At 67.9% G+C, this 47,897-nt stretch carries 35 protein-coding genes and 1 pseudogene; 12 read left to right on the plus strand and 24 right to left on the minus strand.

From position 1 onward, the window contains the following. Positions 1 to 55 precede the first annotated feature (55 nt). Positions 56 to 181, plus strand: a pseudogene (locus A5784_RS39220) (uroporphyrinogen decarboxylase); the annotation flags it as partial. Positions 182 to 367: 186 nt separating this feature from the next. Here the strand turns inward: A5784_RS39220 and A5784_RS16510 are convergent. From A5784_RS16510 to A5784_RS16520, 3 genes are read right to left on the minus strand one after another with little or no spacing between them, the layout of a single operon-like run. Continuing rightward, on the minus strand, positions 368 to 1,774 hold the full coding sequence (locus A5784_RS16510) for a phytoene desaturase family protein (protein ID WP_064945991.1): 1,407 nt from the start codon (positions 1,772 to 1,774) through the stop codon (positions 368 to 370). Between the two features lie 31 nt (positions 1,775 to 1,805). Beyond that, the gene (locus tag A5784_RS16515; RefSeq protein WP_064945992.1) at positions 1,806 to 3,572 is read right to left on the minus strand and encodes a DUF3556 domain-containing protein; all 1,767 of its coding nucleotides are present in this window, start codon (positions 3,570 to 3,572) and stop codon (positions 1,806 to 1,808) included. Positions 3,573 to 3,597: 25 nt separating this feature from the next. After that, on the minus strand, positions 3,598 to 5,058 hold the full coding sequence (locus tag A5784_RS16520) for a class I adenylate-forming enzyme family protein (protein WP_064945993.1): 1,461 nt from the start codon (positions 5,056 to 5,058) through the stop codon (positions 3,598 to 3,600). A 105-nt stretch (positions 5,059 to 5,163) separates the two neighbouring features. Between A5784_RS16520 and A5784_RS16525 the strand changes: the two genes are divergently transcribed. Next, the gene (locus A5784_RS16525; protein ID WP_064945994.1) at positions 5,164 to 6,414 is read left to right on the plus strand and encodes a PucR family transcriptional regulator; all 1,251 of its coding nucleotides are present in this window, start codon (positions 5,164 to 5,166) and stop codon (positions 6,412 to 6,414) included. On the opposite strand, the gene A5784_RS16530 is transcribed toward A5784_RS16525, so the two are convergent. The 13 genes from A5784_RS16530 to glf form a co-directional block, all read right to left on the minus strand. Further along, complete coding sequence (locus A5784_RS16530; protein ID WP_064945995.1) at positions 6,403 to 8,655, minus strand: molybdopterin-dependent oxidoreductase; 2,253 nt, start codon at positions 8,653 to 8,655, stop codon at positions 6,403 to 6,405. The two genes, A5784_RS16525 and A5784_RS16530, sit on opposite strands and share 12 nt — an antisense overlap. 163 nt (positions 8,656 to 8,818) lie before the next feature. Beyond that, the gene (locus A5784_RS16535) at positions 8,819 to 10,372 is read right to left on the minus strand and encodes an acyl-CoA carboxylase subunit beta (RefSeq protein WP_064945996.1); all 1,554 of its coding nucleotides are present in this window, start codon (positions 10,370 to 10,372) and stop codon (positions 8,819 to 8,821) included. Then, positions 10,369 to 15,750, minus strand: coding sequence for a polyketide synthase Pks13 (gene pks13 / locus A5784_RS16540; protein WP_064945997.1), 5,382 nt, complete (start codon positions 15,748 to 15,750; stop codon positions 10,369 to 10,371). The genes A5784_RS16535 and pks13 overlap by 4 nt, the downstream gene beginning before the upstream one ends. Before the next feature lie 59 nt (positions 15,751 to 15,809). After that, complete coding sequence (gene fadD32 / locus A5784_RS16545; RefSeq protein WP_064945998.1) at positions 15,810 to 17,702, minus strand: long-chain-fatty-acid--AMP ligase FadD32; 1,893 nt, start codon at positions 17,700 to 17,702, stop codon at positions 15,810 to 15,812. Positions 17,703 to 17,918: 216 nt separating this feature from the next. Next, positions 17,919 to 18,929 carry a carboxylesterase Culp6 gene (gene culp6, locus A5784_RS16550; RefSeq protein ID WP_064945999.1) on the minus strand — a complete coding sequence of 337 codons (1,011 nt, stop codon included), beginning with the start codon at positions 18,927 to 18,929 and terminating at the stop codon, positions 17,919 to 17,921. Between the two features lie 8 nt (positions 18,930 to 18,937). After that, positions 18,938 to 19,393: a DUF732 domain-containing protein gene (locus tag A5784_RS16555; RefSeq protein ID WP_064946000.1), complete on the minus strand. Its 456-nt coding sequence runs from the start codon at positions 19,391 to 19,393 to the stop codon at positions 18,938 to 18,940. 55 nt (positions 19,394 to 19,448) lie between these two features. After that, positions 19,449 to 20,351, minus strand: a complete 903-nt coding sequence (locus A5784_RS16560; protein ID WP_064946001.1) for an alpha/beta hydrolase-fold protein — start codon at positions 20,349 to 20,351, stop codon at positions 19,449 to 19,451. A 245-nt stretch (positions 20,352 to 20,596) separates the two neighbouring features. Next, positions 20,597 to 21,604 (minus strand): esterase family protein, encoded by a 1,008-nt coding sequence (locus A5784_RS16565; protein WP_064946002.1) that lies wholly within the window; start codon positions 21,602 to 21,604, stop codon positions 20,597 to 20,599. Positions 21,605 to 21,903: 299 nt separating this feature from the next. Further along, entirely contained in the window at positions 21,904 to 23,907 is a 2,004-nt protein-coding gene (gene aftB, locus A5784_RS16570; RefSeq protein WP_064946003.1) for a terminal beta-(1->2)-arabinofuranosyltransferase, read from the minus strand. 28 nt (positions 23,908 to 23,935) lie between these two features. Continuing rightward, positions 23,936 to 24,853, minus strand: coding sequence for a decaprenyl-phosphate phosphoribosyltransferase (locus tag A5784_RS16575; protein ID WP_064946004.1), 918 nt, complete (start codon positions 24,851 to 24,853; stop codon positions 23,936 to 23,938). Between the two features lie 21 nt (positions 24,854 to 24,874). After that, positions 24,875 to 25,405, minus strand: a complete 531-nt coding sequence (locus tag A5784_RS16580) for a phosphatase PAP2 family protein (protein ID WP_064946005.1) — start codon at positions 25,403 to 25,405, stop codon at positions 24,875 to 24,877. A 1-nt stretch (position 25,406) separates the two neighbouring features. Further along, positions 25,407 to 27,344, minus strand: a complete 1,938-nt coding sequence (locus A5784_RS16585) for a glycosyltransferase (RefSeq protein ID WP_064946006.1) — start codon at positions 27,342 to 27,344, stop codon at positions 25,407 to 25,409. Continuing rightward, positions 27,341 to 28,585 carry a UDP-galactopyranose mutase gene (gene glf / locus A5784_RS16590; RefSeq protein ID WP_064946023.1) on the minus strand — a complete coding sequence of 415 codons (1,245 nt, stop codon included), beginning with the start codon at positions 28,583 to 28,585 and terminating at the stop codon, positions 27,341 to 27,343. Before glf ends, A5784_RS16585 begins: the two co-directional genes overlap by 4 nt. A 213-nt stretch (positions 28,586 to 28,798) precedes the next feature. Between glf and A5784_RS16595 the strand changes: the two genes are divergently transcribed. Together A5784_RS16595 and A5784_RS16600 are read left to right on the plus strand one after the other, a co-directional pair. Continuing rightward, positions 28,799 to 29,785, plus strand: coding sequence for a YML083C domain-containing protein (locus A5784_RS16595; protein WP_064946007.1), 987 nt, complete (start codon positions 28,799 to 28,801; stop codon positions 29,783 to 29,785). Positions 29,786 to 29,919: 134 nt separating this feature from the next. Continuing rightward, complete coding sequence (locus tag A5784_RS16600) at positions 29,920 to 31,518, plus strand: N-acetylmuramoyl-L-alanine amidase (RefSeq protein ID WP_064946008.1); 1,599 nt, start codon at positions 29,920 to 29,922, stop codon at positions 31,516 to 31,518. A 30-nt stretch (positions 31,519 to 31,548) separates the two neighbouring features. Here A5784_RS16600 and A5784_RS16605 read toward each other — a convergent pair whose 3' ends face one another. From A5784_RS16605 to A5784_RS16615, 3 genes are read right to left on the minus strand one after another with little or no spacing between them, the layout of a single operon-like run. Continuing rightward, positions 31,549 to 32,373: a Cof-type HAD-IIB family hydrolase gene (locus A5784_RS16605; RefSeq protein ID WP_064946009.1), complete on the minus strand. Its 825-nt coding sequence runs from the start codon at positions 32,371 to 32,373 to the stop codon at positions 31,549 to 31,551. Next, a complete protein-coding gene (locus A5784_RS16610) occupies positions 32,373 to 33,134 on the minus strand; it encodes a lysophospholipid acyltransferase family protein (protein WP_064946010.1) in 762 nt (253 codons plus the stop codon). The genes A5784_RS16605 and A5784_RS16610 overlap by 1 nt, the downstream gene beginning before the upstream one ends. Before the next feature lie 6 nt (positions 33,135 to 33,140). Further along, positions 33,141 to 33,935: a lysophospholipid acyltransferase family protein gene (locus tag A5784_RS16615; RefSeq protein WP_064946011.1), complete on the minus strand. Its 795-nt coding sequence runs from the start codon at positions 33,933 to 33,935 to the stop codon at positions 33,141 to 33,143. A 176-nt stretch (positions 33,936 to 34,111) separates the two neighbouring features. Between A5784_RS16615 and A5784_RS16620 the strand changes: the two genes are divergently transcribed. Both A5784_RS16620 and A5784_RS16625 read left to right on the plus strand, forming a co-directional pair. After that, positions 34,112 to 35,656, plus strand: coding sequence for an MBL fold metallo-hydrolase (locus tag A5784_RS16620; RefSeq protein WP_064946012.1), 1,545 nt, complete (start codon positions 34,112 to 34,114; stop codon positions 35,654 to 35,656). Beyond that, positions 35,653 to 35,988 (plus strand): PH domain-containing protein, encoded by a 336-nt coding sequence (locus A5784_RS16625; RefSeq protein ID WP_029370817.1) that lies wholly within the window; start codon positions 35,653 to 35,655, stop codon positions 35,986 to 35,988. The genes A5784_RS16620 and A5784_RS16625 overlap by 4 nt, the downstream gene beginning before the upstream one ends. A gap of 10 nt (positions 35,989 to 35,998) precedes the next feature. Here A5784_RS16625 and A5784_RS16630 read toward each other — a convergent pair whose 3' ends face one another. Then, a complete protein-coding gene (locus A5784_RS16630) occupies positions 35,999 to 36,823 on the minus strand; it encodes a DUF5718 family protein (RefSeq protein WP_064946013.1) in 825 nt (274 codons plus the stop codon). Between the two features lie 99 nt (positions 36,824 to 36,922). Here A5784_RS16630 and A5784_RS16635 point away from each other — a divergent pair, with 99 nt between their 5' ends. Further along, positions 36,923 to 37,606: a hemerythrin domain-containing protein gene (locus A5784_RS16635; protein WP_064946014.1), complete on the plus strand. Its 684-nt coding sequence runs from the start codon at positions 36,923 to 36,925 to the stop codon at positions 37,604 to 37,606. A 3-nt stretch (positions 37,607 to 37,609) separates the two neighbouring features. On the opposite strand, the gene A5784_RS16640 is transcribed toward A5784_RS16635, so the two are convergent. Further along, positions 37,610 to 40,933 (minus strand): ATP-binding protein, encoded by a 3,324-nt coding sequence (locus A5784_RS16640; protein ID WP_064946015.1) that lies wholly within the window; start codon positions 40,931 to 40,933, stop codon positions 37,610 to 37,612. A 13-nt stretch (positions 40,934 to 40,946) separates the two neighbouring features. Next, positions 40,947 to 42,206 (minus strand): serine--tRNA ligase, encoded by a 1,260-nt coding sequence (gene serS, locus A5784_RS16645; protein ID WP_064946024.1) that lies wholly within the window; start codon positions 42,204 to 42,206, stop codon positions 40,947 to 40,949. A 136-nt stretch (positions 42,207 to 42,342) separates the two neighbouring features. Here serS and A5784_RS16650 point away from each other — a divergent pair, with 136 nt between their 5' ends. From A5784_RS16650 to A5784_RS16660, 3 genes are read left to right on the plus strand one after another with little or no spacing between them, the layout of a single operon-like run. Further along, positions 42,343 to 43,779: a septum formation family protein gene (locus A5784_RS16650; RefSeq protein ID WP_064946016.1), complete on the plus strand. Its 1,437-nt coding sequence runs from the start codon at positions 42,343 to 42,345 to the stop codon at positions 43,777 to 43,779. A 3-nt stretch (positions 43,780 to 43,782) separates the two neighbouring features. Next, positions 43,783 to 44,133, plus strand: a complete 351-nt coding sequence (locus A5784_RS16655; RefSeq protein WP_064946017.1) for a metallopeptidase family protein — start codon at positions 43,783 to 43,785, stop codon at positions 44,131 to 44,133. A 59-nt stretch (positions 44,134 to 44,192) separates the two neighbouring features. Beyond that, complete coding sequence (locus tag A5784_RS16660) at positions 44,193 to 44,381, plus strand: hypothetical protein (RefSeq protein WP_064946018.1); 189 nt, start codon at positions 44,193 to 44,195, stop codon at positions 44,379 to 44,381. A 5-nt stretch (positions 44,382 to 44,386) separates the two neighbouring features. Here A5784_RS16660 and A5784_RS16665 read toward each other — a convergent pair whose 3' ends face one another. Next, a complete protein-coding gene (locus A5784_RS16665) occupies positions 44,387 to 45,073 on the minus strand; it encodes a histidine phosphatase family protein (RefSeq protein WP_064946019.1) in 687 nt (228 codons plus the stop codon). After that, positions 45,070 to 45,996, minus strand: coding sequence for a prephenate dehydratase (gene pheA, locus A5784_RS16670; protein WP_064946020.1), 927 nt, complete (start codon positions 45,994 to 45,996; stop codon positions 45,070 to 45,072). The genes A5784_RS16665 and pheA overlap by 4 nt, the downstream gene beginning before the upstream one ends. A gap of 128 nt (positions 45,997 to 46,124) precedes the next feature. On the opposite strand from pheA, the gene A5784_RS16675 reads away from it, so the two are divergent. Beyond that, a complete protein-coding gene (locus A5784_RS16675; protein WP_064946021.1) occupies positions 46,125 to 46,907 on the plus strand; it encodes a DUF2470 domain-containing protein in 783 nt (260 codons plus the stop codon). A gap of 33 nt (positions 46,908 to 46,940) precedes the next feature. After that, the gene (locus A5784_RS16680; RefSeq protein ID WP_064946022.1) at positions 46,941 to 47,705 is read left to right on the plus strand and encodes a CPBP family intramembrane glutamic endopeptidase; all 765 of its coding nucleotides are present in this window, start codon (positions 46,941 to 46,943) and stop codon (positions 47,703 to 47,705) included. Positions 47,706 to 47,897 lie beyond the last annotated feature (192 nt).

Here is a 47,897-nt window from a genome sequence, read left to right on the forward strand (position 1 = left end):
ACCGGCACACGGTGCGGGGCGTCCGGTGTCCGGCCCCGTGGCACCATAGGACCCGATGAATACCCGCCGTGAGCTGCCCGCGTCGCCCTACCTGGCCGCCGTAAGAGACCGGGCCCCGCACCGGGGGCCCCTGGACCCGGGGGCGGGGGCGGCGGGTCCGCACTGGCGACTGCGGTGCCAAATCCCAACGCCGCCAAGGACAAGCCGGCGCAGACCGCGAACGTTCCCATCAGGCTACGTGTGACACTGCTCGACAATCATCTCTCCCTTCATGACGAAATACTCGTTGCGGGTGAGACGTTAGCGACGGACGTTATCCGAGTTCTGGCAAAAGAATATGCGTGGGCTATGTCTTCGTCCACGAGGGTTAACGGGCCAGATGATCCAAAGCGAGCTGCGCCGCGTTGGCCCCGCACATACCGTGTGCGCCCGGACCGGGCGGGGTCGCGGCCGAGCAGATGTACATCCCGGGAACGCCAAGACGGTAGGGCTGCAACGTCATCCGCGGTCCGAACACCAGCTGCCGAATATCCTTGGCGCCCGTGCAGATATCGCCACCGACATAGTTGAGGTTGCATACCGAGATCTCGGTGGTGGTGCGCACGGCCATCCCGACAATGCGGTCCCGGAAGCCGGGCGCGAACCGTTCGAACTGGCCGATGATCGCTTCGGTGGCATCGCCGGTATATCCGTGCGGCACATGGGCATACGAGTAGATCGGGTTGATGTCGCCGACCGATCGTTGCGGGTCGGCCAGATACTGCTGGCCCACCAGTACGAACGGCCGCTGCGGCATGCGTCCGGCGTGGATATCTCGTTCGGTGCCTGCGATTTCGTCGAAGCTCCCGCCGAGATGCACGGTGCCGGCCTTGCCGACCTGCGAGTTGCGCCACGGCACCGGGCCCTGCACCGCGAAATCCACCTTGAACGCGCCCGGGCCATACCGGAAGCCGTTGAACTGCTTGGCGATTACGCGCGGAAGCCGGTCACCGAGGATAGCTGCGACGGCGGTCGGCGCGAGATCGAACATGGTGATGTCGGCGGCGGGCAGCTGAGCAGCCGAGGTCACCCGAACACCGGTCTGCACTTTGCCGCCGAGATCGGCGAGCGCCGCGGCCAGCGCATCGGTGATCGACTGCGAGCCGCCCGCGGCCACCGGCCAGCCGTGTCGGTGCCCCGCGGTGATGATGCCCAGGCCGATCGCCGAGGTCAGTGGACGATGCAGCGGCTGAAAGGTATGTGCCGCAACGCCTCCGAACAGTGCCCTGGCCTGCGGCGTGCGGAACAGCCGGCTCAGCGCCGAGGCGGGCAGCACCGTCGGTGCCCCGAACCGGGCCAGCGCGAGCGGGTGTTTCGGCACCCGAAGCAGCGGGCCCATGATGTCCTGCGCGAGCGCGTCGAAGCGGGCTGACGGGCCACCGAACAACGCCTTCCAGCGCGTGCCGTCGGCGCCCAACCCGGCGGCGGTGTCCTCGACACTGCGCCACAGCAGGCCCGCGCCGCCGTCGTCCAGCGGGTGCGCGCAGTCGATTTCGGGTAGGCGCCACTCGATCGGCAGATCGAGCCCGGACAAGAAGGCCGAGCCGACGGCCATCGGATGGATCGCTGCGCAGTGGTCGTGAATCAAGCCAGGCACGATGGCCTCACCCGATCGCACTCCCCCACCGATCTCGTCCTTGGCCTCCAACACCGTGACGTCCACGCCGCGGGCCGCCAGGGTGATGGCGGCAGCGAGCCCGTTGGGCCCGCTACCGACCACGACCGCGGTGCTCATGCGCGATCCGCCTTCGCTACTCGCTGGGCACTCACGCCCGGACTCCGGCCCGGCGCCACGTCACGTTCAGCGGGATCGGGCCGTTGGGCAGCCACGGCTGCTCCTCGACCAGGTCCGCGACGTTCCAGGTGCCTCGCTCGATGACTCCGAGGGCCGCGTCGATCACCTTGTACTCCTGGGTCTTCTTGTGGATCGGCTGCGACTCGACCCATGCGATCACGAACTCGCCGGGCTCGAACTGCGCTTCGGTCTGGATGGCCCGGATCAGATCCTCATTGTGCAGGTGCCCGTCGCCGAAGTTGAACCCGATGATGGTGTTGCAGGACATCTCACCCTCCCGCACGGTGCGGATGTCGATGTCGGGCAGGTTCTTCAGGAGCACCGAGTACAGGCCGCGACCCTGACTGTGCATGGCCCGCCATGCCGTCACCTGCTGGGTGAACACCTCCGCGGCCACCGGATCCCAGCCGAAGTTGATGTACTGGTCCACCGTGTTGGGCGCGGAGCGGGTCACCCGGTTGAGCTTCTGTTCGGCGCCGGGGGTGAACGTCCACACCGCCGAAGCCCAGTTGCCTGCGTACTGCCGCATCGCGGGCAGGAAGGACACGAGGTCAGGGCGCAGGTTGCCCAGGACCGGGAAGAAGCACAACCCGATGAGCAGCACGACGGTGAGCCACGGTGAGGACATGTCCCAGACGGCATACCCGTTCCAGTTCGGGAAACCCACGAATAGGAACACGGTCGCGTAGGCGAACAGCACATTCCATTCGACCGGGACCGCCAGCGGGAACGTCGAGATGATGAACAAGTGGAAGCACACCATGACGGCTGCAGCGCAGAACGTCAGCCACGGCCACGGTGACAGCAGCAGCGCCAGCGGGGCGACGATCTCGACGAAACTGCCGGGGCCGTGCGCCATGAACGTGGACAGGTGCGACGGGCGCAGGTCGTGAGGGAAGTTGCGGTAGTGCGCGCGCTTGAGCCACTTGAACGGAAGCGTCGGGCTGTTGCTCACCATCGGCGGGATGACGTTGGTGAAATGCAGACCGAACTTCGAGATACCGGCCCAGATCCACACTGTGCCGATCAGCAGCTTGCCCGCGATGATCATGTCGACGAACGGCAGCGTGGTGAAGAACAGCAGCGCGGGCAGATACTGCTCGCCGCGGGCCGCCAAGAAGATGGTCTTGTCGCGCAGGCCGATCAGCACCAGCAGCACCATGGGCACGATCAGCAGGGCGGGATTGACCAGACCGGAGGTGTTGTCCGGCAGCACTTTCGACAGTGAGTCGCTGTGCACGCCGGGTGCCACCAGCGCTACGGTCACGCTGACGATCAGCGCCAGGTAGACGGCGACGTCGAACCACGTGCGGCGATCGCCGTCGGTGAACGGCACCGCCTTCCACGGCCGCAGCCGAATCGTGTTGACCTTGGCCCAGAATCGGTAACCCCCGGTCATCGGCTTGGTCTTGCCGGCCAGCGGCCCCCATGATCCCGCCAGCCCGATGAGCTCAAGCAGAATGGTCCACAGGATCACCTTCTGGTACATGATCGGCTGGTTCCACCAGCCCGACACATGCCAGAACGCCGGGAGATGCGATGTGGCCGTGGCGATCACGACTCCACCGAGGGCGTAGAAGAACACCAGCTTGACGATGTAGAGGACATGGATCATGCGAGGCGCGCCGAGGCCGTGATCCGCCCACTTGGTGGTCATGATGCGGATCCGCTCCATCAGTGGCTGGCGCAGAAAGTCTTCCAGGTCGACGTCGGGTAGCGTCGGCGTGACGAATCCCATGATGACCTCCTTTGGTGGGATCAGGTTAGTTTTGTGGGGCGGCGGCGGTGAGGGTTTTGCGCAGTGCCGGCTTGGCGATCTTGCCGACCGCGTTCTTGGGTAACTCGTCGAGCATCGTGATCTGCACGGGCAGTTTGTATTTCGAGAGCGACGCGCGCAGGTGCGCGGCGATCTCGTCGGTCGTGAGATCGGCGCCGGTGTGCAGTGAGACGAACAGCACCGGCTCCTCGCCGTACAGCGTGCTGGCCTTGCCGACGACGGCCGCCTCCGCGACGTCCGGGAGGTGGTAGACGACGCTTTCGATCTCCTTGGGGTAGATGTTCTCTCCGCCGCGGATGATCATGTCCTTGGCCCGGTCGACCAGCACCAGGTAGCCCTCCTCGTCGAACCGCCCGACGTCGCCGGTGTACAGCCAGCCGTCGACGATGGTCTTGGCGGTCTCCTCCGGACGGTTGAGGTAGCCCCGCATCACGTTGGGGCCCTTGATGATGACCTCGCCGACCTCACCTTGGGGAAGGGGCGTCCCTGCCGCGTCGACGATACGAATCTCTTGACCCGGCAACGGGATTCCCACGGTTCCGGGCTTGCGCTTGCCGTTGAGCGGGTTGCCGGTGCTGGCGCACGACCCCTCCGACAGGCCGTAGCCTTCGATGAGCCCGATGCCGTAGCGGTTCTCGAATCGCTCCAGCAGTTCGACGCTGGCCGGGGCCGCGCCGCACACCGCGAACCGCACGGACCTGGTGTCGGGCTGCACCTCGGCAGGCAGGCCGGCGAGCATCGTGTAAATCGTTGGCACCGCCGAGAAGTAGGTGGCCCGGCTGGCCTCGACGCGGTCGAAGAACGTGGTCGGGTTGAACCGCCCGGCGATGGTGGCCCGCCCGCCCGCGATGAGCGGCGAGAGAATGCTCACCACGATGCCGTTGACGTGAAAAAGCGGCAGGATGAGCAGGCTGTGGTCGGCCGGGGTCAGCTCGAAGCCCTCGATCACCATGTCACACATGGCGTTGACGTTGCCGTGATCGAGCATCACGCCCTTGGGTCTGCCGGTGGTGCCGCTGGTGTAGATCAGCAGCGCGAGCGCGTCGGCGGGGTTGTCGACCGGGTCTGCGGCGTCGGGCTCACCGGTCAGGTCGTCCACGTGCAGCACCGGGATGTCGGCTTCGACGTCGCGGTCGGCGATCAACACCACCGATCCGGCGTCGGCGACCTGGTAGGCGACCTCGGCGGGCACCAGGGTCGGGCTGATCGGGGTGACGGCCGCGCCCAAGCGCCAGGCCGCGAACAGCGCGACCACGAACTCGGTGCGGTTGGGGAGCATGACGGCCACGACGGTGCCGGGGCCCACCCCGTGAGCCCGCAAGGCTGCCGCGGCCCGCTGGACGGCGTCGAGGAACGCGGTGTTGTCGAGGTCGAGGTGGTCGTCGGCGACGGCGGGAGCGTGCGGCGCGGCGGCGGCGCGGCGGTCAGGCAGCAGAGCGAGGAACATGTCACGACAGTAGAAATTTGTGGCTCCCGCCACACCGTCGCGCGCCGATGAACTTGATTTGCCGGTTTGTTGTCCGGAAACAAATTCGCGTTCTACGGTCTAGGCATGGATCCGGCGGTCAGCGCGGCCACCGCTGTGGTGATGACCCGGCTGATAAACCGCCAGGCCGAGGTCGCCCGCGCCGTCCAACGGCACCTGGCCAGCGATATCGCCGATCTGCGGGGGGACCCCGAGATCCTGGAACTGCTGGCATCCAGCGTCGAGGGCAACGTCGACACCATCTTCCACGCACTGCGTCACAACATATCGCTGGAGAACATCGAAGCTCCGACCGCGGCGCTGGAGTACGCGCGGCGCATCGCCCAGCGCGGGGTGCCGATGAACGCGTTGGTCCGCGCCTATCGACTGGGCCATGGCATGGTGCTCGACGTCGCCGCCGAGGAGATCAACAAGGCCGGGCTGGATGCCGAGACCGGCTTCTCGGTGTTCGAGCGGATGACCTCGGTGACCTTCCGGTACATCGACTGGATCACCCAGCAGGTGGAGGTGGTCTATGAGGACGAACGCGATCGGTGGCTGACCAATCGCAACAGTGCCCGCGCACTGCGGGTGCGGGAGGTGCTGGCCACAGATACGGGCGCCCCGGATGCGCTCAGCACGGCGCTCGGGTATCCGATGCGGCGCACGCACCTGGCCGTGGTGTTGTGGTGCCCGGCTGAGTCCGGTTCCGAGGATGGCCTGGCCCGACTGGAGCAGTTCCTGCGCGAACTCGCCGAAGCTGTTGGTGCGCAGGGCGATCCGTTGTTCGTCGCGGCCGACCGTACCAGCGGATGGGGCTGGATTCCGTTGTCCCCCAACAATGCACCTGCGGTCGCGGGCAACGCCAAGCAGTTCGTCGCCGCGCATTCGGCGGCGCCGCGGGTCGCGCTGGGCACCCCGCTGCCCGGGGTCGACGGCTTCCGGCGCTCGCACCGGCAGGCCCGTCGCGCGCAGGATGTGGCGATCGCAGGCGACGCCGGCGGCGTCACGGCAGCCGGTGATCCCGGGCTCGCGGCCGCGGCCCTGCTCGGGGACAAGCTGGACGAGGCCCGCGAGTGGGTTGCCGACGTGCTCGGCCCGCTGGCCTGCGACACCGACAACGACGCCCGGCTGCGCGAGACGCTGCGGGTGTTCCTGCAGCACGGCAACAGCTACAAGTCCGCGGCCGAGGAACTCAGCCTGCACTTCAACTCGGTCAAGTACCGCGTGCTCCGCGCGGAGGACCGCCGCGGGCGCCCGATCGGCGACGACCGCCTCGACGTGGAACTGGCTCTGCTGCTGTGCCATTGGTACGGCACGGCGGTGCTAGCGGGCTGAGACGGTCACCGTCACCGGGATCCCGTTCAGCGCGCCGTTACCGGACGGCTCGTCCAGGAAGTCCGGCGGCGAGAGCACGTTGGTGTTCACTCCCGGCGATGCGTTGGCCACCGAAAGCTGCGTGCCGGACAGCCCGTGGCCCCAACCGTGCGGCATCGAGACCACGCCCTGCTTGATGGCGTCGGTGATCTCGACCGGCACGTCGATGCTGCCGCCGGCCGAGGTGACCGTGACGACATCGCCGTCGGACACGTCGTTGGCTTCGGCATCCGCCGGGTGCATCAACAGCGTGCAGCGGTCCTTGCCCTTCATCAAGGCAGGCACGTTGTGCAGCCACGAGTTACACGACCGCAGGTGGCGTCGACTGACCAGCACCAGGTCGACCGGGTCGCGCCGCAGCCGCTCGGCGAGCCGGGGCAGGTCGTCGATGAGGTACTGCGGCGCCAGCCGGACCTTGCCCTCCGGCGTCGACAACACGTCGGTCAGCCGCGACTGCATCGGCCCGAAGTTGATGCCGTTGGGCTGTGCCTTGAGCTGCTCGAGCGTGAGACCGCCGGGCTTCTCGCCGTAGCGGTCGCCGAACGGTCCGGTGCGCAGGGTCAGATCGAGAATCCGTTCCGGACCGCCCTTTTCGTAATGCTTGCGGATCTCCGCACCGTCAAGACCCTGTGTGAAGCAGAGGTAGTCGAACCAGCCGTCGTCGATCGCGGTGACCTCGACGTCCTCGGCGGGGGTCCCGGTGCACAGGCCGGTCAACCGGATCATGATCTCCCACTCCTCCGGGCGATCCGGATCCTCGGGGGCGAACACCGGTGGCGAGTAGTTGGCGAAACTGTTGACCGCGTTGTTCAGCAGCAGATCATCGTGGTGCGGCTGCTCGAACGGCGAAAGACCAGGCAGGATGACGTGCGCGTGGCGGGTGGTCTCGTTGAGCGCGTTGTCGATGGAGATCATGGCGTCCAGCCCGGCAAGTGCCTCGCCGAGTTTGTGTCCGGCCGGGGTGGACAGCACCGGGTTGCCCGCGACCGTGATCAGCGCCCGCACCTGCCCGTCGCCGGGAGTGACGATCTCTTCTGCCAGGCACGACACCGGGGCTTGTCCCAGAACCTCTTTGGCGCCGCGGACCCGGGTACGCCACCGCCCGAACTCAGGCTTGCCGCCTTCCAGACCCGGTTGAGGCTGAGCCGTCAGCGACCACGCCGCGGCGAGCGGGAACATGCTGCCGCCTCGGGTGTCGAAATGGCCGGTGAGGATGTTCACCACGTCGACGAGCCAGCTGGCGAGGCTGCCGAATTCCTGGTTGCACGTGCCGATCCGGCCGTACACCACGGCGCGTTCGGTGCCGGACAGTTGGCGGGCCAGCTCGCGGATGCGCTCGGCATCGATACCGGTGACAGGTGCGACGCGCTCGGGTGTCCACTCGGCGGCGATGGCGCCGACGGTCTGCACCCCGTCCACATACGGTTCGGTGTGCCCCAGCGTGACGAGGCCTTCGTCGAACAACGTGTGCACGACACCCAACAGCAGGGCAGCATCAGCGCCCGGTGTGATGGCGAGCCATTCGTCGGCCTTGGCAGCGGTCGCGGTACGCACCGGGTCGATGACAATCACCTTGCCGCGCTGCCGGATTCGACCGATGGCGCCCATGACGTCAGGGGCGCTGAGCACCGAGCCCTGCGAGGCTGCCGGGTTGGCGCCCATCACCACCAGCAGGTCGGTGTGCTCGATATCGGGAACCGGGAAACTCCACCAGCCGCCGTACATCAGATGCGAGGTCAGGTTCTTGGGCCACTGGTCGACGGTGCCCGCCGAATAGCTGGTCGGAATGCCCGAAAGACCCAGCAGGACACCGATGTAACGGCCCAGTGAGAAGGTGTGCGCACTCGGGTTGCCGATGTAACTCGACACCGCGGCAATGCCGTACTTCTGGATGACGGGGGTCAGCAGCTCGGTGCACCGGCGGAATGCGGTGTCCCAGTCGACTTCTCGCCACTGTCCGGCAACCTTGACCATGGGCCTGCGGATGCGATCGGGGTCGTCGTGCAGGGCCGCCAGCGCGGCGCCCTTGGGGCAGATGTGTCCCCGGCTCCACACGTCGTTGCGATTGCCCCGGATCTGCGCGACCCGGCCGTTCTCGACGTGAATCTCAAGTCCGCACATCGCTTCACACAGCGGGCAGGTACGCAGGTGCAGGCCGTCTGCGCCGATGGCAGCCAGCGGCAGGGAAACTCCAGCGGTCATCAGCCCACGCTAATGACAAATTTGACGTTTCGGACCGCATTGGCCCGCTGAGCGGGACAGTTCGGTGGCCGACCCCCTCGGCGAGCAGCCACCAAGGTCCGCGAACGGCGGCGTGTCGCGGACCCGCGCGTCTGCTCGCGGGGGAAAGGTGCGCCGCTGAAAACTAGATCGGCAGCAAACCGTGCTTGCGCTGCACGCGGCCGTGCTTCTGCTTGTCGCGCAACAGGTGCAGCGACTTGCGCAGCAGCAGGCGGGTCTCGTGCGGCTGGATGACGGCGTCGATGAATCCGCGCTCGGCGGCGATCCACGGCGTGGCCATGTTCTCGTTGTAGCCCGCGATGAAGTCCGCGCGGATCTTCTGCACCTCGGGCGCAGTGGGATCCGGGAAACGCTTCACGAGCAGCTGCGCGGCACCCTCGGCGCCGATCACCGCGATACGTGCGGTCGGCCAGGCGAAGTTCAGGTCGGCCGAGAGCTGCTTGGAACCCATCACCGCGTAGGCGCCGCCGTAGGACTTGCGGATGGTGATGGTCACCTTCGGCACGTCGGCCTCGACGACGGCGTTGAGGAACCGGCCGCCGCGCTTGATGATGCCGCCCTTCTCCTGCTCGACGCCGGGAAGGAAGCCCGGGGTGTCGACCACGAAAACCAAAGGCAGGTTGTAGGAGTCGCAGAACCGGATGAATCCGGCAGCCTTGTCCGACGCCTCGTTGTCGATGGCACCGGACATGTGCATCGGCTGGTTGGCGATGACGCCGACCGGGTGCCCGTCGACGCGCGCGAACGCGGTGATCATCGCCTGCCCACGCTGCGCGGCCACGTCGAACACGTCGCCGTCGTCGAAGATGCGCAGCAGGATCTCGTGCATGTCGTAGGCCGTGTTGTCGGCGTCGGGCACGATTGCGTCGAGCTCAAGGTCGTGCGGCGTGATCTCGGGTTCCATGCCGGGGTTGATGAGCGGCGGATCGTCAAAAGTGTTGGCGGGCAGGAAGCTCAGGTAGTCGCGCACGTACTGGAACGCCGCGGCCTCATCCTCGACCACCTGGTGGATGTTGCCGTAGCGGGCCTGCGCATCGGCGCCGCCCAGCTCGTCGAGCGTGACGTCTTCACCGGTGACGTCCTTGATGACGTCCGGGCCGGTCACGAACATGTAGCCCTGGTCCCGCACCGCGACCACAAGATCGGTCTGGATCGGCGAATACACCGCGCCGCCAGCGCATTTGCCGAGAATGATCGAGATCTCGGGCACCATGCCGCGCAGCAGTTCGTGGCGGCGGCCGAGTTCGGCATACCAGGCCAGCGAGGTCACGGCGTCCTGGATGCGGGCACCACCCGAGTCGTTGATGCCGATCATCGGGCAGCCGACCATGGCCACCCACTCCATCAAGCGGGCCACCTTGCGGCCGAACATCTCGCCGACCGTGCCCTGGAACACCGTCTGGTCGTGGCTGAACACGCCGACCGGGCGGCCGTTGATGGTGCCGTGGCCGGTGACCACGCCGTCACCGAACAGTGCGTTCGGGTCACCAGGCGTCTTGCACAGGGCCCCGATCTCCAGAAAGCTGCCCGGATCGAGCAGGGCGTGGATGCGCGCACGGGCACTGGGGATGCCCTTCTTCTCGCGCTTGGCGATGGCCTTCTCACCACCGGGTTCCTTGGCGACCTCAAGCTTCTCGCGGAGATCGGCCAGCAGTGCGGCCGTCGTCTTGTTCGTCACTTGCTCTCGCTCTCAGCTTCGATACGGTTGAGCGCCTCGCTCATGTGAGCACCCACTTTGGCAATGTACGGCTCGTCAATGGCCTGGATGTGCTCGCCCCCGATGGGCACGACCTCGAGATCCTTGACGTATTCGCCCCAGCCGCCGTCGGGCTTGCGGGTCGCGTATGCGGGCTCGAACACGATGGCGTCATCGTGGTAGCGGTCGGCCAGGTAGAGCGTGACGTGCCCGTCGTAGGGCTGGACCTCGATGGTGGCCAGGGCGCGCTGATCTAGGTACGACGTGCGCTGATGCTCGATGATCCCGCCCGGGATCTGCACACCGCTGTCCTTGATCGCATCCAGAACGAACCTCACCTGGCCCTCGTCGTCGAGCTTCTCCAGCTCCTCGTAGGGGATGGCCGGGATCTCGACGTTGAACGTGCGCTCGGCGAACAGGGCGTAGCGGTCCCAGCGGGCCCGCATTCCTTCCTTACTCTGGTCGATCGGCTCACCCGGAAGCGCAAGGTCGATCAGCCCGACGTAACGCACATCGGCACCGGCCCGCTTGAGCCCGATCGCACACGCGTAGGCCAGCGCCCCGCCCAGCGACCACCCCGCCAGCACGAAGGGACCCGAGTGCAGCTCCATCAGCTTGGGCACGTACTCGGCCGCGCGCTCCTCGATGGAACCCTCGACCCGCTCGATGCCGTACACCGGGATGTCCGCGGGCAGGCGCTTCATGAGCGGCTCATAGACCACGGTGGATCCGCCGGCCGGGTGGAACACGAAGAGCGGCACGTGCGACGAGCCCTCTTTCGGTGCCCGCAGAGTACGGACGAACCCGTCGACCACGCCCTCCTCGAGCTGGTCGCGCACGATCGTGGACAGCGCCTCGATGGTCGTGGCCGACTTGACGTCGTCGACGGTGATGGTGCCCTCAGCACGTTCGGACAGCCGCTCGGCCAGCTTGGTCGCCGTCGCGTCGTCGACCGCGGGCAGCTCGTTGAAGATGCCGCCCGGCGACTTGCCGGTGACGATCGCCCATGTCGCGAACGTGACGCGTTCTGCGGCGTCGCGCGGCGGCACGTCGGCGCCCAGCGCCTCGGTGACCGCCTCCTGGGTGAGCACCTTGGCAGCCGCCGCGGCAGCGGTGGCCTTGGAAGGGCCGGCAGGGCTTGCCGGACCCGACGGATCCGTGGGCGGCGGCGGCACAGCCGGTCCGCTCGGATCGGTGGGGGGAGCCGGGATGGCCGCTTCTTCCTTCTCGGCCAACGGATGTCCAGACTCGGCCAGCTTGGCCTCGAGCTCGGCAACGGTCGACGCACCACCCAGTAGCTCGGACTGCTCGGCCGCGATCTCCTCGGCCGTCTTGCCCTTCTGGGACTCCGCGATCTGATCGACCTCGTCGCGGTGCTCGATCGCGTACTTGATGAGCTCCTCGACGTTGTAGAGGTTGGCATCCCGCACCGCGGTCAACTGAATCGGCGGCAGGTCGAAGTCGTACTCGACGCGGTTCTTGATCCGCACCGCCATCAGCGAGTCCAGACCCAGCTCGATCAGCGGCACCTCCCACGGGAGATCCTCGGGCTCGTAACCCATTGCGGCGCCGACGATCGTGCCGAGCCGCTGCGCAACGGTCTCACCGGACTCCGGCGACCACTTCTCGAAGCCGGCGCCCATGCCTGCGCCCTGGGTGAGGTGGTCCTGCAGAATTTCCGCATCATCCTCGGGCTCTTCGACCACGGCCGGCGCGGCCGAAACCTGCTCGGCCACAACGCCTGCGCCCACGGCGGTCGGCAGCGCCGTCGCCACACCACCGCGGGTGACGATCGCGTCGTAGACGAGCGTGAACGACTCCTCGATGCGGGCGTGCACCTGCACCGAGGCGCCGCCCGGGTGTCTCGTCAAGGTGGTGACGAGCCGCGATCCTTCGGCCGGCACCGCGCGCTGCTCGGATGCCGTCAGCTTGGCGTCCGGAAGCACCTGCGCGGCAGCGGATTTCACCAATGCGGCCAGGTCGATGGTGCCCTTCGGCACGAACTCCCACACGTGCTTGCCGTCAGGGGTCGCGACGTGGTTGCCCGGCATGACCGCGGAGCTGTCACCGGTGAAGTGCGCGTCGAGCCAGTGCTGCTTGCGCTTGAACCGCGTCGGCGGGATGTTGGCGAAGTCGAGCGCCCCGGCCAGACCTGTGGACTTGCGCGGGAACAGCGTCCGGATGTCCAGGTCGTGGCCATGCACGAACAGGTGCGCCATGGCCGTGACCATCGACGCGACCTCGTCCTGCTTGCGCGCCAGCGTCGGGATCAGCTGGGCGTCATGAAGCCCGGCGGTAGCCGTCGTCAAACCAACCTGCATGAGCGCCACCGGATTCGGTGCGAGCTCCAGGAACGTGGTGTGCCCGTTATCGACGGCGTTGCGAATACCGTGCGTGAAGTAGACGCTGTGCCGCAACCCCTTCTTCCAGTAGTCCACATCGTGGATCGGCTCGGCGCCGGCCCGGATGAACTTGCCCTCGTGCACTGTCGAGAAGTAGCCCGTGGCCAGCGGATGCGGTTCGATGCCCTGGATTTCGGCGGAGAGCTCGCCGAGCAGCGGGTCCATCTGCTGGGTGTGGCTCGCGCCCTTGGTCTGGAGCTTGCGGGCGAACTTGCCCTCTGATTCCGCACGGGCGATGATCGCGTCGACCTGCTCCGGCGGGCCGCCGATGACGGTTTGGGTCGGGGCGGCGTAAACACACACCTCAAGGCCCGGGAAGTCGGCGAAGACGGTCTTGATCTCGTCTGCCGAGTACTCCACGAGCGCCATGAGCCGGATGTATTCGCCGAACAGCATGGCCTCGCCCTCGCCCATGAGGTGCGCGCGCGAGCAGATGGTCCGGGTGGCGTCGGCCAGCGACAGACCGCCGGAGAAGTAGGCGGCGGCCGCTTCACCGAGCGACTGCCCCACCACCGCACCGGGTTTGGCGCCGTGCGCCTTGAGGAACTCGCCAAGCGCGATCTGGATGGCGAAGATCACCGTCTGGACCACTTCGATGGGGTATTCGCAGGTCTCGTTGGTGTAGTCGATCGCGTCGTCGAGGATCAGTTCGACGACCGAATAGCCACGCTCGTCCTGGATGTGGGCGTCGACCTTGTTGATCCACTCGGCGAAGACCGGCTCGCGCAGGTACAGCTCTTTGCCCATCTTGCGGTGCTGCGCACCGAAACCGGCCAGCACCCACACCGGCCCGTTCGTGACGGGCCCATCGGCGGTGATCACGCTCGGGTGCTGCTTGCCGTCGGCGATCGCGCGCAGGCCCTTGATGGCCTCGTCGTGATCGTGTGCGAGGACGATCGCGCGGGACCGGCCGTGGTTGCGCCGCGACAGCGAGCGTCCGATCGATTCGAGCGAGGACGCCCGGCCCTCTTCGCTATCGATCCAGTCCGCCAACTCGGCCGCCGCGGCCTTCTTGCGGGACGTCAGGAACGCCGAGATCGCCAGGGGCACAAGCTTCTTGGTGGGCTCGGCCGCTTCTGCAGCCGCCAGCTCCTCGCGTGCCTTCTCGATCAGGCGCTTGGCCTCGTCGGTCAGGCCCGGCAGTTCGTGCGTGGCCTCGTCGTAGGCCGGGTATTCATCAGCCTCGGGCTCGTCGTGAATGAACTCGCCGTACTCGTCCATCCGCACCCCGCCGACATACACCGCGTTGGCGTCGTCGGAAGCCGACTTGTCCTCTACGGCTTCGGGTTCCGGCTCGGGCTCGACGAGATCCGACGGCAGCACCTCACGCAGCACCAGGTGCGCGTTGGCGCCACCGAAGCCGAAGCCCGAGACGCCGGTGATGGCGTGTCCGCTGTAGCGCGGCCAGTCCGACACGGTGTCGTTGACCTTGAGGTGTTCCTTGTCGAAGTCGATGTACGGGTTCGGGCCCGCATAGTTGATGGACGGCGGGATCTTGTCGTTGGCCAGCGCCAGCGTCATCTTCGCCAGGCTCGCCGCACCCGCGGCCGATTCCAGGTGTCCCACATTGGATTTCACCGCACCCAGCAGGGCAGGCTTGTCGGCTTCGCGGCCCCGGCCGACCACGCGGCCCAGCGCGTCGGCCTCGATGGGGTCACCGAGGATGGTTCCGGTGCCGTGTGCCTCGATGTAGTCGACGCTGCGCGGGTTGACCCCGGCGTCCTTGTAGGCCCGGCGCAGAACCTCTTCCTGCGCATCGGGATTCGGGGCGAGCAGACCGTTGGACCGGCCGTCGTGGTTGATCGCGCTGCCCGCGATGACCGCCAGGATCTGGTCACCGTCGCGGCGCGCGTCGGACACCCGCTTGAGCACCAGCATGCCGCCGCCCTCGGACCGGGCGTATCCATCGGCGTCCGACGAGAACGACTTGATGCGCCCATCGGAGGCGAGCACGCCACCGACCTCATCGAAACCGATTGTCACCAACGGGGTGATCAGCGCGTTGACACCGCCGACGATGGCCACATCGGCCTCGCCCGACCGCAGCGCCTGCACACCGTGGTGCGCGGCGACCAATGAGCTCGAGCACGCGGTGTCGACGGACACCGACGGACCGCGGAAATCGTAGAAGTACGAAACCCGGTTGGCGATGATCGCGGTCTGGTTGCCGGTGATGGCGTAGGGGTGCGTGACCGTGGGATCGGCCAGAGACAGGTAGGAGTAGTCGTTGTTGGAGCTGCCGATGTATACCGCGACGCTGCCGCCACGCAGGCTCGACGCCGGAATCCTGGCGTGCTCCAAGGCTTCCCATGTCAGCTCCAGCGCCATGCGCTGCTGCGGGTCGATGTTGTCGGCTTCCATCTTCGACAGCGCGAAGAACTCGGAGTCGAAACCCTTGATGTCGGAGAGATAGCCGCCGCGGGTACGGGCTTTGGCCACGCGTTCGGCGATGCGCGGCTCGGCGAGGAACTCCTCCCACCGCCCCTCGGGCAGGTCGGTGACGCAGTCCTTCCCTGCCAACAGGGCGTCCCACATCTCGTCGGGCGTGTTCAGATCACCCGGAAAGCGGGTCGCCACACCGACAATCGCGATGTCCTCGACGCCGCGGTCCCGCGACCAGTCCTCGTCGCCGAGGTTCTCAGGCTCGGGCTCGCCCTCGATGATCACGGTGGCCAGCGACTCGATGGTCGGATGCCGGAACAGCACCGTGGCCGTCAGCGTGACGCCGGTGAGATCCTCGATATCGCTGGCCATCGCCACCGCGTCACGCGAGGACAGGCCGAGCTCGATCAACGGCGTGGTCTCATCGATCACGTCGGCCGACTGACCTGTCGCAGAGGCCACCGCTTTACGCAGCCACTCGCGCATCTCCGCGACGGTCAGATCCGGACGCGGCGCCGACGCCGCGGCGGGCTCGGTGCCGTCTGGAGGATTCGAATTGCTTTGTGTTTCATCCATAGTCAGGTCACCTTCGTCTAAGACCGGCCGCCAGGCGGGGCCATGTCGTTCGGCCTGGATCAGTCCGTCTCGTCGGGGAAAGCGTTCGCGATCTTGCCGCTGCGCAGGCTGCCGTCCAGGTAGGCGGCGCGGCAGGCCCGGCGGCCGATCTTGCCGCTGGAGGTACGCGGGATGGCACCGGCGGCGGTCAGCAACACGTCGCGGACGGTGACGCCGTGCCGCACCGCGATGGCGGCGCGGATGTCGTCGGAGATGGGGCCGACCTCCAGCTTGTGGGCGCCGGGCGCGCGCTCGGCCACGATCACGAGCTGTTCGGAGGTGTCGTCTGCGTCGCGCTTGATGCCGGCGTGGGCATTCTCGAAGACCTCGTCGGGCAGCTGGTTGGCCGGCACCGAGAAGGCCGCGACGTACCCGGTGCGCAGTGCCTTGCTGGCCTCCTGCGCCGAGTACTCCAGGTCCTGCGGGTAGTGGTTGCGGCCGTCGATGATGACCAGATCCTTCACGCGGCCGGTGATGTAGAGGTCACCGTCGTAGAAGGCGCCGTAGTCACCGGTGCGCACCCAGGTGGCGTCGTCCGCCGCGCCTTCGGCGTGCGACGGGCTGGTGCGCGACTTGAGGATGTTCTGGAAAGTCTCCGCAGTCTCTTCCGTCTTGCCCCAGTAACCGGTGCCCATGTTCTGGCCGCTGATCCAGATCTCGCCGACCTGGCCGTCGGGCAACTCGGTCGCACTCTCTGCGTCGACGATGACCGCCCACTCGGCAATGCCGACCTTGCCCGCCGAAGCCTGGGCCACGGCCTTGGGCGAATCCGCTGCCACCTCGACGATGCGACCGGTGTTCAGCTCGTCGCGGTCGACGGTGATGATCTTCGGCTCTTCTGCGGCCGGGGTGGTCGACACGAACAGCGTGGCCTCGGCCAGTCCGTACGACGGCTTGATGGCCTTGGGGGGAAAGCCGAACGGCCCGAACGCCTCGTTGAACCGGCGCACGGTCGCCGCCGAGATCGGCTCACTGCCGTTGAGCACGGCCTTGACGTTGGAGAGGTCGAGTGGCTCCGAGCCCTCCTTGGGCACGCCGCGGGCTGCCGCATGGTCGAACGCGAAGTTAGGGGCCACCGAGATGGTGCCGCCGGTGTCACCCTCCTTGCGGGCGAGCTCCCGGATCCAGCGTTCGGGACGACGCACGAAGGCAGCAGGCGTCATGAAGGTGAAGTAGTAGCCGATCATCGGGGCGATCAAGGCGGTGATGAGACCCATGTCGTGGAAGAACGGCAGCCAGGACAGGCCTCGGTCGCCCTCGTCGCCTTCCAGCCCCTCGACGACCTGCACCACGTTGGTGGCCAGGTTGAGGTGGGTGATCTGCACGCCGGTGGGGATGCGGGTGGAGCCCGAGGTGTACTGCAGGTACGCGATGGTGGTCTCGTCGGGCTGATCCGGCTTGATCCACGTGGCCGCGACGTCATCCGGGACCGCGTCGACGGCGATCACGCGCGGCCGCTGGTTGGCGGGCCGGCTGCGGAAGAACTTGCGCACGCCCTCGGCCGCTTCGGTGGTGGTCAGGATCGCCGACGGGTGGCAGTTGTCCAGCACCGCGTGCAGGCGGCCGACATGGCCCGGCTCGGACGGGTCGAACAGCGGTACCGCGATGCGGCCCGCGTAGAGCGCGCCGAAGAAGGCGACGAGGTAGTCGAGGTTCTGCGGGCACAGGATCGCGACGCGGTCACCAGGCTGGGTGACCTGCTGCAACCGCGCGGCGACGGCCTTGTTGCGGGCACTGAACTGCGCCCACGTCAGGTCGCGGGCGACGCCGTCACGTTCGGTGGAGAAGTCGAGAAACCGGTAGGCGAGCTTGTCGCCGCGCACCCTGGCCCAGCGCTCGACGTGTTCAACGATGCTGGCGCCGTCAGGAAACTTGATCTGTCCGTCCTTGATGAACGGATTGTGGAACGGCATATCTCTTCTCCTGTCAGAGCCGCACTCGTCGTGAAGCCTGTTATCGCACGTCGTTCACGGTGCGCCTCAGCCAGTCCACCGACCGCGCGTACCCAAACCCCGCAAATCGTACGCGTGATCGGACCCGGCACTCACCTACGTAAGCCCTTACTTTTCTCTTAATATTAAGGGAGTCGAGCGGTCCCATCCAAATCCGGCGCGCGCGTGGCCAAACCGTTATCCATGTGCCGGATGCGGCGCGTTCTCGATGAGGTTCTGCGCCCACGCCAGCGTCCACTGCGTGGCCGTCTGACCATTGAGAACCCAGAACTGCGGAGTGTTGTAGAGGGCGTGGACCGGGCCGGCGGCGCTACCCGACAGGGTTTCCAGCGTGGCAGGCAGGTTGACGATCGAGAACGCCTCCTGCGGAGCCGAACAGATCAGGTCACCGGTGCCACAGATCTCATTGGCGCGGTCGTTGAGGGCGCCGAACCCGCCCGGACGCGGTCCCGTCATCGTCAAACCCAGCGCCGACAGCGTCGGCACCTCGTGCAAGGTCACTTCGGCGCCCTGGCCGACGGGGTTGGGTCCGACGTCGTTACCCACACCCATCTGCCGGCGTCCGTCGGCGATCAACGTCACCCCGAGCACCAGGTCCTCGTCCACCGGACCGCGGCCGTTGCCGATGTCGCTGGCGATGTCGCCGCCGATCACCGCGCCCTGCGAGAAGCCCATGATCACGTAGCTGGTCAGCGGGCAGCGGTTGTTCATGTCCGTCAGCGCCTTCACCGCGGCGCGGGTGCCCTCGGCCCGGCTGTCGTTGTAAGACATCTGCTTGTCCGCGGCGAACGGATTGTGGAACTGCGCGGTGTAGGGAACCGTGTAGATCTCCATCCGCGAGTTGTCGAACTGGGCCCGCAGCGGGTTGGTCACGTTGAGCAGCAACGCCAGCGGGAACTGCACCGGGTTGGCCGGGTCCAGCTGCACCGAGGACTCCCAGGTGCCGGGGATCGACAGCACGAAGACATCCGGGCAGTCGGCGCTCTGGAACGCCGGGCGAGGCTTACGCGTCGTCGGCGGCACCTGCACCCCGGGCGACGGCTGGGCACTGGGCGGGGCCGACGGCGTCTCCGGCCTGCGCATCACGATCACCACGATCGCCACCACGAGCACCACGACAAGTGCCATCGCACCGGCAGCGATGAGGGCCAGGATGCGATGCCGCTTCCGTCGAGAATTTTTCGCCATGTCTCCTGCTAGCAGAGTTGTTCGGTTGCGATGCGGATGTAGTCGGAGGCCGCAGCGGTGACTTCACCGTTGGATTCGTCCCCGACTGACGCGGTGCCGTCCACCGCGTGGTTGGCGCGCACGTCGCTGCGCACCAGAGGTAGCACAAGATCCCACACCGCCTGATCATTCTGCTTCGCGGCCCGCGCCTGACAGACGTACGACCCGATGGTCAGGGCTTGGAGATCACTCGACGGCTTCACCCCCGCGGCGGCCAGCGCGTCGAGATACGACCGCTGCTGAGCGTTGACGGCCGGCGCGGTCGGCGCCGACACCAGGTCACCCGACTGGGCGTGTGCGTCGTTGATCTGCGATGTCGGCAACGCCAGCGGTTCCATCATGTCGCTGCCCGCGCCACAGGCGGTCAGCAACGACGAAGCGGACACCGCGAGAGCCAGGGTGGCCGACCGTACCGAGCGTTGCACGTCTCCACGGTACCGGCTGCCAAAAGTTGCCCCGGTACAACCGAATTGGACGCAGCTACTTGATGGTGGCCACCAATTCGCCAGACATCTGCGCCAGCTGCGGCGCCCAGCTGCCCCAGTCGTGCTGGCCGCCACCCTGGAAGTCGAAGTGCCCGTTGCTGCCGCCCACGCCGCGGTAGTGCGAATAGAACGCCCGGTTGCTGCCTTGCGCCTGGTCGCAGACACCGATCATCGCGGCCGGATCACTGCACGTCATGGTGTTGGGCGTGTACACCCAGAGCCGGGTGTTGGCGTCGGCGAGCAGTTGCACGTGCACGTCGGGATCCCGCCACTTCCAGCGGCCCAGCTGCGGCGCGCCCCACATTCCGTAGCTGTCGACGCCGCCGTACTGCGCGAGGCCTGCGGTGATCGCGCCGTTGAGCGTGGTGGCCGACGGCGTCAGGAAGCCCGACAGCGAACCCGCGAACCGGAAACGGTCCGGGTGAAATGCGGCGAGCGTCACTGCCGCGGTCCCGCCCTGCGAGACACCGACGATGCCGTGCCCGTTGGGGGCCAGGCCCTTGTTGGCGGCCAACCAGTTCGGCAGCTCGTCGGAGAGGAAGGTCTCCCACTGCTTGCTGCCGTCCTGCTCCCAGTTGGTGTAGAGGCTCCACGCGCCACCCGCCGGGGCGGCGACCGAGATGCCGCGGCCCGCCAGCGTGCTCATGGCATGACCGGCGTTGACCCAGTTGCTCACGTCGGGAGCGGCATTGAAGGCGTCGAGGAGGAACACCGCGTGCGGGCCACCGCCCTGGAACGCCACCGGGATGTCGCGGCCCATCGCCGCCGAGGGCACCATCAGGTACTCGACACCGTCAGCTCGCGCCGGGGCTCCCGTGAGGACCGACGAGGTCCACAGCCCGGCCGCCAGAACCGCGGTCAACAGCACCGCCCGCACGGCAATCAACCCACGCCTCATCCTCAAACCCCTCCTGTCGCCGGGAACTCCCGGAGAGCCATCGGACCTCATTGCTGAAAGTGCCCCCACGCAGACCCCCGCGCACGCGAGGAGCACAGAACCCCGCGCACGCGAGGAGCACAGAACCCGTTGTAGTGAACCACATCGGATACACAGGCGGCGGTGGAAACGACTGACGGCGGCGACCCCAGAGGATCGCCGCCGTCAGCGTCAATATCGTGTTCGGCCGCTACCGGCCCGCCTGATCAGGCGGTCGGAGTGGCGCCCAGCACGCGCTGCAGGTCAGGCTTCATGGCCTGCAGCTGCTGGCCCCAGTAGACCCACGCGTGGGTACCGCTCTGCGGGAAGTTGAACACCGCGTTCTGGCCACCAGCGGCGAGGTACTTCTCCTGGAACGTGGTGTTGGTGCGGCACAGGAAGCCCTCGAGGAACTTCGCGGGGACGTCGGTGCCACCGGACTCGTTCGGCTTGCCGTTACCGCAGTAGATCCACAGACGAGTGCCCTGGGCGGCGATCTTGCCCACGTTCACGGTCGGGTCGTTGGCCTTCCAGGCGTTGTTCGGATCGCCCGTCGAACCCCACATGTCGTCGGCCTTGTAGCCACCGGCGTCACCCATGGAGACGCTGATCAGCATGGGCCACCAGCCCTCGGAGGGGTTCAAGGTGCCGGACAGCGAGGCAGCGTAGATGAACTGCTCGGGGTGGTTCATCGACAGGATCAGCGCGGACGAACCGGCCATCGACAGACCCACGATGGCGCTACCGGTCGGCTTGACCTGCCGGTTGGCCTGCAGCCAGGCGGGGAGCTCCGAGCTCAGGAAGGTTTCCCACTTGTACGTCTTGCAGCCGCCGTCCTTGCTGCCACACGCCGGCTTGTACCAGTCGGTGTAGAAGCTGGACTGGCCACCGACGGGCATCACGACGGAGATGCCGGAGTTCAGGAACCACTCGAACGTCGGGAGCTCGATGTCCCAGCCGTTCTGGTCATCACGTGCGCGCATACCGTCGAGCAGGTACAGCGCCGGAGCACCCGGGCCACCGCTCTGGAACTCCACGCGGATGTCACGTCCCATCGCTGCCGACGGAACGTCGAGATACTCGACCGGCAGACCCGGGCGAGAGAAAGCCCCAGCAGTCGCCGAGCCACCCGCGACGCCTACCAGGCCAGGCAGCAGGGCCGCTGCCGCGACCGCAACCGTCAGCCGGCGCGACAGACCTGCCGCTGCGCCGCGCATCTTCCCAACGAACTTCATACTGCTCCCTATCTCATCTGTCGTATGCCGCACGTCAATTCAGCGGACGTAACCGGCTCACGTGCCCGTGTAGTCAACCACACGACGGCCATTTTCTTCTTTTCAGCAGCTGTCCGCCCTGGTCACACTCAGTCGTCCAAAGTGCGATCAAGGCAGATCATCGGGCACCCCGCAAGCGGACGCACGAGTGCACGATTACGTATCGGGCCACGACGGCCTACCGTTACCCAAACAGACCAACCCGCTGACAGCCAAATCCCAGGTTTGTGGTCTATCGCCCCACAACGCCGCCGCGCAAACTACGGACCCGTTGCGGGCATGCCCGTGTACGGCGGCACCTTGGTCGGCGGCGGTTGCAGGCCACACCGGTTGATCTCGTATAACGGCACGCGGTCGATCCGGTACTTGGTGAATTCGTAGGCGTGCGTGAGGTTCGACAGGAACCGCCGGAACCCCATCTCGCCGCGCAGAGAATTCAGCATTGTGTCGGTGTCAGGACACGTCAGCGCCACTCCGGCTTCGGTGATCCAGTCCTCGTCCAGATACGGCGGGACGTAGGGGTGTTCCTTGAGGAACGGTCCCTCGGCGACGGCCCAGTCCGGGAACAGGTTCTTGTCGTGGCCGATGCGGCCGTCGGTCAGGCGCCGCGTGTGCATTGCCAACGGGTTTGCCAGCCCGATCTGATCGATCACCCGCACGTTGAGTCCGGTGTTCATGCTGACCATGCCGAGGTTGGTGAAAAACACTGTGTGCGGCGTTACCAGCGCCCTGCGCTCCGACGGCGTGAGCCCAGGCGGCGGCGGCAGGGCGGGCACCACATCCCACACGTCGTAGTTGCCCGACGGCAGCAGCAGGGCGCCGTCGGGGGTGTTGTTGATCGCCGTCAGGACCGCCCGCATGCGTGGGTAGTCCAGATAGTCGGCCGCGGTCAGCGGATGCGCGTGACCGGTGGCCTGCGAGTAGAAGCGACGCTCGTCGACGATGCCGGAGTACGTGACCCGCGTGGCGTCGGCGCCCAGGCCCGGCGAGTTGGCCGCCCAGATCGACCATCCGACCACTGCGGCCCACAGCACGCTGGTGGCGGCGGCCAGCAGATAACCGGTCTCGCGGGTGAACTTGGTGCCGTCGGGCAGCACCACCGGAATCACCGCGACGGGGGCGAGCATGCAGAACACCGGCGCCAGCAGCACCCGGCCATGCATGAAGTCGCCGCCCTGGCGCACCCAGTACACCGCCTGCAGAAATCCGCTGGCCACCATGAAAATGACGATGGCGGGCGGACTTTGGATGGTCCGCGGCAGCCAGCCGTAGCCACGCGGCACCTGCCGCCGGACCCACCACGGCCGAGTCCTGGTGGCCAGCAACACCATTCCCAGCAGCACCAGCAGTACCGCGGGCACCCACAGCAGGTAGGGGTGGTTGAAGTTGGACAGGTAGATGAAGCCCTGGGCCCATTTGGACCCCGAGGCGTCCTTGGCCACCGCGGTGCCCGGCACCAGCAGGCCGTAGTAGCCCATCCGGAAGATCTGGTACCCCACGGGCAGCAGCCCGCCCGCGACGGCGATCAACGTCCGGCGACGCCACCCGCGCGCGGCCACCAGCATCATGATCAGCAGCCCGCCGCCCAGCAGAGCCAGCTCAGGGCGGATCAGCACGCTCAGCCCTGCGACGAAGGCCAGCGAGCCCTCGAGCACCGGGCCGGTGATGTTCTGCTGCCCTCGCTGCTGATCGGGATGTGCGCGCAGCGCCTGCGACCAGCACACCATCATCCACCACAGCAACCCGAGATAGGCCAGCGCCAAACCGCTTTCGAGCCCCGAGGTGGCGAAGTCGCGGGCCGGCGGGATCGCGATGTAGACCAGCGCACCGGCCGGCAGCAGCAGCGCGCGACGCCCCCGCAGGCTGGGCGCATAGAGGCGGCCGGTACCCAGCATGACGAGCACCACGCCGAGCACGCTGAGCACCAGCGCCAGCACCAGCACCACGTACTCCAGCCGCAGCGGGCCACCGATCCAGGCGCCGAGGGTCACCAGGTAGGTCCACGCCGTCGAGGTGTTGGCCTCCACCCGCTCCCCGGCGTTGAAGACCGGACCGTTGCCGGCCAACAGGTTTCGCACGGTCCGCAGCACGATCAAGCCGTCGTCGGCGATCCACCGGCGTTGCCAGGCACCCCACGCGAACAACCCGGCGGTAACCACGACGCCGACCCACAGGCTGATCCGAACCGACAGGTGGTACGGGAACGCCGGCCAGTTCTCGAACCGCTCGCCCAAGCCGCCGGCCCGCCTGCGCAGGTCGGTCACGCCGGGCCACCGGCGGGCATTGGCGGGGTCAGCTGAAAGCGATGGCAGCACCGATGGTCCCGATCCACGCCACAGCCAGCAGCTGCAGAACCCGGTCCCGCAGTGCGATCTCCTCCGGCTCGCCTGCGATGCCGCCATCGACGTCGACCGCGTAGCGCAGGATGGCGATGGTGAACGGGATCATCGATATGGCGAACCACGACGAGCCGACCACCCGGTCCCGCTCGAAGGCCCACAGTCCGTAGCAGACGACGACCGCGGTGGCCGCCAGCGTCCAGACAAAGCGCAGATACGTCGTGGTGTAGCTCTCCAGCGACTTGCGGATCTTGGCGCCCGTGCGCTCGGCGAGCTGCAGTTCGGCGTACCGCTTGCCCGATGCCATGAACAGCGAACCGAACGCCATGACGAGCAGGAACCACTGCGACAGCGGGATGCCGGTGGCCACACCACCGGCGATGGCCCGGATCAGGAATCCGGACGACACGATGCAGATGTCCAGCACCGCTTGATGTTTGAGGCCGAAGCAGTAGGCCAGCTGGATGGCGATGTAGATCGCCATCACCAGGGCCAGATTCGGGGTGAGCGACCACGAGATGCCCAACGACGCCGCGGCGAGCACGACTGCCAGCAGATAGGCCAGCCACTCCGGCACGACACCCGCCGCGATCGGCCGGAACCGTTTGGTCGGGTGCGCCCGGTCCGCCTCGACGTCGCGGGCGTCGTTGATCAGGTAGATCGACGACGACGCGAGGCAGAACACCACGAACGCGATCGTGACGTTGTAGGCCAGGTCCTCGTAGTTGTAGTGGACGCCGCCGCCCAGCGCCGCCATCGGCGCGGCCAACACCAGCAGGTTCTTGACCCACTGGCGGGGGCGCATCGCCTTGATGGCACCGGTCACCACATTCTTGGGCGGGCCGGAAGTCGGCTGGGCTTCCTCACTCATCCGGGCTGTGCTCATCGCTCATCAGTCTCCTTCGACCCCAGAATCCCGGTTCACCGCTGTTCCGACCGCTTTCCCCACCAGGGCACCGACGGCCACGCCGGTGAGCACATCGGTCGGGTAGTGCACACCGAGCACGAGGCGCGACAGCGCCATCGGCGGTACCAGGACCGCGGGCAGCGGCAGACCGGTGGTCTGGGCCAGCAGCACCGCGGCGGCGGTGGTGGAGGTGGCGTGCGCGGACGGGAAACTCAGCCGACTCGGGGTCCCCACGTTCACCGCGATGTCGGGGTGATGTGGACGCTCGCGGCGTACCACCCGCTTGATCACCACCGCGGCGGCGTGTGCCAGGAAAGCACCGGCGCCCACCGCGATCCAGGACCGGCGCTTGGACGGCTGCACCAGCGCGCCCGCCGCGGCCACGCCGACCCAGCCGAGGCTGTGCTCCCCGAAGTGGGACAGCGCACGGGCCCCGGCGAGTACGCCGGGGCGGCCAGCCAGTGCCGACTGAACGGCTACCAGCACGGCGTCTTCGCCGCGCGGGGCGTCGGCCACGTCAGGCCTTCTCGCCGGATTCGGCGAGCAACACGGTCTCCCACTTCTGGGTGCTCGACAAGGTCGGCAACGCATCGCGGTACACCTTGCGCATGCGGTCGAACTGACGCGCGATCCGCAGCTGCTGCCGCAGCGAAGCACGCAGCAGCGCAAACATTTTCGCGCGATCACGCTGGCGGTAGACGACACCGCGGCCGTCGGCGGTGGTGACGGTGACCCCGTCGACCATGCACAGCGAGAACCACCGGGCGTCCTGCGTCGCCACGTTGATCTGCGGCCGAACGTGGGTCTCGGGATCAGCCTCGCGCAGCTGGTTGGCGACGCCGCGGGCCAGCCGGACCGCGATCGCGGCCTTGGACACCGGGATGCGCACCTTCTTGCGCTTGAGGTCGCTCGCGGGCGGCAGCGCGGTCGCACCCGGGAGCACCACGGCGTCAGGGTATTCGGTACGCATCTTGCGGATGTCGGGCAGCGCCGATTCCAGGATCGAGAAGATGTGCTCCGGCCCGGCCAGGAAGTCCTCCATCGCCCGGTTCTGGATGGCGACCGTCGAATACTCAAGGCAGAGAAGGTGTTTGAAGGTGGCCTTGAGGTGGCTGGCAAGCAGCCCGCGGATGTCGCCGTCCCAGTGGATGGCCGAGATCACCAACCGGTTGCGCAGGTGGAAGTACGCCTGCCAGTCGATGGCGTCGTCCTTGTCACTCCACGCCATGTGCCAGATCGCCGCGCCGGGCAGGGTCACCGTGCGGTAGCCGTGCTCGGCGGCCCGCAGGCCGTATTCGACGTCGTCCCACTTGATGAACAGCGGCAGCGGTTGGCCGACCTCTTCGGCCACCTGCCGCGGGATCATGCACATCCACCAGCCGTTGAAGTCGACGTCGATGCGGCGGTGCAGCAGCTTGCTGCGGTAGGCGTCGACGTCGTCGAGGGCGTACTTGGAGAAATCGTGGTCGTATTCGGCGTTGGGCGCGGCCGACCACATGAAGTTCGCCCGGTCGACCATCTCGCCCATGATGTGCAGGTGCGACGGCTCCTGCAGATTCAGCATCTGCCCGCCGACCAGGGTCGGTTCCTTGGCGAACCGGTTCATCGCCAGGGCGCGCAGGATCGAATCCGGCTCGATGCGGATGTCGTCGTCCATGAACAGGATCTGCTCACAGTCGGTGTTCTTCAGCGCCTCGTACATCACGCGGCTGTACCCACCGGAACCGCCGAGGTTCGGCTGGTTGTGAATCGAGAGCCGGTTGCCCAGTGCCGCGGCGGCCTCGGCGAATCCGGGATGGTCCTTGGCCTTGCTGGTGCCCTGATCGGACACGATGGCCGCGCAGATCACCTCATCGACGAGCGGGTCGGAGGTGAGCGCCGCCAGCGCGTTGACGCAATCCGCGGGCCGGTTGAAGGTCGGGATGCCGACGGCAACATTGGCCCGGCCCGGCGCGGCCGTCGGCGCGTACCAGCCCGCGCCGTGCACCGTCACCTTGGAGTCGGTGGTGATGTCGAACCAGATCCAGCCGCCGTCCTCGAACGGCGTCAGGTCGATCTCGAACTCGACGCTCGCGGGCTCATCGGAGTCGCCGCTGGAGACGGGTGCGCCGCCGACGGTGATGCGCGCGCCGGTGGCCTTGGAGCGGTACACGTCGACGCGCGCGCTGCCGGTCAACTCGACCCGCAGCACCACCGACGTCAGCGTCGACCAGCGCCGCCAGTAGCTGGCCGGAAACGCGTTGAAGTAGGTCGCGAACGAGATCCCGGATTCCGCGCCGATCTCCAGCGTCGTGCGGGTGGGGGCGTGTGCGCGACGCGCGTTGGTCGGATCCTCGTCGAGGTACAGCTTGCGGACGTCGAGCGGCTCGCCCGGTCGCGGCAGGATCACGCGGGCCAGCAGACTGACGGCCCTGGATTCTCCGGCGTCGAGTGCGCCGGATGGGATGTCACTCATGCTTTGCTGCTTTCCTTCTCGGGTTCGGTGACGAGCGGCGCACCGTCAACCAGATGCGGTGCCAGCGTGTTGTCGTACATGTTCAGCGCGCTGGCGATGGCCATGTGCATGTCCAGGTATTGGTAGGTGCCCAGCCGGCCCCCGAAAAGCACCTTGGCCGAGGCTGTTTCGGCCTTGGCGCGGGCGCGGTAGGTGGCCAGCAGGGTGCGGTCGGCTTCGGTGTTGATCGGGTAATACGGCTCGTCGTCGTTCTCGGCGAACCGGGAGTATTCGCGCATGATCACGGTCTTGTCGGCCGGGTACACCCGCTCGGGGTGGAAGTGCCGGAACTCGTGGATGCGGGTGTAGGGCACGTCGGCGTCGTTGTAGTTCATCACCGCGGTGCCCTGGAAGTCGCCGGTATCCAGCACGTCGACCTCGAAATCCAGTGTGCGCCAACCCAACCGGCCTTCGGAATAGTCGAAGTACCGGTCCAGGGGCCCGGTGTAGACCACCGGAGCGTCCGGGTTCTCGGCCCGCAGGCTCTCGCGCACGTCGAACCAGTCGGTGTCGAGGACCACCTGGATGCGGTCGTCGGCGGCCATCTTCTCCAGCCACGCGGTGTAGCCGTCGACCGGCAGCCCCTCGTAGGTGTCGTTGAAGTACCGGTTGTCGAATGTGTAGCGCACCGGCAGCCGGGTGATGTTGGCCGCGGGCAGTTCCTTCGGGTCGGTCTGCCACTGCTTGGCGGTGTAGTGCTTGACGAACGCCTCGTAGAGCGGGCGGCCGATCAGCGAGATGGCCTTTTCCTCGAGGTTCTGGGCGTCTTTGGTATCGATCTCGGCGGCCTGTTCGGCGATCAGCGCCCTGGCCTCGTCCGGCGTGAAGTAGCGGCCGAAGAACTGGGACACCAGACCGAGGCCCATCGGGAACTGGTAGGCCTGCCCGTTGTGCAGGGCGAACACCCGGTGTTGGTAGTTGGTGAAGTCGGTGAAGTTCCGGACGTAGTCCCACACCCGCTGGTTGGAGGTGTGGAACAGGTGGGCACCGTATTTATGGACTTCGATGCCGGTCTGCGGTTCGGGTTCGGAATAGGCGTTACCGCCGATATGCGGACGTCGCTCGATGACAAGTACGCGCTTGTCGAGTTGCGTCGCCACGCGCTCGGCGATCGTCAGGCCGAAGAAACCGGAACCAACGACAAAGAGGTCGAAATGACCTTTGGGCTGGGCCGCGCCGACCCGGGGAGATAAGGACGTCATCGGCAGCAAGGGTATCCGACGGGCCCGCTACAGCCCGAATTCGATAGCGGGCGTAGGTCGCAATTCGCTCACAATTCAATATCGTCACTCTAGACCCTTTAGTCACACCAGTACCATCGATCACGTTGGCACTCATGGGCTCCGCACGTTTCGTCCTTAGCTGCTGACAGACCTGAGCAGTACAGATATGCAGTCCAATTTGAGGAGACTTCCGTGCCGAACCGACGTCGACGCAAGCTCTCGACAGCCATGCGTGCAGTCGCTGCAGTGGCAGTCGCAAGTCCAGCAGCATTGGTTGCGGTCACCCAGCTTTCCCCTGAGCCTCAGCAGCGCGAATTCACCCAGGCCGCGATGATCACCGACCTGCCCACCGAGCTGATGTCCGCGCTGTCCCAGGGGCTCTCCCAGTTCGGCATCAACCTGCCGGGCGGGTTGCTCGGCGGCACCGGAGCGTCGCCGTCGCTCGCCTCGCCGACGCTGACCTCGCCCGGCCTGGGTGCGCCCGGCCTGGGTGCGCCCGGGCTGACCAGCCCTGGTCTCACCTCCCCCGGCCTCACCTCGCCCGGGCTCACCAGCCCCGGGTTGACCAATCCGGGCCTGACCAGCCCCGGCCTGACGGCACCCGGTGGTGCCGGCCTGCCCGGTGCCACCCCGGGGGCCACGCCGAGCCTGACCGCGCCTGGCGCGCTGACCGATCCCGCGCTGAGCAACCCAGCCCTGAGCAACCCGGCATTGACCAACCCGGCCGGCGCTCTGCCCGGCGGGCTGACCAACCCGGCCGGCGCCGTGCCCGGTGGGCTGACCACGCCGAGCCTCGGCGCTCCGACCACCCCGGGCCTCACCACGCCCGGTCTGGGCACCGACCCGTCGCTGATGCCGATCTCCAACGGCGGCGCCCTGCCCGCCCCGGGTGAGGTGCCGATCGCCGGTGACCCCGGCCTGGGTGGCACCTACCCGATCCTCGGTGGCCCGCTGGGGAGCGATCCGTCGCTGAGTGCGATGCCTGCCACCAGCAGCACTGGCGGTGGTGGCCTCTTCGGTGACCTGTCCAGTGCCGCCCAGCAGCTCGGCGCCGGCCAGGCGATCGATCTGCTCAAGGGCATGGTGATGCCGGCCATCACCTCGGCGATGAAACAGGGCATCCCTGCGGCCGCACCCGCGGTACCGGCACCGCCGGCTCCGCCGCTGCCCACACCCTGACGGGCCGGGCAGGAAACGCTTGTTACAAAACGGCACCGCAGAAGCCAGTGGAGGCTCTGCGGTGCCGTTGCGTGCACGCTGAGAATCGCGTGTCGAAACATTGGTAACAACAGACCCATACGTAACATCAGTCCGTGCTGTCCCGCCGTACCGCGCCGCCGCTGCTCTTCACTGCGCTCGCGGCAACGGTCGTCATCCTCCCGTGGGCGATCGACGGCGTGCCCGGTGGCAACCACAACGACCCCGCACACGCTGGACCTGTACTCACCCAGCAACCGTTGAACAATCTGAGCAGCGGCGACAGCGTCCGAGAGATCCACCAGGACACCCCGTTCTCGATGGTCGCGCTGACCGCACAGGACCTCAGCGGCACCTCGGCCAAGGTCCGAGCGCAGAAAGCCGACGGCTCCTGGGGGCCGTGGTACCAAGCGGAGAACCTCGACGGCGTCGGCAATGAAGGCGGCCCCGGACCACGCGGCACCGAGCCGGTGTTCGTCGGGAAAACCACCACCGTGCAGATCGCCGTCACCCACGCTTTGCCTGCGAACCGGCCTCCCGGACCTCAGCAGCCCGGCCTCGGCTACCGGCCCGCGTCCGTCGAACAGCCGCTGCCCCAAACCGTCAACGCGGTCCTCATCGCCCCGCCGAGGGCCCCGGTCGACACCGGGCCGCTGCCCACCGCCGCCACCCCGCCTGGTGTTCCGCCCAACGTCATCACGCGCGCCCAGTGGGGCGCCGACGAGTCGATGCGATGCGGAAACCCGGTGTACGACAGGAATATTCGCGCCGCAGTCGTGCACCACACGGCCGGCAGCAACGACTACGCACCGGAAGACTCGGCCGGGATCGTCCGGTCGATCTTCGAGTACCACGCGCGCACGCTCGGCTGGTGCGACATCGCCTACAACGCGCTGGTCGACAAGTACGGCCAGGTGTTCGAGGGCCGGGCCGGCGGCATCAACCGGGCAGTCGAGGGCTCGCACACCGGCGGGTTCAACCGCGACACCTGGGGTGTGGCGATGATCGGCGACTTCAACGATGTACCGCCCACCGAGATTCAGCTGAACACGGTCGGACGGCTGCTGGGCTGGCGCCTGGGCCTCGATCACGTCGACCCCAAGGGCAGCGTGGTCCTCACCTCCGCGGGCGGCTCGTTCACGCACTTCCCGCTCGGCGCGACCCCCACCCTGCCGACGATCTTCACCCACCGCGACGTCGGCAACACCGAATGCCCAGGCAACGCCGCCTACGCCCAGATGGACCGCCTCCGCGACATCGCCGCCCGGTTCAACCAGCCGCCGGGCCCGGCGGACCTGGCCGAACAGATGCGGGGCGGCGCCATCTACGCACGCTGGGAATCCCTCGGCGCCTCGGGCGGGCTTCTCGGCAACCCGACTTCGCCCGAGACCGCGGCGGAAGGATCGGCCCGTTACGCCACCTTCGAGCGGGGCGCGATCTACTGGTCACCGGAGAGCGGCGCCCAGCCGGTGACCGGCGCCCTCTACGAAGCCTGGGGCTCGCTCGGCTTCGAACGCGGCGTCCTCGGCCTGCCGACCAGCGGCGAGATCCCCGAGCCGCTGTGGATCGGACAGAACTTCCAGCACGGCACGCTCAACTTCGACCGCGAGAAAGGCACCGTGACCCGCGTCGTCGACGGGGTTCCGCAGGAACTGCCACCGCCGCCGGCCGACCAACAGCCGGTTCAGCTGGAGCGGTTCACCCCGATCACCTAGCGGCTCCGGTCTTATTGCTCCTCGCGTCCGCTAGCCCCACCAGCGTTCGAGCACCCGCGCCACACCGTCGTCGGCATTGGTCACGGTCACCTCGTCGGCGGCCGCCACAGCGTCGGGGTGAGCGTTGCCCATGGCCACACCGCGCCCGGCCCAGCTCAGCATCGGCACGTCGTTGGGCATATCGCCGAACGCGACGACGTCGACGGCACTGAGCCCGAGCGGGCCCGCGAGCTGCTCAACCCCGGTGGCCTTGCTGATGCCCACCGGCACCACCTCGATCAGACCGTTGTTGGTCGAGTAGGTGATGTCGCCGAGCAGGCCGACGTGCTCGGCGAGCGCGGCGGCCATATCGGAGCTTCGCGCCCCGGCCTTGCGGACCAGCAGCTTGACGGCAGGCTGGGACAACAGGTCCTCGACGGACACCTCGGTGTTGTCAGGATTGAGCCACGCGTGCTCGTAACCCGGCGAGCTGACGAACTGCGGGGTGGCCGCATCGTGTGCCGAGATGCCGACACGCTCCACGGCCAGGCCGGCGCCCGGGATCACCCGGGACGCGATCTCGGCCAGTTCACCGAGGGCATCGGGCAGCAGCGTGTTCGCCGAGACGATCCGATCGGTGGCCGGGTCGTAGATCACCGCGCCGTTGGCGCACACCGCCAGCGGCGCGAGCCCCAGGCCGTCGACCACGGGCGTGATCCAACGCGGCGGCCGGCCCGTCGCCAGTACGAATATCGCGCCCGACGCGACGGCGGCCTGCACGGCCGCCCGCGTGCGCGGGGTCACCTTCTCGTCCTCGTCGAGCAGCGTCCCGTCAACGTCCGTGGCGATCAGCCGCGGTCTCGGATCGATCGCCATCAAATATTTTTTCCTGTCGCTTTACCCGCCCGCTTACGCGCGCGCTCGGCCAACTCGGCCTCGTCGAGGCGCTTGGCCTCCTGGAGCGTCGGCGCCGACCCGCCCAGTCGGCGTGGCACCCAGTACTGCCCCGCGGGCGCCGGGTACTCGCGCTGCACCCGGTCCAGCAGATCCGTCATCGTGGTGCGCAGCCGTGCGTCCAACTGCTCGACCGTACCGGTCGGCGCAAGCGGCTGCCCCACCGCCACCGTGACGGGAAACTTCTTGCGCCCCACCGATTTCGGATGATCCTTTGTCCAAATCCGGTGCGCGCCCCAGACGATCAGCGGGACGATCGGCACGTCGGCCTCCAAGGCCATCCGCACCGCTCCCGTCTTGAACTCCTTGAGCTCGAAGCTGCGGCTGATGGTGGCCTCGGGGTACACGCCGACCAGCTCGCCGTGGCGCAACGATTGCACCGCGAGGGCATAGGCTCCCGCCCCGGCCTCGCGGTCCACGGGAATCGTCCCGGTGTGCCTGATCAGGAAATTGACCGGCTTCACCTGCTGCATCTCGGCTTTGATCATGAAGCGCATCCGACGTCCGCGCTCGGTCGCCGCCAGAGCGGCAGGCAGAAAGTCCACGTAGCTGGTGTGGTTGATCGCGACGACGGCGCCGCCCGTCGCCGGCAGATTCTCCACGCCGCGGAAGGTGATCCTGGTTCCGGTAGCGCGAACCACCAACTTGGCTGCGATTTCCAAACTTCGGAAAACGGGTTCCATACGGACCTACCCCGACGCACCAGTCGGCTCGGCGGGCCCGGACTGATCCCCCAATGCCCGCCGCCGGGCCGCCTTCTCCGCGGCCTCCTCGGCATCCATCCGGTTGGCTTCGGCCAGCGACGGCGCACCGCCGCCAAGGCGATGCGGCACCCAGAATTCGCCGGGCGGGTACGGCCCATATGCGTCCTGCACCTGTTCCAGCAGGTGTTGCATGCGGGAATGCAGCAGCGCCGTCAGCTCGGCCGCAGGCAGCGTCGGCTGGATCGGCTCACCGACGGTGATGAAGATGGGCACCTTGGGCCGGTAGAGCTTCTTCGGATGCCCCTTGGTCCAGATTCGCTGGGCACCCCAGACGATGTGCGGAACGATCGGCACGCCGGCCTGGATCGCCATCCGCGCCGCGCCGGACTTGAACCCCTTGATCTCGAAACTGCGGCTGATGGTCGCCTCGGGGTACACCCCGACCAATTCACCGGCCTTGAGGTACTCGACGGCCGCATCGTAGGAGGATGCGCCGTTGTCCCGGTCCACCTCGATATGGCGCAGGCTGCGCATGATCGGCCCGGTGATCTTGTTGTCGAACACCTCTTTTTTGGCCATGAACCGGACCTTGCGGCCCCGCTTCTGCTTGTACGCAGGCAGGCCGGCGAAGGTGAAGTCGAAGTAGCTGGTGTGGTTGATGGCCACCACCGCTCCGCCGGTGACGGGCAGGTTCTCCACCCCGGTCACAGTGAACTTCAGCCCCTGTAGCCGCCACGCCAGCCGGGCGAGCTGGATGACAGTCCCGTACACCGGTTCCACAGCCGCCAGCGTAGTGGGCAGCCCCGACGGGCGCGTATGCGGCCGGATTCTGTTCGTCCTGCTCGCGTGCGGGGCCACCGGCCCCGTGAGGCACCCCTGGCCTGCAGCGCTTCGGCGCGTCGCCGGATTCCGGCTAGGCTGGCTGACGCTCCATGTTCTGAATCGAAAGGCTATTCGTGCAGGTCACAAGCGTCGGACATGCCGGCTTCCGGATCGATACCAGGGCCGGCAGCATCTTGTGCGATCCGTGGGTCAACCCGGCGTACTTCGCGTCGTGGTTCCCGTTCCCGGACAACAGCCAGCTGGACTGGGCAGCACTGGGCGACGTGGATTACCTCTACGTCTCCCATCTGCACAAGGACCACTTCGACCCGGAGAACCTGCGCCGCCACGTCAACAAGGACGCCGTGGTGCTGCTGCCGGACTATCCGGTGCCGGACCTGCGCCGCGAGCTGGAGAAGCTGGGCTTCCACACCTTCTTCGAGACCACAGATTCGGTCAAGCACACCGTCAGCGGCCCCAAGGGCGACCTCGACGTCATGATCATCGCGTTGCGGGCCCCGGCGGACGGCCCGATCGGCGACTCCGGGCTGGTGGTGTCCGACGGCGTCACGACCGCGTTCAACATGAACGACGCGCGGCCCGTGGATCTGGACGTGCTGCACGCCGACTTCGGCCAGATCGACGTGCACATGCTGCAGTACTCCGGGGCCATCTGGTACCCGATGGTCTACGACATGCCCGAGCGGGCCAAGGAGGCCTTCGGCATCCAGAAGCGCCAGCGCCAGATGGACCGCTGCCGCCAGTACATCGCGCAGGTCGGGGCCACGTGGGTGATCCCGTCGGCCGGTCCGCCCTGCTTCCTGGACCCGGAGCTGCGCGACCTCAACGACGACCACGGCGACCCGGCCAACATCTTCCCCGACCAGGTGGTGTTCCTCGATCAGATGCGCAGCCACGGTCACGACCGCGGCCTGCTCATGGTGCCCGGCTCCGTCGCCGATTTCACCGGCTCCGAGCTGAACGGGCTGAGCCACCCGATCGAAGACCCCGAAGCGGTGTTCACCACCGGCAAGGCCGCGTACATCGAGGACTATGCGCAGCGGATGGCCCCCGTGCTGGCCGCCGAGAAGGCCGGCTGGGCGCCTGCGGCCGGAGAACCACTGCTGGAACCGCTGCGCGCGGTGTTCGAACCGATCATGCTGCAGTCGGACCAGATCTGCGACGGCATCGGCTACCCGGTCGAACTGCGCCTCGGCGCCGAGACGGTGGTGCTGGACTTCCCGAAACGCACTGTGCGCGAACCGATTGCCGACGAGAAGTTCCGCTACGGGTTCGAGATCGCGCCCGAGTTGGTCCGGACTGTGCTACGCGACAACGAACCGGACTGGGTCAACACCATCTTCCTGTCCACCCGCTTCCGGGCCTGGCGCGTCGGCGGCTACAACGAATACCTGTACACGTTCTTCAAGTGCCTGACCGACGAGCGGATCGCCTACGCCGACGGCTGGTTCGCCGAGGCGCACGACGACACCGCCACCATCACGCTCGACGGCTGGGAGATCCAGCGGCGCTGCCCGCACCTGAAGGCAGACCTGTCGAAATTCGGTGTGGTGGAAGGCAATACCCTCACCTGCAACCTGCACGGCTGGCAATGGAACCTGCAGAACGGCAAGTGCCTGACCACCAAGGGACACGAGTTGAGGTGCGCCGAATTGTGAGCGCACCGCACCAGTACTACGACGACGGGCTGATCCAGCTGGACCGTGAGGCGATCACGTTGCGGCGCTACCACTTTCCGTCGGGCACCGCGAAAGTCATCCCGCTGCGCGACATCCGCACCTACAAGGCCGAGTCGCTGAACATGCTGCACCGCTTCCGGTTATGGGGCAGTTCGGATCTGCGCCGGTGGCTGCCGTTGGATGTCGGGCGTCCACTGCGGTCGACCCTGGTGACTCTCGAGATCGAGCGATCCTACTGGCGGCCGGCTTTCACCCCGGCCGATCCGGAGAAGTTCACCCAGATGCTCGACGAGGTGCTGCACACCCCGTGACAACCGGGGCTCAGCTGTCCGAAACCACCTGTCGCAGTTCGGATGCCGCGTCTGTCACGGTGTCGTACACCCGCACGATGGCCTCGTCACCCGGCTTGAGGAACGTCGACTCGCCCAGCGGTGTGTAGCGGGTGGCGCCGATACCGATCAGCACGTTGCGGGGATGGCCGCTGGCCACCATCAGCGCGCCGACATCCTCCAACGGCGTGTCTGCCGAACCCTTCTGGTTGGCCAGTCGCTCGACGATCCAGTCCAGCAGCACCTCGCCGTAGTACGAGTAGCCGACCAACGGGGAGTCGACGCCATAGGCATGCTGCTCACCGTTCCCGTCGCGCAGGTAGCAGACCAACCGCATGGTGGCCGTCGGGCCGTCCGGAGTCAGGTCGCTGATGTCGAAGAACTGCGGCGCAACGCCTTTCGACGCCGGGCCCCAGTTCTTCTTGTAGCTGATCTTGGGGGCGCCGGGGCGCCGGATCGAGCAGTCGTTGAACGCGCCGAGCGCGAACGGCTCCAACCGCACCACGGTGTCGCCGTTCCACACCATCCGGCAGGCGACCCCGACCTCGGGCTCGATCTGCAGGTTCAGCGGCCCGTCGAACCCGGAACCCTCACCCGCGTCGGGCAACACGATGGCGTCGTTGGACAGCGGGAACTCGCCGAGGAAGTCGTCGCGACCCGGCGCGTACCACGGGAAAATACCTTTGGGCGCATAGCCTTCGGTGACGACCTTGACGAAATCACCGGCCTCCCCTGCCTGCTCGAGATGGCCGGCGAAGTTGCCCGCCACTCCGAATCCAAACCAATTCCGCAGCTCGGCAAGGTCGATATCGATCATGGCTGCCAACCCTACTGTGGGCACGACAAGCCGGTGACAAGTCGTGCTTAAGTGGCCGGCAGCAGGCTGTACCCGACACCGAGCCCGAGGAGTACCGCCGTGCCCACCACCGTCACCGTCGAACCCCGTCATGCGGGCGATCCCGCACCGGATCTGCTGGGTATCACCCTGGCCCACCGCGCCATGCTGGCGGATCTTGTCCGCCTCACCGAGCTGGCCATGGCGGTCCGCGACCGCGACGTGATCTGCACACCCGGTCGGGCCCGCGCCATCTCCCGCTACGTGGAGATGCTGTGCGATTCGATCCATCACCACCACAGCACCGAGGACACTGTGCTGTGGCCGGTCATCCAGGCCAGTGTGGGCAGCCACCTGGATCTCAGTGAGCTGACCGACGACCACGCCGCGCTGGACCCGCGGCTGGACCAACTGCGCGCCCGGGCGGCGGCGTTCCGGTTGTCGATGGGTGACCGCCGGGTGGCCGGCCTGATGGCCATCGAGCTCGCCGAGCTCTCGACCCTGCTGACCGACCACATCAACGACGAAGAGATGGAAGTGTTTCCGCTGATCAGCGAGCACGTCTCGGTTGGGGACTGGACGGCGGTGGAGACCGCCGCCCGGGCCGGCGCGCGGATGTCGTTCGACGGGCCCCGCTCGCTGGCGGTGATGACCGACGACGAACGGACCCAGTTCGCACACCACGCGGGCGTCGGGCTGCGGATGCTGCTCGCGGTCATGCGGGTGCGGCATCGTCGGCTGGAACGGGCCGTCTTCGGCCGGTGACGGTCAGTCGATGAAGCGCCGGGCCTCGGCCGCAAGCCGGTCGCGCAATGCGGTGGCGGATCGGCGGTAGGCGCGGGCTTCCTCCGGTCGACCCAGCGCGTCGGCGGCCGCGGCGAGGGCGTCGTCGACCGGGCCGACCATCAACCCGTCGACGCCGAGCCCGGCGATCCGGCCCGAGTACGGCTCCAGTTCCGCTGCCCGCGCGCGGATTTCGTCGACGTCGCCCAGCGCCACCGCCGCATTGACGCGCAGCACGGTGAACGGCAGCCAGAAATAGGCCCGCTCGATGGGCCCGCGGTCCTGCCACAGCCGTCGGGCTTCGTCCTCGCGATCGCGCGCCACGAGCGCCAGCACCGCCGCATCCAGCGCGGCGACCGACACTTCCCGGTAGAAGAACACCAGTTCGTCGGCCAGCAGACCGAGGTCGCCGAGGCAGAACTCACCGGTCACGCGGCCCACCATCGCCAGCTTGGCCCCGTTGGCGGCACCGTTCTCCACCATGCGTGCCGCCAGGTCGGTGTAGGCACTGACCGCCTCGTCCAGGCGCCCCGCCAACAGGTGCATCCGGGCGCGGAACAGGCCGAGCACCCCGAGCAGGTGGACCAGCTGGCCCGTACCGGCGCGCGCCACGGCGAGGTCGACGTGCCGTTTCGCGGCCACCAGATCACAGCGATTCCCGGCCGCCAGCGACAGCAGCCAGTGCGCGACCGCTTGATAGTCGGCCTGTTCGGCGGCTTCCGCGGTCCGTAGCAGTTCGGCGGCAATCGATTCGCGCTCGGCGTCGAGGTCGGGCCCCAGCGAGCAGTAGGCCCGGACGTTGAGCGCCGTGCAGAGCAGCCGCCCCGAGTTCTGCGGCTGCTCGGCGTAGACGCGGCGCGCCAGGTCGAGGAGTTCCGTGCTGGCCGCCAACGCCCCGTCCGGGTCGGTGCCCTCCAGTTCCACGAACAGCGCCTTGAGCAGCTTGATCCGGTCGACCGTGCTGACCTCGCCCGCCAGCGTCCGGCGCAGCCTGCCGATCATCTGTTCGTCGGACTCGTCGTACTCGCGGTCGCGCCACACCAACGGGGTGTCCCATGCGGTGAGGACGCGCACGGTCAGGTCGTCGCGCGACTTGTCGGACAGCAGCTGTAGCGCGGCCTTCAGCTCCACGCGCGCCGCGACCGCGTCGCCCGACTGGGCCAGCGCGGAGATCAGCCCACAGCGGACGTCGATCTCGCGCTCCACGGCCTCATGGTCGGGCTGCAACCGGCGGCTCGCGGCAAGTTCGAGCATGTGCACGGCCGCGCGCCACTGCCGGGCCGCCTCGGCGTGGGCCCCGACCGAATCCGCCTCAGTGGCCGCTTCGGTCGCGAAAGTTGCGGCAGCCAAGGCGGTTTGAGCGGTCGCAGCCGCGACGGCGTGGTGCGCCAGAGCGGCCGGATCGGCCGAGCGGCCAGGCGCGGTGAGCAGATCCAATGCGGCGGCGTGCAACCGGGAGCGCCGCAGTTTCGAGGTGTCTTCGTAGAGCGTGTCGCGTACCAGAGCGTGGGCGAACCGCAGCCGGCCCGGGACGGGCTCGTCGAGCAGACCGAGCAGCACGGCCGGTTCCAGCGCGTCGAGCAGGTCGTCGGGGTCGCCGCGGCCGAGTTCGGCGAGCAGGTCGACGTCGATGTCACGGCCGAGCACAGCAGCTTGGCGCAGCGCCGTCACCGTCGGGCCAGGCAACCGGGCGAGCCTGCGGCGCAACACATCTCGAACCCCTACCGGCACCGAGGCCCGCACCGCGTCCGTCCCCTCGGCGGCCATCAGCCGGGCCAGCTCCCGGACGAACAACGGGTTGCCGTCGGTGCGTTCACGCAGCAGACGCAGGGCTTCTCCGCTGACGGCGGCCAGTCCGCAGTCGGCGGCCAGCGTGGCCGTCGCCGCGGCGTCCAGCCCGCCCAGGATGAGATGCGCCGCGGTGTGGACCGCCAGCGCCGCGCGCGCCACCTGCAGTTCGCCGCGATCCTCCGACGGGCGATAGGTGCCGATCACCAGCACCCGGCACCCCTTGATCCGGTCGGTCACCAACCGCAACAGTTCCAGCGTCAAACCGTCGGTGCGGTGCAGGTCGTCGAGCACGACAGCCAGCGGCTGGCCGTCGGCGACCCCGCTCACCACATCGGCAACGGCCTGCCCCAACCAGAACGTGCCCGCCTCGGTCGCCGCGCCGTCGTGCAGCAGCGGAGCCAGCACGTGCCGGTCGTCCAAATGCACAGCGGGGTCGACCAATTCGCGCAGCACCTCGGTCCACGCCCAGCCTGCCGGGGCCCCGTCGACCTCGGGGCAGCGGCCGTGCACCGTGCGCCATCCCGCTGCCCGCAACCGCGCCGCCGCGGCCTCTGCCAGGGTGGTCTTGCCCGAGCCCGCTTCGCCGCCGATCCACAGCACCGCGCGCTCGCCTGCCGCAACGGCCCGCGCAGCGTCATCGATGGCCGCCAGCTCCTCAGCGCGGCCGTAGGCCGACCGGTCCGGCCGGTCGGGTGCCGCGAACTGCGGCGCCGGCTGCGGGCGCGGCTGCGGGCGCGGCTGCGGGCGCGACGGTTCCAGATGCTCGGCGTGGCGCAGGATGTCGCGCTCGAGATCGCGCAACGCCCGGCCCGGCTCCAGCCCCAACTCGTCGACCAGATGTTCGCGGGTGCGCCGCAGCGCCTCCAGCGCGTCGGTCTGGCGTCCGGCCCGGTACAGCGCGGTGGCCAGCACCGCGGCGGCGCTCTCGCGCCCCGGGCAATCACCGACATGTCGTTCCAGCGCCGCGATGGCGGTGCCGTACCGGCCGAGCTCGACCAAGGCGGCGGCGTGAGTTTCGACCGCGGCCAGCCGCAGTTCGGTCAGCCGCGCCATCTCCGGTGCGGCCCACAGCGCGTCGCCCACGCCCGCGAACGGATCGCCCGCCCAGTCGGCCAATGCCTCGTCGAGCAGGTCCACGCGTTGCTGCGGGTCCGATTCTTCATAGGCGGCAGTGACTTTCGCCTCGAACCGCCACGAGTCGACGGCGTCGACCGGCAGCCGTAGGCAGTATCCCGGCGCGGCGCTCACCAGCACGCTGGCCGGCGCGCGCCGCTGCCGGCCCGGTTCGAGGGCACGCCGCAGATGCGAGACGTAGACCTGCAGGGCCGACAACGCCTTGGGCGGCGGTTCGCCCTCCCAGAGATCGTCGATGAGCCGGTCGACGGAGACTGTGTGGCCGTGCGCCGTGACCAACCGGGCCAGCAGTGCGCGCTGCAGCCGTGCCCCGAGATCGACCGGTGCGTCGCCGACCCAGGCTTGTACCGGGCCGAGCACGCTCACCCGCACCACCGCAGTCATGGCCGCGGTGTGACTACTTCACCGGCTCCAGAACCGCGGTACCGACGAACGGCACCAGGGCTTCGGGAACCCGCACGCTGCCGTCGGGCTGCTGGTGGTTCTCCAGGATCGCCACGAGCCAGCGGGTGGTGGCCAGCGTCCCGTTGAGGGTGGCGGCGATCTGCGGCTTGCCGTTCTCGTCGCGGTACCGCGTGGACAGGCGCCGCGCCTGGAACGTCGTGCAGTTGGACGTCGAGGTGAGCTCCCGGTAGGTCTGCTGGGTGGGGACCCACGCCTCGCAGTCGTACTTGCGTGCCGCGGACGAGCCCAGATCACCTGCGGCGACGTCGATCACGCGGTAGGGCACACCGATGGCGGCCAGCATCTGGCGCTGCCAGCCCAGCAGCCGCTGATGCTCGGCTTCGGCGTCCTCGGGCTTGCAGTAGACGAAGCCTTCGACCTTGTCGAACTGATGCACCCGGATGATGCCGCGGGTGTCCTTGCCGTAGCTGCCTGCCTCGCGTCGGAAGCACGACGACCAGCCGGCGTAGCGCCGCGGCCCGGCCGACAGATCGAGGATCTCGTCGGAGTGATAGCCCGCCAGCGGCACCTCGGACGTGCCGACCAGGTAGAGGTCATCGGCCTCCAGCCGGTACACCTCCTCGGCGTGCGCACCGAGGAAACCGGTGCCTGCCATCACCTCTGGGCGCACCAGAACAGGCGGGATCATCAGCGTGAACCCGTTGGCCACCGCCAGCTGGGCGGCCAGCTGCAGCAGGCCGAGCTGCAGCAATGCGCCGTGCCCGGTGAGGAAGTAGAACCGCGAGCCCGAGACCTTGGCGCCGCGTTCCATGTCGATGAGGCCGAGGGCCTCGCCGAGTTCCAGATGGTCCTTGGGGTTCTCGATGGCCCGGGGTTCGCCGACCGTGTCGAGCAAGACGAAATCGTCCTCGCCGCCGGCCGGAACACCGTCGATGACGACGTTGGCGATCGCCATGTGCGCCGCGGTGAAGGCCGTGTCGGCGTCGGCCTGTGCCGCCTCGGCCGCTTTCACCTGCTCGGCCAGATCCTTGGCCTTCTCCAGCAGGGCCGGGCGTTCCTCCGGGGAGGCCTTGCCGACCAGCTTGCTGGCGGCCTTCTGTTCGGCGCGCAGATTGTCGGCGGCCGAGACTGCCGCCCGCCGGGAGGCGTCTGCTTGCAGCAGCGCGTCAACGAGGGCGGGATCCTCCCCGCGGGCCCGTTGCGACGCGCGAACGATGTCCGGATTCTCGCGCAGCAGCTTGAGGTCGATCACGGGCGCAACCATACTTTTCGACAGCGCCGGGCGTGCATCCGAGGTGGCTGATGGGTGGTCTGGTAGCCGTCGGCCAGCACAACCACATAACGTTACAACTGCATCACTTGTCACATGGCCTGACACGCCTGTCACAATGGACGCGATGTTGGAGGCACCCGAGCAAGACGATCTGCTCCCCTACCGGACCGACGATGATCGGAAGTGGGGGAAGTGGTGGAACAGTTTGCACGCCGCGTCGGCGCGGCGTGTGCTGTTGCTGACGGCGCTGGGTGGCCTTCTGATCGCCGGCCTGATCACGGCGTTCTCGCACGGCACGGGCTCTGAGACGGGGCTCAGCGCAGGCTCGATCTCGCTGGGACCCCGCGGCAACGACACGTTCGATCACGTCAAGCCCGGCGACTGCCTCAACTGGCCGGGCACCAACCCCGACGCCGCTCACATCGTGGCCTGCAAGGACGAGCACCGCTTCGAGGTCGCCGAGTCCATCGACATGAAGACCTTCCCCGGCACCGAGTACGGCCCCAACGCCGCGCCGCCGTCGAAGGAACGCGTCGCCCAGATCAGCCAGGAGCAGTGCACGCCTGCGCTGCGGTCCTACCTCGGTCCCAAGTTCGACCCGAACGGCAAGTTCACCATCGGCCTGCTGTGGTCCGGTGAAAAGGCCTGGAAGCAATCCGGTGAGCGACGCATGCTGTGCGGCCTGCAGTTGCTCGGTCCCGGCGACACCCAGCTGCCGTTCCGCGGCAACGTCGCCGATATCGACCAGTCGAAGGTGTGGGCCGCCGGAACCTGCCTTGGCATCGACCCTGCCACCAACCAGCCCACCGATGTTCCGGTCGACTGCGCGGCACCGCACGCCATGGAGGTCACCGGCGCGGTGAACCTGGCCGAGAAGTTCCCCGGCGGCCTGCCTGCGGACCCCGATCAGGACTCGTTCATCAAGGACACCTGCACCAAGCTGACCGACGCCTACCTCGCGCCGGTGCAGCTGCGCGCCACCACGCTGGCGCTGAGCTACAGCACCATCTCGCTGCCCAGCTGGTCTGCAGGCAGCCACCAGGTGTCGTGCAACATCGGCGCCACCCTCGGCAACGGCGGCTGGTCGACCCTGGTGAACAGCGCGAAGGGCCAGCTGCTGATCAACGGGCAGCCGCCCGTCGCACCGCCGGACATTCCCGAGGAGCGGCTCAACTTCCCGGCCATCCCCATGCCCGATACCCCGTCATCCTCTGGCTCGCAGTCGTCGGGCTCCCAGTCGGGGTCGTCGTCGAGCTCTGGGTCGTCCTCCGGCTCGTCAGGCTCGTCGAGTTCGTCGTCTGGTTCCTCGTCCTCGGGCAACCAGACCCAGCACATGCCGCAGCCGCCGGCCTCCAGCACGGCCGCACCGGCACCGGCGTCGAACACCAACCCGCCGCCTCCTGCCGCACCGCCCGCGGGCGAACAGCCCGCACCGGCACCGGCGGCTCCCGCCGGCGAGGCACCGCCACCGGCTCCCGCGGGCGATCAGCCCGCCCCCGGGCCTGCACCCGGACCCGCGCCCGAGATTCCGCCCGCGCCGCCGGGACCGTGACCCGTGGCCGCGCGGATGCGCCCGCAACGGTTTGACGAGCTGGTTTCCGACGCGCTGGACCTGATCCCACCGCAGCTGGCGGCCGCGATCGACAACGTCGTGGTGCTGGTCGAGGACCGCAACCCCGACGAGCCCGACATCCTCGGCCTGTACCAGGGCATCGCCCTCACCGAACGGGACTCCTGGTACGCAGGCTCACTGCCGGACACCATCACGATCTACCGCGACGCGATCCTGGACATCTGCAGCAGCGAGGACGAGGTCGTCGACGAGGTGGCGATCACGGTGATCCACGAGATCGCGCATCATTTCGGGATTGATGACGAGAGGCTCCACCAACTGGGTTGGGACTGATCCGCAGACGACCCGCGCGGCAACCCGGCGGTGTCGGCCCACGGTGATATGAACAGGCCATGAGCATCCAGTGCCGAGATTGTCTGGCCGGGCTGGAGCACTGCCACGGCACGGTCATCCACCACGTCCGCTACCGCGCGGAGTGCACCGACGGCGACTGCACCACACCGGAATCCGCACACGCCTTCAGCATCGACTGCGAGTCCGTCGGCTGCCCCTGCGGCCGCGACATCGCGTTGGCGATCTAGCCCGTTCAGCCCATCGGGTCGGGTGCGCGCAGCGCCTCTTCGACAGGGCGCACAGCCGGTTCGGGGTAGAACGGCGGCGTCAGCTGGGCCCACTGCACGCAGCTCCACCGGCCCTCGGTGACGGGTGCGAGGACTACGGACTCGGTGTTGCCCAGGTGATGGTCGAGCGCGAATCCGCCGTCGACGCCTGCGAGCACCGCGGCCACCAGCCGGATGGCCGCGCCGTGGCTGACCAGGACGATGTCGCCGGTGAAGGCGTCGTCGTCGAGGTAGCGCAGCCGCAGCTGGGTGAGCACGGGAACGTAGCGGTCAAGTACGTCGCTGGCGCTCTCCCCGCCGGGCATGGCCAGGTTCAGCTCGCCTCGATGCCAGCGCTGGTAGATGCCGTTGAACTCGGCGATCGCCGCGTCGTCGTTGCGGTTCTCCAGCTCGCCGACCTGGACCTCGTGGACGCCCTCGAACTCGTGGGGTGAGAGCCCTACCTCGCCCGCGATGCCTGCCGCGGTCTGGGCGGCCCGGCGGGCCACCGAGTGGGCGACGATGTGCGGGCGGTTACCGAGCGCCCCGGCGAACTGCCGGGCCTGGTCGCGGCCGAGGTCGGTGAGCTCTGCGCCGGGCGGACGGGTGTCCAGACGCCGATCGACGTTGCCCAGGGACTGGCCGTGCCGGACGAGTATCAGCCGTCCGCTCATGCCGTTCCTCCACGCAGCCGCGTCAGCCACTGCGACGCCTCGTCGAGTTGCGGGGGCAGCGCGCCCGCCGCCGATCCAGTCGGCCAGGAACCCAGATATCGCACATCTGAACAACGACGGAAGAGCGCTTTGAGTGCCTCGGCCACCGAATCGTCGTCGATGTGCCCGACGCAGTCGAGGAAGAACATGTACGTGCCCAACTCTGTTCTGGTGGGACGAGATTCGATGCGGGTGAGGTCGATGTCGCGGATCGAGAGTTCGGTCATCGCGGCGACGAGCGCCCCTGGCACGTTGTCGAGTCGCAGCACCACCGAGGTCCGGTCGGCGCCCGTCGCGGGTGGCGGCGGGCCGGGCTGTCCGGCGAGCACGAACCGGGTGCGGGCGTTGGCCTCGTCGACGACACGGTCGGCCAGCACGTCGAGCCCGCAGCGCTGCGCGGCCAGCCGGGTGCTCACGCCTGCGTCGACGCGGCCTTCGGCGACGTCGTGTGCGGCGGCCGCGTTCGAGGTGGTCGGGACCACCTCGGCGTCGGGGAGGTTGGCCGCCAGCCAGCGTCGCACCTGCGCCAGGGCAACCGGGAATGCGGCGACGGTCCGGACCGGGCCGGTGTGACCCGGGCGGGTGACGATGGTGAAGGCGACGTCGAGGGTGAATTCGGCGTAGATCTGCAACGGGCTGCCCGCCGCGAGGCTGTCCATGGTTTGCAGCACCGAACCCTCGATGGAGTTCTCGATCGGGACACACGCGTAGTCGGCCGCGCCGTCGCGCACTGCTGCCAGCGCACCGGGTGTGGTGTCGGTCAGCACGGGCGTGAACTCGGCCGTGCCGTCCGGCCTGCCCGGGATCAGTCCTGCGGTCACCATCTGCAGTAACGCCGCTTCGGTGAAGGTTCCTTCGGGGCCGAGGTAGGCGATGCGCAGCACGTTGCCAACCCTATCGGTTCGGCACAGGTGCCCCCGCTGGGCGAAAGGGAAGGGTTGCACTTTCGCGACGCCCAGTTAAGTTAGGCTTACCTCACTAACACTGACATGTAACGACGAAAGGCGGCGAGATGGCCACAGCGGCACCGACGACAGCTGAACGAATCCGCAGCGCCTGCGCACGAGGCGGGGGCGCCATGCTGGCCGTCGAGGGCATCGAACCGGTCGCGTCGCCCGTGCATCACCTGCTCGATGACGGTTCGTTCGCCATCACCGTGCCTGCCGGCGGTCCGGTGAGCTCCCTGCTGGAGTCCTCCGGCGCGGCAGGCGTGCAAGCCGTCCTCGAGCTCACCGACTATGCGCCGCTGCCCCTGCGCGAACCCGTTCGCTCACTGGTGTGGGTCCGCGGCCGGCTGCAGCAGGTGCCTGCCGAGACCGTCGCACCCCTGTTGGACCTCATCGCCACGCAGGACCCGAATCCCGCTCTGCTGCAGGTGAACACCGGGCCCGAGACAGCCGACGACAGCTATACGTTGCTGCGGCTGGAGATCGAGTCCGTGGTGGTGGCCGACTCGACCGGTGCCGAGTCGGTCGCACTGGGCGCGCTCCTGCAGGCCCGCCCAGACCCGTTCTGCGCGATGGAATCCTGCTGGTTGCAGCACATGGAAGCGGCACACCGCGACGTCGTCGAGCGCCTGGCCACCCGGCTGCCGATGGCCCTGCGCCAGGGCCGGGTGCGGCCGCTGGGCCTGGACCGCTACGGCGTACAACTGCGCGTCGAGAACGCCGACGGCGACCACGACGTGCGGCTGCCGTTCGCCAAGCCGGTCGACGACGTCACCGGCCTGAACCAGGCAATCCGGATCCTCATGGGCTGCCCGTTCCTCAACGGATTGCGCGCCCGGCGCGTCTGACCCCTCGCGGGGACGACGGCTACCGTTGCTCCGGTGACCGCGGCCCCGTCCACCGACCCGCAGCAGCGCCGCGGCCTGCGCATCGAGATCGCCGTCGTCCTGGCGGTGACGTTCGGACTCAGCGCCTACACCGCGCTGCTGAAGCTCACCGAGGGCGTCCTGCTCGGGCTGTCCGGCCAGAAGATCACCCTCAACCCCAAGCGCTCCCCGTTCGACCTCATCGACCTCGGCCTGCACCTGGCCGGCATCGTGCAGCTGCTGGCCTGGGGTGCGCTGGCGCTGTATCTGCTGTGGCGCAGCGGTTACAGTCCGCGATCGATCGGCCTCGGCCGGCCGCGGTGGCGCGCCGACGGGCTCGGCGGGCTCGGGTTGGCCGCGCTGATCGGCCTTCCCGGGCTGGCGCTGTACGCCGCCGCGCGGCTGCTGGGCCTGTCCGCGACCGTGGAACCGGCCGAGCTCTACGACACCTGGTGGCGCATACCCGTGCTGATCGGCGCGGCGTTCGCCAACGGCTGGGCCGAAGAGATCATCGTGGTGGGGTTCCTGCTGACGCGGCTGCGCCAGCTCGACATCAGCCCGGGCCGTGCCCTGGTCATCTCCAGCCTGCTGCGTGGCGCCTACCACCTCTACCAGGGCTACAGCGCCGGAGTCGGCAATGTCGTCATGGGCCTGGTCTTCGGATACGCCTGGCAGCGCACGGGCCGGCTCTGGCCGCTGATCATCGCGCACACCATCATCGACACCGTGGCGTTCGTCGGTTACGCACTCGCCGCACGCCATCTGGGCTGGTTGCAGTAACCGAAGGCGTCCGGCACGTACATTTTTTCTGTGGACGACAACCGGCACCCGCCCCCACGGCCCCGCCGTGAGCCGTCGCAGGTGATCCGGCGCGATCCACACCATCGCCCGAACTGGCCACCCAATCCACCCCCGTCGCAGCAGCGGCAACCCTGTCTCTTATACACATCTGACGCTGCCGACGATCGCATA

It is taken from the genome of Mycobacterium sp. 852013-50091_SCH5140682 (genome assembly GCF_001665685.1).
Classification (GTDB): domain Bacteria; phylum Actinomycetota; class Actinomycetes; order Mycobacteriales; family Mycobacteriaceae; genus Mycobacterium.

Bases quoted from the DNA above. Each gene is read 5' to 3' on its own strand.
- A5784_RS16510 (WP_064945991.1), bottom strand. From the start codon at position 1,774: ATGAGCACCGCGGTCGTGGTCGGTAGCGGGCCCAACGGGCTCGCTGCC.
- A5784_RS16515 (WP_064945992.1), bottom strand. From the start codon at position 3,572: ATGGGATTCGTCACGCCGACGCTACCCGACGTCGACCTGGAAGACTTT.
- A5784_RS16520 (WP_064945993.1), bottom strand. From the start codon at position 5,058: ATGTTCCTCGCTCTGCTGCCTGACCGCCGCGCCGCCGCCGCGCCGCAC.
- A5784_RS16525 (WP_064945994.1), top strand. From the start codon at position 5,164: ATGGATCCGGCGGTCAGCGCGGCCACCGCTGTGGTGATGACCCGGCTG.
- A5784_RS16530 (WP_064945995.1), bottom strand. From the start codon at position 8,655: ATGACCGCTGGAGTTTCCCTGCCGCTGGCTGCCATCGGCGCAGACGGC.
- pks13 (WP_064945997.1), bottom strand. From the start codon at position 15,750: ATGGATGAAACACAAAGCAATTCGAATCCTCCAGACGGCACCGAGCCC.
- fadD32 (WP_064945998.1), bottom strand. From the start codon at position 17,702: ATGCCGTTCCACAATCCGTTCATCAAGGACGGACAGATCAAGTTTCCT.
- culp6 (WP_064945999.1), bottom strand. From the start codon at position 18,929: ATGGCGAAAAATTCTCGACGGAAGCGGCATCGCATCCTGGCCCTCATC.
- A5784_RS16560 (WP_064946001.1), bottom strand. From the start codon at position 20,351: ATGAGGCGTGGGTTGATTGCCGTGCGGGCGGTGCTGTTGACCGCGGTT.
- A5784_RS16565 (WP_064946002.1), bottom strand. From the start codon at position 21,604: ATGAAGTTCGTTGGGAAGATGCGCGGCGCAGCGGCAGGTCTGTCGCGC.
- A5784_RS16575 (WP_064946004.1), bottom strand. From the start codon at position 24,853: ATGAGTGAGGAAGCCCAGCCGACTTCCGGCCCGCCCAAGAATGTGGTG.
- A5784_RS16585 (WP_064946006.1), bottom strand. From the start codon at position 27,344: ATGAGTGACATCCCATCCGGCGCACTCGACGCCGGAGAATCCAGGGCC.
- glf (WP_064946023.1), bottom strand. From the start codon at position 28,585: ATGACGTCCTTATCTCCCCGGGTCGGCGCGGCCCAGCCCAAAGGTCAT.
- A5784_RS16605 (WP_064946009.1), bottom strand. From the start codon at position 32,373: ATGGCGATCGATCCGAGACCGCGGCTGATCGCCACGGACGTTGACGGG.
- A5784_RS16610 (WP_064946010.1), bottom strand. From the start codon at position 33,134: ATGGAACCCGTTTTCCGAAGTTTGGAAATCGCAGCCAAGTTGGTGGTT.
- A5784_RS16630 (WP_064946013.1), bottom strand. From the start codon at position 36,823: ATGATCGATATCGACCTTGCCGAGCTGCGGAATTGGTTTGGATTCGGA.
- A5784_RS16640 (WP_064946015.1), bottom strand. From the start codon at position 40,933: ATGACTGCGGTGGTGCGGGTGAGCGTGCTCGGCCCGGTACAAGCCTGG.
- A5784_RS16650 (WP_064946016.1), top strand. From the start codon at position 42,343: ATGGACGCGATGTTGGAGGCACCCGAGCAAGACGATCTGCTCCCCTAC.
- A5784_RS16660 (WP_064946018.1), top strand. From the start codon at position 44,193: ATGAGCATCCAGTGCCGAGATTGTCTGGCCGGGCTGGAGCACTGCCAC.
- A5784_RS16665 (WP_064946019.1), bottom strand. From the start codon at position 45,073: ATGAGCGGACGGCTGATACTCGTCCGGCACGGCCAGTCCCTGGGCAAC.
- A5784_RS16675 (WP_064946021.1), top strand. From the start codon at position 46,125: ATGGCCACAGCGGCACCGACGACAGCTGAACGAATCCGCAGCGCCTGC.